Source organism: Catenulispora rubra (genome assembly GCF_015356825.1).
Lineage (GTDB): Bacteria > Actinomycetota > Actinomycetes > Streptomycetales > Catenulisporaceae > Catenulispora > Catenulispora rubra.
Genome location: NZ_JAACYW010000061.1, coordinates 1 through 46,796 on the forward strand (window position 1 = coordinate 1; position 46,796 = coordinate 46,796).

Below are 46,796 nucleotides of genomic sequence, written 5' to 3' on the forward strand. Positions count from 1 at the left end.
CGGGTGACCTGGTGCGGTGGACCGTTGAGGGTGAGCTGGTGCATCTGGGTCGTGCGGATGAGCAGGTGAAGGTGCGTGGCTTCCGGGTGGAGCCGGGTGAGGTGCAGGCGGTGCTGGCCGCGCACGAATCGGTGGCACAGGCCGCCGTCGTCGTCCGTGAGGACGTCCCCGGCGACAAGCACCTGGTCGGGTATGTCGTCGGGGATGGCGACAGTACCGAGTTGGCCACTGTTGTCCGTGAGTTTGTGGCTGGGCGGTTGCCGTCCTACATGGTGCCCTCTGCGGTGGTGGTGCTGGAGGAGTTGCCGCTGACGGTGAACGGCAAGTTGGACCGCAGGGCTCTGCCCGCCCCCGAGTACGCCGCCGGCGCGGGTCGGGCGCCGGCGACGGTGCAGGAGGAGTTGCTGTGCCAGGCGTTCGCGCAGGTGCTGCGGCTGCCGGCGGTCGGTGTGGAGGATGACTTCTTCGCGCTGGGTGGTCATTCGCTGTTGGCGATGCGGCTGGTGAGCCGGGTGCGTGCGGTGCTGGGTGTGGAGTTGCCCCTGCGGATGCTGTTCGAGCGTCCGTCGCCGGCCGGGCTCGCGGCCTGGCTGACCGAATCGGCGGTCACCGAAGGCCGGGCGGCGTTGGTGCCGGTGGCGCGGCCGGAGCGGGTGCCGTTGTCGTTCGCGCAGCGTCGGCTGTGGTTCCTGGGGCAGTTGGAGGGTCCGAGCGTCACCTACAACATCCCGCTGGCGCTGCGGCTGACCGGGGAGTTGGACCGTGGGGCCATGGCTGAGGCGTTGCGGGACGTGATCGGGCGGCACGAGGTGCTGCGCACGGTCCTGCTGGCGGTGGATGGTGAGCCGTTCCAGCGGGTGCTGTCGCTGGAGGAGTGCGGCTTCGAGATGCCGGTGGTCGAGGTGGCGCCGCAGGAGCTGGACGGCGCGGTGGCCGAAGCCTCTGGCTACCTGTTTGATCTGGCCGTGCAGATCCCGCTTCGGGCGACGCTGTTCACGCTCGGCGAGGACGACCACGCGTTGGTGGTGGTGGTTCATCACGTTGCCGGGGACGCCTGGTCGATGGCGCCGTTGGCGCGGGATGCGTCGGTGGCGTATGCGGCGCGGGCCGCGGGTCGGGCGCCGGTGTGGGAGCCGCTGCCGGTGCAGTACGCGGATTATGCGCTGTGGCAGCGAGAGTTGCTCGGCGACGAGCAGGACCCGAACAGTGTGCTGTCCGGTCAGGTGGCGTATTGGCGCGAGGCGTTGGCGGGGGTGCCGGAGCAGTTGGAGCTGCCGGCCGATCGCCGGCGCCCGGCGGTCGCCTCGTACCGTGGGCACGAGGTGCTGGTTGATGCCTCGGCCGAGTTGCATGCGCGGGTGCTGGAGGTGGCGCGTGAGCGGGGGGTGACCCTGTTCATGGTGCTGCAGGCGGCGTTGGTGGTCACCCTGAACCGGTTGGGCGCGGGCGCGGACATCCCGATCGGGGCGGCGGTCGCCGGGCGCATGGACGAGGCGCTCAACGATCTGGTCGGGTTCTTCGTGAATACGTTGGTGATGCGTACGGACCTGTCTGGTGATCCGAGTTTCGACGAGGTGCTGGAGCGGGTGCGGGAGGTCAGTCTGCGGGCGTTCGAGCATCAGGATGTGCCGTTCGAGAAGCTGGTGGAGGAGTTGGCGCCGGCCCGGTCGATGGCACGCCACCCGCTGTTCCAGGTCCTGCTCACGGTGCTGAACACGGCCTCGGCAGGGTTGGAGATGCCTGGGCTGCAGCCTGGGGCGCTTGAAGCGGGTCTGGGGGCGGCGAAGTTCGACCTGGAAGTGATTGTTGGTGAGGCCTTTGATGCGCGGGGCAAGCCGGCGGGCATCCGGGGGAGGCTGATCGCGGCGGCGGATCTGTTCGATGTGGGGACGGCGGAGCGTTTCGCGGGCTGGTTGGTCCAGGTGCTGGAGACGGTGACGGCGCAGCCGGGGACGCGGTTGAGTGCCGTGGATGTGCTGGGTGCGGCTGAGCGTCGCCTGGTGGTGGAGGAGTGGAACGACACGGCGGTCGAGGTGGAGGCGTCGTCGTTGACGTTGCCGGGGTTGTTTGCGGCGCAGGTGGTGCGGGCGCCGGATGCGGTGGCGGTGGTGTCCGGTGGCGTGGAGTTGTCGTATGCGGAGTTGGATGCGCGGGCTGATGCGGTGGCGCGGCGGTTGGTTGAGCTGGGTGTGGGTGCGGAGTGTGGTGTTGCGGTGTTGATGGAGCGGTCGGTGGAGTTGGTGGTGGGGTTGTTGGCGGTGGTGAAGGCGGGTGGTTTCTATGTTCCGTTGGATGCTCGGTATCCGTTGGCGCATCGTCGGACGATCGTTGGTGAGACGGGTGCCTCGGTGGTCCTCACCGATGCCGGGTTGCGGGGTCAGGCGGCCGATTTGGGCTTGGCGGTGTTGACGGTTGATGCGGCGACTGCCGAGCCGGTTGACGGGCCGGTTGATGTGACGACTGCCGGGCCGGTCGAGGTTCCGTGTTCGCCGAGTCAGTTGGCGTATGTGATGTACACGTCCGGTTCGACGGGTCGGGCGAAGGGTGTGGCGGTGACGCATGCGGATGTGGTGGCGTTGGCGTTGGATCGGCGGTTCGCGGGTGTGGGGTTGGAGCGGGTGCTGTTGCATTCGCCGTATTCCTTCGATGCGTCGACGTTGGAGTTGTGGGTGCCGTTGTTGACGGGGCGTCGGGTTGTGGTGATGCCGGTCGGTGATGTGACGGCGGTTTCGTTGGCTGAGGTGGTGTGTTCGTTCGGGGTTACGGCGTTGTGGTTGACGGCGGGGTTGTTTGCGCTGGTGGTGGAGGAGGATCCGGGGTGTTTGGCTGGGGTGCGTGAGGTGTGGGCGGGTGGTGAGGTGTTGTCGTCGGTGGCGGTGGCTCGGGTGCGGGCGGCGTGTCCGGAGATTGTGGTGGTGAACGGGTATGGGCCGACTGAGGCCACGACGTTCGTTGCCACGCATACCGTGGTGGACGGGGAGGGTGTGTTGCCGATTGGGCGTCCGTTGGACAACATGCGCGTCTATGTGTTGGACGCCGCGTTGCGTCCTGTGCCGGTGGGTGTGGTTGGTGAGTTGTATGTGGCGGGTGCGGGGTTGGCGCGTGGGTATGTGGGGCGTCCGGGGCTGTCGGCGGAGCGGTTTGTCGCCGATCCGTATGGGCCGGCGGGTGGGCGGTTGTACCGCACGGGAGATCTGGCGCGGTGGAACGTCGACGGCGAGCTGGTGTATGCGGGTCGTGCGGATGAGCAGGTGAAGATTCGTGGTTTCCGGATCGAGCCGGGTGAGGTGCAGGCGGTCCTGGCCGCGCACCCGGGCCTGGAGCAGGCCGTGGTGCTGGTCCGTGAGGACGTGCCGGGCGACAAGCGCCTGGTCGCGTATGTCGTGGCGGACGGCGACAGTGCCGAACTCGCTTCGTCCGTCCGTGAATTCGTTGCTGAGCGGTTGCCGTCCTACATGGTTCCGTCGGCGGTGGTGCTGCTGGACGCGCTGCCACTGACCGTGAACGGCAAGCTGGATCGCAAGGCCCTGCCCGCACCGGAGTATGCCGTGAGTGCGAAGGCTCCCCACGGCGCCGGCTCGCTCAGTGCCTTCGAACAGACCGTGTGCGACGCGTTCGCGAAGGTGCTGGGGTTGGCGAGCGTCGGGCTCGACGACGACTTCTTCGTCCTGGGCGGGCACTCGCTGCTGGCGGTGTCGCTGGCGGCGGAGCTGCGGTCCCGTGGTGTGTCGGTGACGGTGCGCGACGTGATCACCAACCCGACTGTGGCGGGACTGCTCAGCAGGCTGTCCTTGTCGTCGGTCAAGGACGCGCTCAGCGGCATGCTTTCCATCCGGCCGAGCGGCAGCGAGTCGCCGTTCTTCTTCGTGCATCCCGGAAGCGGGTCGAGCTGGTGCTACCTGCCGCTGGCCCGGTACATCCCGCAGGAGTATCCGCTCTACGGGTTGCAGGCTGACGGGCTCGACGGCACGAGTGAACTCGCGACCTCTGCTGCGGAGATGGCCACGGCGTACATCGAGCAGATTCGTTCCGTGCAGCCGAGCGGCCCCTACCATCTGGTGGGTTACTCCTTCGGGGGGACGGTGGCGCATGAGATCGCGGTGCAACTCCAGGCTGCGGGTGAGCAGGTGGCCGCGCTGGTCATTCTGGACACCTTTCCGGTGGAGCAGGACGCGGATCCCGCCGCGGTCGGCGAGGCATCCCGCGATGCTCGGGAGACGGACCGGTCCGACGACCCGGCGAGCTCGTCGGCGTCCGGCGAGAACGACGTGCGAGCCCAGAGGCTCCAGGAGCTCCGGGCGGATATGGGCGCTGTCCTCGGCGGGATCTCGGACGAGGAGCTGATCCGCGTCATGGGCGTCTTCGAGAACTGCAGCCAGCTGCAGGTGGAGCACCGGGCCGGTCGGTTCGGCGGGGATGCCCTGGTGGTGGTCGCGGCGCAGGACAAGGCGACCGATGTGCCGTGGGCGCAGCGGTGGGAGCCGTACATCTCCGGGGAGATCACCGAGGTGAGCCTCCCCTACACGCACGCCGACATGGTGCGGCCTCACACGCTGGGCGAGGTGTGGGCCGCAGTCGAGGGGTGGCTGGGCTCGGGCCGGTTGCGGCGGGGCCAGTCCGAGTCCGAACCGGCACCCGGAGCCACCTCAAGCCGGAACAACCCATCGGCGAGTGGAGAAGGGGGGCCAGCTCAGGCCGGATAAGTGGGGCCATTTCAAGGCCGTTGACGCCACACAACCCCGCACGTGACTTTCAACCATCCGGAGAAACAGATGACAACAGAACTCAGCAACCAGGCGCAGGGCGTACAGGAGGCCAGCGCCCCGCTGCTGCTCGAAGAGGCTTCGGCCGAACAGGTACGCGCCGGTCTCAGGGCTCGTGGGGCGGTACTGCTGCGCCGGGCCGGCGGTCGGTCGCTGGCGGAGTTCGAGTCCTTGGCGGACGAGTTGATGACTCGGCTGGTACACCCCGCGGTCGCTGACATGCAACGTGAGCCGGTGAGCGCGGACGGTGCGACGGCGACGGTGAACAAAGGCCAGGGCAACATCCCGCTGCACCGGGAGCTGTCGTACGCGCCCGGCACACCCGACCAGCTGATGTTCCTCTGCCAGACGCCGTCGGCCGATGGCGGGCAGACCATCCTGTGCGACGGTGTCGTCCTGTTCGAGGCCCTTGACGAAGCGACGCGCGACTTCCTGCGAACCAATGAACTGGTCTATAGGTGGGAGGTCGACCCTGCACGCTGGCGCTCCTTCCTGGGCGTCACCACCCAGGAAGAGGCGCTCACCGCGATCGAGGCGATCAACGGCCGTTCGCGCGACGGCGGCTCCCTCAGCGGGACGTTCGAGGGGGAGACGCTCAAGGGCGCCTACCGGACCAGCCTCGTCACCCGCCCCGGCGACGGGCTCCGTGAGGCATTCTGCAACTCCGTGATCGTCACCATGAGCGACGCGAAAAGCACCGCCACGCTGGCCGACGGCTCGGCCTTCCCCGACCAGCTGCTGCGCGGCATCGCGGCGAAGGCGGAGGCGGTCACCTACGACATGGCCTGGCAGGCAGGCGACATCGTCGTGCTGGACAACGCCCGGTACATGCACGGGCGTCGCTCCTTCCTCGACACAGAGCGCCGGATCCTGACCCGGGTGGGCCACAGCCGCAGGTCCTGAGCACGGATCCACAAAGTCGTCTTCGGTGAGTGCGGCTCTGCGCGGCACCGGGGCCAGGTAGTCGCGGCGCCAGTAGCCGACCTGGCCCTCCACCCCGCCCTTCTCGTGGGCACCGCGAAGCCCGGGCTCGCAGGAGAACGGCGTGGACGCCCCGGTCGCCGCCGCCCGAACCGGGAGCCCTGGTCCACCGGCTGCGGACCAGGGCTCCCGCGTTCTGCCCGGTGCTCTCAGCGCGACATGGCGACCAGGACCCGGCGGCTTCCGGCGAACGCCCTGCGTCCGTGTGCGACGGCGACGTTGTCGATGACCAGGACGTCACCCTGCCGCCAGTCGACGTCGACGGCCAGCGCCAGTCCCTTCTCGCGGATCGCGCGCACGTACTCGTCGGGGATGGGGGAGCCGTCGGCGAAGGTCACCGACTGCGGCAGCTCGTCCGCGGGGACGATGGCCGCGAGCTCGCGCATGGTCTCCTCGCCGAGCGTCGCGGGGTGCCACTGGTCCGCCTGGTTGAACCAGACCTCCTCACCGGTGGTCGGGTGCCGGAGCGTCGAGGGCCGGACCTGACGCGTCCGCAGCGCGTTGCCGGCGGTCCACTCCCAGCTGACGCCCGCCTCGGCCAGCAGCTTCTCGACTTCCGCCCGGTCGTCCGTCTCGAACGTCGCCTGCCAGCTCTTGCCGAAGCCCCTGCCACCGTGCAGGTACTGCTGGTAGCGGACACCGCCGCCGAAGTCCGCGCGGATCCGCTCGTCGAGTGCCGCCAGCCAGGAGGCGCCGTCCAGCAGCGGAGTGGCGCCTCCCGTGGCAGCCGGCTGCACGCAGCAGAAGAGCAGTCGGGAGGGCCAGGCGTGGGCGTAGGAAAGCTCACTGTGCATGGAGATCGCGTAGTCGGGCGGGTACTCCGTCGAGGTGTAGACGTTGTCGGAAACCTTGGTCCTGGGCGTGTTGCCGTGCACGTACGCGAGGCGCTCGGGCAGCAGCGCGGGCATCACGTCCGCCAAGGAAGTCTCAGTGACGTCGAAACCCCGGAACAGCAGGGCCTGGTGACGGCCCAGCAGTTCGCCGACGGCGACCGAGCCGAGGTACTGCGTCAGTCCCCGGGTGGTCGCGCCGGCACCGGTGCTCTCGGGCGTGAACAGGTGCGGTGCCCAGCCCTGCTGAACGCTCATGGGTGATATCTCCTTGGTGGTTGGGAGGTTGGGCGTCGAGTCGTTCAACCTACGAGGCGCCCCGATTGGACGCACTGATTCGGTTCGGCCGCCTGCCGGGAGCGTCGGCCGTGCCGATAGACCGGGGCGAATGTCCGGCGTCGTTCAACCGGTGCGCCAACGCAGTTGAACGGTGGCCGTGGCGAGCATCAAGGATTCATCAGTCGAGCGGGCCTGCACCATAGTGAAGCGAGGCGCATGGTGAAACTGGAGCTCTTGGGTATCTGGAGGCTGGTGCGGGTGGCCCGACACGGCTTGTCGGTGGAGTTCCAGTCGCCCTTGGCGCGGCGGTACTGGCGCACGGCGGTGGTTGAACACCCCTGCTGACCATTTGCACCGGGTTGAACACCGGCACCATCGCCAGTGGCTGGGGCATAGTGGTCTGCGCCGCCAGGAACCGACGGAGTTCGGCGAGGCCGGATGTCAGGAAGCCTGGACCGGACCGAGGAACCGTGGGCAGAGCTGCGGTCGAACAGCCTGATCGCGACAGTCGAGAACGACACCGCCCAGCCGCGCGGCGCAAGCCGTGGCTGTCCGTGCGCCGCCCAGACCGACGCAGCGCCAAGCCCAGGGGGAAGCAATGGCCTTCGAGCTGACCGGCTACCGGAACCTCGGCGACGCGTTCGCCGCGCGCGTCGCCCAAAACCCCGACAAGACCGCGGTCACCATCTACCGCGACTCCACCGAGGCCGTGCACGAAAGCCTCAGCTACGCCGAACTCGCCCGCCGGGCCGGCCTGCGCGCCGCCGACCTGGCGCAGCACCTGGCCCCCGGTGAGCGCGTTCTCATCGCGCTGCCCACCGGCACCGAGTTCGTCGAGCTCTACCTCGCCTGCCTGCTGGCCGGTGTCACCGCCGTGCCCGCCCCGCCGGCGACCGGCTCCGCCGGCGCCGCCCAGCGCGTCGCCGCGATCGCCGCGGACTGCGCACCCGGACTGGTCTTCGGCACCGCCGGGGACTTCGACACCCTCACCGAGCGCTTCCACGCGCAGGGCCTGGGCCACCTCCCCGTCCGGGCCGCCGCCCCCGTGCCGGCCGGTGAGGCACCCCCCGCGGCGCTCCACGGCCGCCACACCGACCAGGACGCCCTCGCCGTCCTCCAATACAGCTCCGGCTCCACGGGCACCCCGAAGGGCGTGATGCTCGCCCACCGGAACGTCCAGGCGAACCTCGCGGCCCTGAGCTCCTTCATGGGGGGCCTGAGCGATGACGACTCGTTCGGCAGCTGGCTGCCGCTGCACCACGACTTCGGTCTCTTCTTTCAGCTCAGCTGCGCACTCTTCCATGGCGCGACAACGGTCCTGATGCCGCCGATGGCGTTCGCCCGCAGGCCCGTCGAATGGTTCCGGATGATGAACGAATTCCGGACCACCGCCAGCTCCGCCCCCAACTTCGCGTACGGCACCGCGCTGCGCCTCATCAAGGACGAACAACTCGACGGGCTCGACGTGTCACCGCTGCGCTTCTTGTGCAACGGCTCCGAGCCGATCCACGCCCCCACCATCGCCGCGTTCACCAAGCGGTTCGCCCCCATCGGCCTGCGCCCCGAAGCCGTCGTCGCCGGCTACGGCTTGGCCGAAGTCACCGTCTACGCCAGCGGCACTGCCATGACGCGTCAGCCGACTGTCCTGGTCGTCGACCCCCAGCGTCTCGCCGACGCCGACCACCCCGCGCTGGTTCCCGCCCATGACGGCCGCGGCAAGGAGATCACCGGCGTCGGACTCCCCGAGGGCTTCGACGTCCTCATCGTCGACCCCGCCACCCTGTGCCCCCTGCCCGCCGGCGAGGTCGGCGAGATCTGGCTGCGCGGCGACAGCGTCGGCCGGGGCTACTGGGACAAACCCGACCTCACCGCCCGCACCTTCCACGCCCGTCCCGCCGGCGCTGACGACACCGGACCCGGCTGGCTGCGCACCGGCGACCTGGGCGCCCTGGCGGACGGCGAACTGTTCATCACCGGCCGGCTCAAGGAGGTGATGATCGTCCATGGCCGCAACCTCTACCCGCACGACCTCGAAAACGAGGCGCGCGCAGCCCACCCCGCGCTGGAGAGGTTCGTCGGCGCCGCCTTCGGCGTCCAGGCCCCCGACGAGCGGATCGTGCTGGTGCACGAGGTCGGCCCGACCGTATCGGCCGAGGAACTGCGCGCCGCCGCGGCAGCCGTCATCCGCCGCCTCACCGCCGCCACCGGTGCGCCGGTCCGCAACGTCCTGCTGGTGCGGCGCGGCAGCGTCGACCGCACCACCAGCGGCAAGATCCGCCGCGCCGCGATGCGCGATCGCTTCCTGGCCGGCGCGATCACCGCCGTGCACACCGAACTCGAACCGGCAGTACGGCGGTTGACCGCAGGAGCCGAAACCCTGTGACGCCCACCCGCACCGGCACCGCACGCGGGATCGTGAACCGGTTCGCGTGGATGTAGGCCAGCGCCGCGCGACTCTTCGACGACACCCCCGCAGGTCCGCTGATGCGCGCTCTGATCGCCGACGCCCAGTCCCAGGACGAGATCGCCACGGCCATCCGCGAGCAGTGGCTGCGCCCGCGCCGCGCCGTCGCCGCGGACCTGATCCGGCGCGGCGTGGCAGAGGGCGTCACCGGACTGCGGCGCTAGAAGGCTATGAAGATCTTGGGCGCTGATACCCAGAAGGCATCACACGAGCTCAAGAAGGTATTGGACTGGCATGCGAGGGGCGAATCATGCTGGTTGAACACAGCCGAGTGTCACGGCCTGCGCCGGACGATGAATCGAGCACGTACATGAGCAGCTATGAACGAGACCGCGCCGGTTCGCTCGACGCCGACGCTGTGCTGTGGTCGGCTCCGGAAGAGGAACGGGCGGGGCGGCCGTTGCTGGTCCTGATGCACGGCTGGAGCTACGACGAGACGCACCTGTACGAACTGCTGGAACCGCGGCTTCGCGACGAGATCGTCGTCGCGTCGCTGCGGGCACCGGTCGCCGAAGCCGGCGGATTCGCCTGGTTCCCGAGCAGGGGCAACCCGATCGGCGATCCGCAGCCGACTGTGGCGAACGCCAGAACCGACGCGGTCCTGAGGTGGTTGGACGGCCAGCCCGTGTTCTCCTCGATCGGCCTGGGCGGCTTCTCTCAGGGGGGCGCCATGGTCCTGCAACTGATCCGGCGCGAGCCCAGGCGTTTCGCGTACGGCGTCCAGTTCGCGGGCTTCGTGGTGGACGACGTCCAGCCCGGTGATGCCGATCTGGCCACGCTCCGCCCGCCGGTCTTCTGGGGACGCGGTGCGCGCGACGGGGTGATCCCCGAGTCGGCGATCGAGCGGACGTCGATGTGGATGGGGCGGCATACCGATGCCGCAGTCCGGATCTACCCGCGACTGAGCCACGATGTGGCCGGTCAGGAGATCGACGACGCGGTGGCGTTCGTTCGTTCCCATGCGCTCGCCCTCGATGACTGTAACTGATATGGTTACGTCAGGAGGATGGATGTGGGAGCGAACAGCAGGCTCACGATCGCCGCGCACGCCCTGGCCTGGATCGGCCTGAACGAGCGGATGGGCGGCGAGGTGGCCACCTCGGAGCAGATCGCGAACAGCGTCAACACCAATCCGGTCGTGATCCGGCGGCTGCTGGGCGACCTGCGCGAGGCCGGGCTCGTCGAGTCACGGCGCGGCGCGGGGGCCGGCTGGCGTCTGCGGCGTGCGCCAGAGTCGATCAGCCTGGCCGAGGTGTATGAGGCTGTGGAGGAAGCCCCCCTGTTCGCCATGCATTCGGCGACTCCGAACCAGAACTGTCCGGTCGGCCACGGCATCGGCACCGCGCTGGGGCCGGTGTACGACGGCGCAGAGCAAGCTCTGCGGGCGCAGTTGGCCCGTACCAGCGTGGCCGATGTACTGCGCGATTCCGTAGCCGCGCCCTAGCGCCAAGCTCGGTAACCCGCAACCCGTAACCCGGTTCTTTGCACACCCTTTGTTGTAACAAGAGTTGTTACTACTGATCGAGGAGCATCCATGAACACGCTGCAGTACTCCGTCTACGTGGCACCGTCCAAGCCTGCGGTCTCCGACGATCTGCCGCCGGGTGAGGCGCGGCGAATGTGGTCGCCCACCTCGTCGACCCTGATCTTCGGTGAACATGACGCGGTGCTGGTGGACCCTCTGATGACCATCGAGGAGTCCCGCGCGCTGGCCGGCTGGGTGGCCGCGACCGGCAAGAACCTCACCACGATCTACATCACCCACGCGCACGGCGACCACTTCTTCGGCGCCCCGGCGATCCTCGACCGCTTTCCCCGCGCCAGGCTCGTAAGCACGCCCCGCGTCGCCGAGCTGATGGAGGTCCAGTACGGCCCGCGGTGGTTCGACGGGTTCTGGGATCCGCGCTTCCCCGGCCAGATCTCGGGAGACCACGTCACCGCCGAACCCTTGGCCGGCGATGTCATCGAGCTGGAAGGCGAGCAGCTGCGCGCGATCGAACTGGGGCACACCGACACCGACAGCGCCAGCGCCCTGCACGTGCCCTCGATCGGCCTGGTCGTGGCCGGCGACGCCGTGTACGGCGATGTGCACCTGTACCTCGCCGAGTCCAAGGGCACCGGACGCCGCGACTGGCTCGACGCGCTGGACGTCATCGAGCGGCTGGCGCCCACCGCCGTCGTCTCCGGTCACAAGCGCGACGGCGACCCGGACAGCCCCGCGGACATCGCCCGCACCCGCGGCTACATCCAGGACTTCGACACCGCCGCCGGGAACGCGACCGGCTACCTGGACCTGTACGAGGAGATGCTCGCCCGCCACCCCGACCGGATCAACCGCGGCGTGTTGTGGAACTCCGCGAAGGCCGTCATGGCGTGAATCGCCGTTGCCCGCGAGGGATCGATCGGTGCTCCCACGGGGCCGTGCAGGTTTCGCTCGACGGGGATGCGTCAGGCGCGGTCCCACCCGGGCACGGCCTGCCAGACCCGGGTATTCGGCAGGCCTAGTGTCCGACCGGCGAGATGATCGAAACCGGACGCAACCAGCGCAAAACCTTCCGTTCCGCGAGGTGCGGAGCGGAAGGCCTGATTGAACAGCGGAACCTTAAAGCTGCGTCAGCGCGGCGACCGCGATCGGTCGGCTGGTGTGCACGGCGGCGTTGGTCATCGCGGTGTTGTACAGCTCCTGGCCCGGGGGGCGGCCGTGGTAGAGCCGTCCGGCCGTGCCGACGTCGCCGTTGTAGGCGGTGCAGTCGACTTCCATGGTTTCGACGGTGTCGTTGTACCAGGTGCAGTTCGCGTCGGTGATCACGCGGTTGATGTCGGCGTTCTCAGCGTCGATCAGGACCGCGCGCAGCCCGGGGGTGGTCAGGCCGGCGTAGGCGCGAGCGATCATGGCCAGCGGGCCTTCGATGTTCACCGCGAAGCCGAGTTTGTCGATCGCGCCCTCGTCGGTGACGGTGTTGAGCAGGCTGTCGGCTTCGGTGGCGCAGGAGGTGGCGTTCATCGCGAAGGTCTGGAGAGCGGTCGGGGTCAGGGCCGGCATGTCGGCGTAGTCGATAACGGTGGCGTTGGCGCAGCCCTGGACGTCGGCGGCGGCGACCAGGTCGATCTGCGAGATGATCGCGTTCTGCGCCGAGTTGATCGCGTTGATGATCTCGGTGGTCGCCTGTTGGAGGGTGATGCCGTTGCTGCCGCCGCTGAAGTACTGCTGATAGATGCTGTAGATCTTCTGGATGACCGCGATCACGGCGGTGACATCGGCGGGGCGGGCCGGCGCGGGGTTGCGCACCGCGGCACTCGCCGCGCCCGCCCCAGCCGGAACGGCGAGCGCGCCGGCCAGCAGTACCGCGGTGACCGTGCGAACCAATCGTTTCCTCATCACAAAACCCTTCGACGCGGGGTGGGACCGCCGAGGCGAGGCGGTGCGCCGGTGGCGACGCGTGACCATGGTGGGGTCCGCGAACCGGTCGAGCGGGGAATTCCGCACGCGGCCGGACAACGCCGAAAATCGACGAAGACAGCAGCCTCAATCGTCCAGCCGGTCTTGGACTCGATCGGCATCGGCACGCATTCCGAGCCGCCGGTAAATTTCCAGTGCCTGCCGCAGGTAGTCCAGCCCCTCGGCGCGATCGCCGACAGCCAGGTAGTGCTCGCCGATGCCTTCGAGGGAGATGGCTTCGTCGTCGGGCTTGCCCAGCTCTCGGTGCACTGCCAAGGCCTGCCGGTACAGTTCGAGCGCGCGCGGACGGTGCCCGCTCGCGGCGAGGGTGGCGGCGTAGGAGTTGAGTACCAGCGCCTCGTCGCCACGGGCCCCGGATGCGCGGAAGATCTCCATGGCCTGGGTGTGGGCATCGAGCGCGCCGGGGTGATCGCCGGTCACCTGGCGGACGCGCCCCAGCCCGAACCACGCCGCGGCCTGGCCGCCGCGGTTGCCGAGGTCTTGGTTGATCTCCAGCGCACGTGCGTGGGCGTCGAGCGCTTCGGCGAAGTCCCCGTTCGCGCGCAGCACATCGCCGACGTAGTTGAGAGCGGCGGCCTCGCCGTGGCGGTTGCCGAGCCCGCGGAAAAGTTCAAGAGCCCGGGTGTGGGCCTCGATCGCCCCGAGACGATCTCCGGTCGCGCGCCGCACGTCCCCGACGTCGGTCAGCGCGGCGGCCTCACCCAGGCGATCGGAGAGTGCGCGGAAGATGTCCAACGCCAGGACGTGGGCATCGAGTGCCTCGGGATAGGCGCCGGCCAGCTGGTGAATGCGCCCCAGGCCGTGCAGAGCGGTCGCCTCGCCGAGACGGTCGCCGAACGCGCGGAAGATCTCCAGCGCGTCGACGTATGCCGCTTCACTCGCGGGGGAATCCCCGGCGAAGTACCACACACGTGCCAGGTCGGTCAGTGCGATGGCCTGATTGCGGCGGTCGGCCAGCAGCCGGTGCGTCTCCAGCGCCCGGCTGTAGGACGCGACGGCTCCGGCGGGATCGTCCTCGGTCATGTACTGCACCCGACCGATCCCGTGAAGCGCGGCGGCCTGTCCACGGCGGTTCCCGAGCGCGTGCTGGAGCTCCAGCGCCCTGCTGTGGGCATCGAAGGCCCCTGAGTAGTCGCCGGCCAGGTACCGCGCATGTCCGAGGTCGACCAGCGCCGCGGCGAGATCGGCGGGCCGGGCCAGACGTTCGGCGATTTCGGCGGCGGCGTGGTGGATCTCCAGCGAACGGGACCACGGGCCGTCGGCCAGAAGGATCTCGGCCAGCCCCGTGGCCAGATCGATCGCGTGCCGGTCGAGCCCGTGAGCGAGCGCGAACGCGAAGGCGGCATCCAGGTTGCCGTGCTCGGCGCGCAGCCACCGTCGTGCCGCCTCCGGCTCGAGGACGTCGGGAGCGAAGGCCGGGGCCGGGCCCGTCGGTGTGAGCCGGGGATGCCGGGCGATGGAGGCCGAGGCCGTCTGGGCCGTGTGGCTGTAGTACTGAAGAAGCCTGGTTCGGGCCGTATCGCGTTCGGAGTCCAGGGACGTGGCCAGTGTGCCCGCGTAGGCATGGACCAGATCGTGGAGACGGTAGCGGCCGGGTGAGACGCCCGTCAGCAGGCTGTGGTCGGCCAGGCGCTGAAGCGACAGATCGGCCGTCGCCGGATCGGTTTCCAGCAGCGCGGCGGCGGCGTACCCGTCGACCACCGGCCCGGGCAGCAAGCCGAGGTGACGGAAGAGGACTTGCTCGTCCGGGCTCAGGTGCTTGTAGGAGAGATTGAACGCTGAGCGCAGGCTACGGACCTCGTCGGTGTATCCGGCCAGTGCGTCTTCCTCCCGTCCCGGAGTGAGCCGCTCGATCAGCCGTGCGAGGTCCCAGGCCTTGCCGCCGGTCCGCAGGAGGGCTCCGACGATCACCAGAGCCAGCGGAAGACGACCGCATAGTTCCGCGACGTGCTCCCACCCGGCCTGCTCGGGCTGCTCGGACTGCTTGGACCGCTCGGACTGCTCGGCCTGCTCGGACCGCTCGCTCGGCCATCTCGCAGCGCGGCGCAGCAGCGCCACCGCCTCCTCCAACGGCAGAACGTCCAGCGGAATCGGAAGGGCGTCGTCCAAGGCCTTCAGGCGGCGCCGACTGGTGACCAACACCAGACATCCCGTCGCCGCCGGCAATAGCGGAAGCACCTGCGCCTCGTCGGCGGCGTTGTCCAGCAGGACGAGGGTCCGTGTGCCGGCCAGGCGCTCCCGATAGACCGCCGCGCGTGAGTCGACGTCGGACGGGATCTGCCCGGCCGTCAGGCCCAGCGAGGCGAGCAGCACGGCCAGCGCGTCACCGGGCTCGCGCGGCGCGGCGTCTTCGGCGAAGCCGTACAGATCGAGGAACAGCTGACCGTCCGGGAAGCGCTCGACCAGACGGTGCGCGGCGTGCAGAGCCAGCGCGGTCTTGCCCACGCCGCCCATCCCGTCGATCGCGGAGATCACCACGGTGCCCGGGGACTGCTTGCCGGCGGCGAGCTCGATCAGCTCGAAGAGGCGCCCCAGTTCCTCCTCGCGGCCGGTGAACAACGACGTGCTCGCCGGCAGCTGGCGCGGCACGGTCCTTCCCGGACGCACGCCGGTCGGGGGCGAATCCGCGAAGGGCCGTGCCTTCGCCCGACGCTGGATCTCCTCGACCCGGTCCCGGGCCTCGGCCAGGGCACGCCACTCGGCCGGCGTCACGCCGAGCAGCTCGACCAGCGCGTCGAACCGATCGGTCGGCGGCAGAGTCCGGGCCGTGAAGTACTCCGCGATGGCCGTCTGCGACCACCCGGTCCGCTTCGCCAACTCCTGATACGTCAGGCTGCTGTCCCGATGCGCACGCGCATGCCGACGCCGCAAGGCCCGCAACAGCTCGGCCAGATCGTCCAGCGACCGCGCCTTCGCCGCCGCCGCGGCGAGGTCGTCAGACGGTCCTGCGGCCTGCCGCGGCGGATCGATTGCCATCGTCCGACCCCCGAGTATCTAAGAACCCGAATAAACCGAGCGCAGTCTAGTACGGAGCCCTGAGCCGCTCGCCGTGCTTTGACGACTCCGATGGGCGGGCGGCCACGGTCGGCGACACCGAGGTCCTGGCTGCGGGTCCACGTGCGAATGACGGTAGGGCTTTTGACGGGGGTTTGTCGGCGCATCGATCAGTGCTCGGGTGAACACCTCGTGCGCCGCCTGCTGAAGTACCTCGATGGTCCGTGCGGACAAACCTGTGGGGAGGCGGACGCCGCCGTTTTGGCCGGGGGCGATCAGCACGCCGGCTCCGCCGCTTGCCGCCGCCACGTCCGCCGCTCGCCGCCACTCGCCGCAGCCGTCACAGATAGCATGCCCCGGTGAGCCTTACCGCACGTCTGGGCCGAGCGGCCCGAGCAGCCGTCTCGGACATCACGCCGCTGCGGGAGTCGCCGGCCTACCGCCGGCTGTTCGCCGGGCAGGCGGTGTCGTCGATCGGGACGCAGGTGACGCAGGTCGCCGTGCCGGTCCAGGTGTACTCGATCACGCACTCGTCGTTGCAGGTCGGGCTGGTGAGCCTGGCGGCGCTGGTGCCGCTGGTGTTCTTCGGCCTGTACGGCGGGGCGATCGCGGACGCTGTCGAGCGGCGCAAGCTGCTGCTGGCCACCTCGGTGGCGACGACGGCGGTGAGTGTCGCGCTGCTGGCGCAGGCGGCCGCCGGGCTGCGGAGCGTGCCGCTGCTGTTCGTCTGTGTCGCGGTACAGGCGGGCTTCGCGGCCGTCGACAACCCGGCGCGGCGCTCGATCACGCCGCTGCTGGTGCGCCCCGAGAAGCTGCCCGCGGCCAACACGCTGTCCTACGGCAGTATGACCTTCTCGGTGATCGTGGGGCCGGTGCTGGCCGGGGTCGCGGTCGGGGCCGGCGGCTTCGCGTGGGCGTACGGGATCGACGTGGCGTCGTTCGTCGCGGCCTTCTACGCGGTCGCGCGCCTGCCCGCGCTGCCCGCCGCCGAGGACGCGCCCCGGGCCGGGCTCGCCTCGGTGCTCCAGGGCCTGCGCTTCGTGCGCGGGCAGCGGATCATCATGGCCTCGTTCCTGGCGGACGTGAACGCGATGATCTTCGGTATGCCCAAGGCCCTGTACCCGGCGCTGGCCTTCGGCCAGTACCACGGCGGCGCGGGCACGGCCAGCCTCATGTACGCCGCCCCGGCCGCCGGCGCGCTGCTGATGACCGGCCTCGGCGGCCTCATCACCCGGGTCCGGCGCCAGGGGCTCGGCGTGATCCTGGCGATCGTGGTCTGGGGCGGCTCCATAGCGGTGTTCGGCGCCACCTCCGTGCTCTGGTTCGGCCTGCTGATGCTCGCGCTGGCCGGTGCCGCAGACCAGGTCAGCGCCGTGTACCGCTCGACGATGATGCAGGTGGTGACGCCCCCGGGCCTCCAGGGCCGCCTGCAGGGCGTCTACATGGTCGTGGTCGCCGGCGGTCCACGCCTCGGCGACCTGGAATCCGGAGCGGTGGCAACGGCTTTCACGCCGCGGATATCGGTGGTGTCCGGCGGCCTGGCGTGCCTGGCCGGCATCGGGCTGCTGGCCGCGCTGGTTCCGTCGCTGCTTCGCTACGACTCGGAGAAGGCGCTGGGGGAGCGGGCGCAGCTCGTTGCCACGTAGCCATCCGATGCGAACGTGTTGTCGATTCCATAAACTCAAGCCCATGGCGAAAGGGGAAGCACTCCGAGACCTCGACGTGCGGGCCGGCGGGTATCCGGATCCGAGGCGGGCGGTGGATCTCCCGGATTTCATCAGGTTGCTGGAGCAGCTGAGGATGTCGTGCGGCATGCCTTCGTACCGCACCTTGGCCAAGAAGGTGGGGGCGCGCCTGACGCCGGCGCGGCCGCTGTCGCACGTCACCCTGAGCGAGATGTTCGATCCGAAGCGGCGGCGGCTGGACCTCGATCTGGTGGTGGCCGTGGTGGCGGCGCTGGGGATGAGCGAGTCCACGGTGGCCCAGTGGCGTCAGGCCTGCGTCCGGGTCCATGCCGAGGCCAAGGCCGGCGGGGCGTCCGGGGTGCTTCGGCAGCTGCCGGCGGATCTGCCGACCTTCACCGGGCGGGTGCGGGATCTGCACGAGCTCACGACGGCGATCGAGGCCGCGCCCGAGCACGGTGGCACGGTGGTGGTCTCGGTGATCGAGGGCATGGGCGGCATCGGGAAGACGCAGCTCGCGCTCCGCCTCGCGCACACGCTGGTCCGCGCCGGACGTTACCTTGACGCGCAGTTCTACGTGAACTTGCACGGGTTCGACCCGGAATATCCTCCGGCGGATCCGTGCACTGTGTTGGGGTCGTTCCTGAGGCAGTTGGGGGTCGCCCCGCAGAACATTCCCGACGCGCTCGACGAGCGGGCGGCGATGTTCCGTGACCGGTTGCACGGTCGGCGCGCGCTGGTGGTTCTGGACAACGCCGGAAGCGAAGAGCAAGTCAGGAGTCTGATCCCGGCCGACCCCGGCTGTCTCGTGCTGGTCACGAGCCGTCGGAGTCTGGCCGGCCTGGACAACACGATTTCGCACCGTCTGGACGTGTTCAGCTCGGAGGAGGCCACGACGCTCCTGGCCCGGATCGCGGGCGCGGACAGAGTCGCCGCGGAACAGCAGGCGGCGGGTGAGATCGTCGCGCTGTGCGGCGGACTGCCGCTGGCGGTCGCTCTGGCCGGCGCGCGGCTGCGTTCCCGCCCCGCTTGGACGTTGGGGGACGTGCTGGGACGCCTTCGTGCCGACCGGCTCGACGGGTTCGGGCCCGCGTCGAACACGCCGAGACCGGTCTTCGAACTCTCCTATACGACGCTGGAGCCCGGGGCGCGGCAGATGTTCCGGCTCCTGGCGGCGCATCCGGGGCGCGATGCCACCGCCGAGTCGGCGGCCGCGTTGCTCGGGACGAGTGTGGGCGACGCACTGGATCTGCTCGAAGGGCTCACCGACGAGTATCTGCTTGAACAGCGCAGGGAGGGGCGGTACGAGTTCCACGATCTGCTGCGCACGTATGCGATGGAGAAGCTTGCGTCTGATGAGCCCTCGGAGCTTCGTGACGAGGCTCTGGGGCGGGTGCTGTCGTGGTACACGGTATCTGCGATAAACGCCGACAGCGCCATCGGCTCCGATGGCTATCGTCCGGGAGTTCCTGACGGAGTCGCCTGTGCGAGGCCTGCGACGTTCTCGGACGCGGCCGCGGCGACGGCCTGGTTCGACCAGGAGCTGCCCAACCTGACCGCGAGCGTCGAGGTGGCATCCGGGCAGGGGTACGGGCTGCTCTGTTCCCGGATATCCGCCGCGATGAAGCGCCACCTGTACTTCACGGGTCGCCTCAATGAGATCATCGAGCTTCGCCTGCTGGGCCTGGACGGCGCCCGCGCCTCGGGGGACGTGTACGGGGAGGCCCTGGCTCTGGCTCACCTCGTCACCATGGCGGAGCTCGGTCGGGTCGAGGAAGCCGACGCGTACTTCGCGGCGGCGTTGGCGAAGTACCGCGAAGTCGGCGACGAAGCCGGCCAGGTGTTCCTCATGAGCTACGTGGTCTTCTGCATGACCACCGCCGGCCGCACCCAGGAAGCCCTTGCCGTAGCAGCGGAAACGCTTCCGATCGCGCGCAGGGTCGCCGAACCGGTCCTGCTCGCCAGCGCCCTGAGCAACTACGCCACCTGCCTCCACGACCTCCGCCGCCCCGAAGAAGCGCTGGAGTATGTGTTGGAGGCGGTCGCGGCGATGCGATCGACGGCCAACGGCCTCCCGCACGCCATGGCGGTCCGCAACCTCGGCTTCACCTACCTGGTCCTGCGACGCCACCAAGACGCCTACGCCAGCTTCACCGAAGCCACAACACGCTTCCACGACGCCGGCGACCTGTACCACGAACTCGAATGCGTCCACGGCCAAGCCCGCGCACTCCACGCCCAGGGAAGCACCCCCGCCGCCCGCGACCACGTGGCCGGCACCACCGCGATCCTGGACAAGCTCGACGAGCCGACGGCGGACCGGCTCCGCCGCAGGCTTGAGCGCTCGCCGATCCGGTACGACGAGCGGATCGATGTCGATCCGACGGCTCGGGCTTGAGGAGTCCAGTCAGCGCGCTGTGCTGAAAACGGATGAGCCTGCGCCTCCGGAATTCGTCGAATCGAGCTCGGCGGCGGTACCCCGCCGGGCGGCCGCGCCGGTGTCGGGAACGACCCTGGCGACTGTGACGCACGTCACGGGAACCACCCCGGTCCGAACAGACAGGTCATGGCATGGACGACGAATTCCGGGCCCGGATCCGGGCCGGTGACGAAGGCGCGTTCGCCGTGCTGTTCCGAAAACACGGCCGGGTGGTCTACAACCACTGCCTCCGGTTGAGCGGCGACTGGTCGGTCGCCGAGGACTGCACCTCGCTGACGTTCCTGGAAGCCTGGCGGCTGCGCGGTAGGGCCGACCCGCACGGTGGCAGCCTGCTGCCCTGGCTGCTGGGCATCGCGACCAACGTTGTGCGCCAGCGGCGCCGCGCGGCCTGGCGCCACCACCGGCTCATGCAGAAACTCCCCGCGCCCGAACTGGTCCCGGACCTGGCCGACGAGATGGTCGAGCGGCTGGAGGACCAGGAGCGCATCGCTGCCGTCAAACAGGTCCTGGCCGGATTGCGGCGGGCCGACCGCGACGTGCTGGCGCTGTGTGTGTGGGCCGGCCTGGACTACGCGGCCGCGGCGGCAGCGTTGGGCGTGCCGGTCGGCACGGTGCGCTCCCGCCTGTCCCGGGCCCGGCGGCGCCTGGACGAGCGCGCAGAAAAGATTCTCGCCCCGAACATGGAACCGGCCGGCTCAGACAGACAGCTACCAGGTGACCGCACCGCTGCGGTCCGGCCCACGGAACGGAGATCACGATGACCGGGAATCCCGACGACGACCTGCGTGCCCTGCGCCAGCAACTCCCGGTGCCCCCCGACCGCGATTTCCTGCCGGGCCGCCAACACCTCCGAGAGGACCACCTGATGTCCAGCTGGACGTCCATGAACTCCCAGAACCGCCGAAGCCAGCCGCGGCGCCTGGCCGCCCGCATCGCCACCTCGGTCGCCGTCTCCGCGGTCGCCGTCGGGGCGTTCGCCGCCGTCGCCACCCACGACACCCACTCCGCCGCCGGCCCCGCGGTCGCGAAGAGCTCCGCGCCCGCCGACGACACCGTCGCCGGCGCGCAAATCAGCACCGTGGCATACACCCTGACCAGGCTGGCCGACCACTCGGTGCACATCGTCGTCCACCCCAGCGCCACCGTGCACCCGGCCGAGTTCGAGGCCGACCTGGCCAAGTTCGGAATCCACGCCACGGCCACCACGGAGACCAATGATCAGGTGAAGCACCTCGAAGTTCATGTCGGAGACGTCATGGGCTTCGCCATTCGTCAGCCGAACGGCGACTACGACACCTCCGTCTTTCCGGGCCACACCCAGCTGATCAAGTTCGGGATCACCGACCCGGAGCACGATTTCATACTGCTGATCAAGCCCGTCAGCTGAGCCGGCAGCCCGCCGCCACGTTCCGGGCGCGGTGCGCGGACGACCGCCGCTGATGATCCGCCCAACCCGGCCCCACCGGTTGGGCGGATCACCGCTTGGCCGGCAGGCAGCGAAGCTTGGCTGCTATAACGGCCGCGTGAATGTTCTGTGTGTCGATGTCCAGCTCGCATGATCACTATCGGATCTGTCGCGCGTGGCCTTGCCGCTGAGCGGTTCGAGTTCTTGGCTGAGCAGTACCGCGGACGGCGAAACGCCATCAAGACCTTCACTCACGCAGCGCCTGAGTTCGTCTTCTGGATCTTCCCTGGCGGCGCGCTGTTCGATGCCAAGAACGCGCACCGCAAGAACGTGCCGCGCGGGTACGAACATATCCTCGACGACGAGCCAGACTATGGCGGTTTCCTCAGGGGACGGCTGCTGGTGCGATCCGTGGACGGATTCCAGCTGGTCGTTGTCTACTGCCGCGCCGAGGCACTTACTACAGATGGCCACCCCCTGAGGCAGTTGCTGAATGGACTACGCCGACTGCCTGTTCCATTGGATCAAGACGCGCTGGTGATCAGCGACAACGGCGACATCTACGGAACCGTGGAAGACCTGGTGGCGCGTGAGAACGGAACGTAGCCGACTTGCGGCGTTATTGGTGACGATGGCCGGGGAACCGCGCCTGCAGATGGTCAAGCAGGGCAGCTCTGGCGGCGGCAAGATCGGACACCTGAACATGACGCCCGCGAGCCGTCTGGCACGGAAGGGCGAGCCGAACACCGGAACCTCGCCGAAAACTCTCCCTGGACGACGTGCCTCGAAGTGACCTCAGACAGGCGCTCAGCAACCAGGGCTCAGACCTCCGCTGACGATGTCGGCTACTATGAGGGCATGTGTTGCTGCACTGCCATGACTACCCGTACCGCCGCCTAGCGGCGGTACCGAGGCCGCTGTAAGCGCGGCCTCATTGCCTGCCCCTGCTTGGGGCAGAGCCAGGATGTACCGCCGGATCAGTGTCCTGCCGGCAGCCACGCGCGTATCCCCGTGCTGCCGGGCCATCCCGCCTGATCAGGGGAGTCATGTCTCAGTCACAGCATTCCGGTTCACCGCGCGAGGAACCATTCCCATGCCCGTCGGCGGCCGAGCCCGTCATCACGCAGGACCCGCATGTCGCCACCCTGATCCTGATGGTCGGGCTTCCCGCGGCCGGGAAGACCACCCGGGCCGAACAGCTCGCCGCGACGCACCGGGCGCTGCGCCTGACCCCGGACCACTGGATGATCCCGCTGTTCGGGGACTCGATGGCCGACGGCAAGCGCTGGGTCCTCGAAGGCCGGCTCATCTCGGTCGCCCTTCAAGCGCTGCGGCTGGGGACCAGCGTCGTGCTCGACTACGGGCTCTGGGGCCGCGACGAACGGTCGGCACTGCGCTGGCTGGCCCACGCGGCCGGAGCCGCATGCCAGGTGGTCTACCTGCCCGTGGACAAGAACGTCCAACTCGCCCGCATCGTGCACCGCCAGGAAACCACACCGCATCGGACATTCCCGATGAGCGAGGCCGACGTCGACACCTGGCGCAAACAATTCCAGGCGCCCGACGCCGCCGAACTCGACGGCGGCGAGATCCCCGACCCGCCGGCAGGGTGGCCGGGCTGGCGAGAGTGGGCTGCTGACCACTGGCCCTCATGCACCGATGGCTAACCCAGCTGTACTGAACCGCCCGGAATCGTGCCACACTCCTCCGTTCGACAGCAGGTCAAGCGGGATCCTGACCTGGTGTCAAAGCTGTAGCCGTAGCAGGGACTCGGGGCGCTTCACTGTGGACGCTGGCTCGCCGGTCCCATTGGGTCGTTGACAGGTACTGGCGATTCAGCAGCATCGCGGCCCCGGCTCGTGGGAATCGAGCCGGGACCGCAGTCGTATCGCCGGGTCTTGATCTACTTCGGAAGCGTCCACTGTTGGTTGGCTGTGCCGGCCACACAGTCCTGGATCTGCAGACTGGTGCCGGATCCTCCGGAGCCCGGGTCGGTCAGACAGCGGCCCGACAGCGGGTTCAGCAGCTGGCCGCCGGATTGCTGCCAGACCTGGGATGCAGTGGTGTTGCAGGTGTAGAGCTGGACGGCAGTGCCGTTCGCGGTGTTGCCGTCGCGCACGTCCAGGCACTTGCCGAACGCCTGCAGTGCGCTGTCGGACGCGACGGTCCAGGACTGCGAGGCGGTGTAGTTGCAGGTGTAGACCTGCACCGGTGTCCTGTCGGCGGTGTTGCCTCCGGACACGTCCAGGCACAGACCGGCGTAGCCGGTGACCGGGCCGGTCGGCGGCACATACGGCACCGGCGCTGTGCTCCAGCAGCTCCAGGAGTTCGGGTCGCTGGGCGAGCCGGCCTGGGCGAAGGCGGACGGGTTGTAGAGGTTGCCCCAGGTGCAGGCGTCGTTCATGTCCATCGAGACGTGTGTGCCGGAGTCGGTGACGCACCGCCAGTCGTTCGCGGTGGTGCCGTCCAGGCTGGCGCCCCCGATGTCGCCGATGGACTTGCAGTACGAGGTGAGATCGAGCCCGCCGATCTGCTGGAAGGCGGGGACCGTGCTCAGGGTGACGGTCACGCTCGTCGTACCGGACGGCAGGGTGACGATGCCGTTGGCGTTGTCGACGGTACCGGCGCTGGCCGAGGCGACGTTCCCGACGAAGTCCGGGATCTCGAATGCGACGCCTGCAGCGGGTGCGGCGCCGCTGAGGGTGAGTGTGACGGCGTTCCCGCTGGTACTGACGGTGGCTCCAATTCGCTTGCCGCCGGTGATGGGGTAGTTGGTCGCGCTGACGGTCTGCCCGCTGCGCAGCCACTCGTCGGGCACGCCGCGGCCGACGATGACCTGGCCGTCGGACTTCTCGGCCATCAACGAGTCGAGCAGGACGTGCGAGGCGTTGGCCTGGCCCCACATGTGCGGGCTGGAGCCGGTGCCGGCGGTGGCGTGACGGCCTGGGCCCCACGCGGTCGTCCCGGCTGTCGGGATGCCTTCCCACCAGGAGAACGGGGCGCTCTGAGTGTTGTTGATCATGAATTGGTAGTCGTAGATGCCTTCGCTGCGGTGACCGGTGCTGGAGAGGCCGGCTTCTCCGTAGCCTGCGTTGTACGCGGTGCTGTAGCCGGGGTAGCCGCCGTAGGTGTGCGGGGGCAGGCTGGTCAGGTGCGCGAAGCCGTAGTCGTAGGTGGCGTCGAGCATGGTGGCCAGCGGGCCGGTCCGGTTGGCGCCGAACAGGTATCCGTCCCAGTTCCAGCGGCCGAACAGCAGCGTCGAGGCCCAGTTCGCGTCGTTGGGGTAGCTGCAGCGGTTCGAGGTGTTCGGCACGTCGATCGCGCAGGGCAGGTAGCTCAGACCGTTGGCGTTGATGGTGGACTGGATTTCGGTGTTCACGGCTGAGAACAGGGTGCTGTACTCGTTCGCCGCCCACGTGGCCTCGGCGCTGTTGCCGAGCTTGGCGGCGATGTACTGATAGGCCAGCAGCCCGGTCAGAGCGGACTCGTCATCGACGGTCCAATGGCCGTCGGCGTCGATGGCGTTGGAGGACATCATCGTTCCGCCCGGGCCGGTGGCGTCTGTGGCGATCTGGTGGGCGTTGGCTTTTATGGTGCTGAAGTTCGCGGATACGAACGCGGCGTCACCGCTCTTCTCCAGATACACCGCCCACGGCCAGCTGTACTTGTACGTGGCGTCGGGGTAGGTCGTGGAGGTGAAGGGGCCGCTCAGGGTGGCCAGGTAGGCGTGCGCGTTGGCGAGATCGCCCTCGGTGAGCAGGTTGGTCAGGATGCCGATCACGTCGTGGTCGAACAGCTGGTCGTAGCCGTTCTCCCCGACGTCGAGGTTGTTCCCGTCCTTGACGATGTTGGTGTAGATGTACCCCGCCTTGTAGGCGTTGACCAGGCGCGGGTCCGGAACGTTGATCTGGGCTATCCCGGCGAGTCTCGCGTCCCAGTACGACGTCATGTGCGCGTAGTGGGAGTTGTAACAGCCGGCGGCGACCAGGTCCGCGTTGGCCGGCCAGGGGTAGCTGCCGCCGAACTCGTCGACTGCGATGACGTAGTCGTGGTTGACGGTCTGGCCGGGGTTGACGGTCGTCGGGGCCGAGTTGAGGGGCAGGAGCTGACTCGACGGTGCCGGGTCTTCGACATGGGCCACGCTGTCGTGGTTGTAGACGCTCACCCGGGAGTAGACGGCCACGTAGGCCCGGCCGTGGATGGTGACCTTGTCGCCGAAGTTTGTGATGGTCACGGTCGTGTTGTCGCGCTGGAAACTTGTGACCAGGGCCGGGTAGTAGCCGCCGGCATTGGACCACTGCATGCTTGCCGGGTTGTCGTAGATGCCGAATCCGACCGTGATGTTCTTGCCGGCGCGGATGTCGAAGCTGCCGTCGGCGTGCGCGACAGCGGCGTCCTTGTCGCCGTCCCAGCCGATCACGCCGCTGTCCACCTGGTTGGTGGCGGCGTGGACCGTGCTGGGGTGCGTGAGCTGGCCGCCGATCGTGGTCGCGACAAGCGCGATCGCGGCTGCGACGCTCAAGAGCCGAGATCGGCGCGATCTCAAGGGTCTTTTCATCATCTGTCCTCTTTGGCGGTCGACGAGCGCGGGGGGTGATGTGCGGTGATGTGGTGACCTCGAGGTGGCGGACGTAGAGCTTTTTGACGTCAAAATTCGGTAGCGCAGACGAAACCAAAAGGCTGAGCGCGTGTCAAGGGTTTCGGGCGTGCGAACGCCCGCCGACGCGGAGTCGGTGGGCTTCGCCGTGGGGTGGAACAGGTTCAGAGAACGCCGCGCGCGGGGCTCGCGCTGGAACCGCGGATGACCAGTCGGGGAGTGAGAAGCTGCTGGTCGGCGGGGAGGTCGCCGAGCAGCGCGGCGATGACGCGCTGGCCGACGAGCTCGATGGGCTGACGGATGCTGCTCAGGTCCAGTGCCGCGGCCGTCGGCGTGTCGTCGAACCCGACGATGGCGACGTCCCGGCCGACTTCCAGTCCCCAGCGGTGGACGGCGCCCATGACGCCGACGGCCAACGTGTCCGTGGCGGTGACGAACGCGGTCGGCGGATCGGGTTGCTCCAGCAGATGGAAAGCCATCTGCGCGGCGATGGTGACGGAGTCCTCACAGCGCATCTCCAACCCGAGGCTCGTGGTCAGACCATGGCGTTCGATCGCTTGCTGGAAGCCTTCAGAGCGCCGGTCGCCGACGTTCTGCCCCGCCGGCCAGCCGATGAAGGCGATCCGGCGGTGGCCGCGGTGGACCAGGTGGTCCACCGCGGACCCGGTGCCGACGACGTTGTCCACGTCGACCCAGGGATATGCCTCGACCCCGGTGGCGGTGCGGCCGAAGGCGACGAACGGCACACCGGCGGCCAGTAGCGCGGCCGGGCGTGAATCGTCGGCGGTGATGTCGTAGAGCACGAAGGAGTCGGCCGCGCCGGTGCGGTGCATCCGGGCCACGGCCTCAGCCTCGGAGGCTTCGTCGGCCGCGGTGAACAGCACCAGATGGTGGTCGGCGGCCCGGCCGGCCTCGGCGAGCGCGTGCAGGAACCGGTCGTGGATCGAGGCCAGGGCCCCGGGCGCGAGCGGCTCGATCCGGTAGCCGATCATCCGCGAGGCGCTCTCCCGGAGCGCCTGCGCCAGCCGGTTGGGCCGGTAGCCGAGTTCGGCGATGGCCTGCTCGACCCGCTCACGCGTGGCAGGCCGGACCCGCTCGGGTGCGCGCAGCACGTTGGACACGGTCTGTCCGGACACGCCAGCGGCCCGCGCGACGTCCGTCTGCGTCGGCGCGACCGCGCCCTTCGCCGGTCGGCGTTCCTGCGCTGCCACTGCGTCCTCCGCTTCCCTGGGGTCTGTGCATTGTCTCGAATTCGACTCTGGCGCTTCGACGTTCGGGTCTGTTAACGTCACCGCTACAAAATTTTGACGTCAAAATCATCTGGCGTCCAGTCTTGCCGATCTTCCAGATGGAGGCCGCCGCCGTGAGCTACCACCGCCAGCCGGCTCTGCACGATTCGGTCACCCTGCTGTGGGCGCCCGGAGTGTGCTTGAGCACGGACGACGGCCAGATCCGCGCCGGGGGTCTCGACGGCTACTACCGCAGCGACCGGCGGGTGCTGTCACGGCTGGACGTGGAGCTGGAGGACGCGGCGGCCGTCCCCCTGGGCCACCGGATGACCGGCGCGGCCGGCGCCGTCTTCACCGCCCAGGTCCGCCCCGCCGGTGATCTCTCCGACGATGCCACAGTCCTCATGCACCGCTATCGCGACGTCGGGCCCGACACGCTGACCGAACGTGTACACCTCTCCAGTTTCAGCGCCGAGCAGGTCACGGTGACGTTGCGTGTGCGCTGTGCCTCCGATCTGGCCGCGATGCATCGGGTCCGCAGCGGTGACCAGCTGGACCCCGTCGCACCCGAACTCGGACCCGCTCACGTCGCGTGGTCCGTTTCCGGATACACGGCTCGTCTCACCGCGGACCCCGCGCCCCTGGCGGTCGAAGCAGCGGGCGGTACAGCCGAACTGACCTTCCGGATCGACCTGGCACCAGGGCAGTCCTCCGTGATCACCATGCGGGCCATGAGCAAGGACGCACCCGACCCGGAAGCGCGCGTGTTCCTACCAGTCGCTGCCGACGATCGCCCCGTCCTGGCGGGACATCTGCTGAGAGAGCCCACGGATCCGCGGCGACGGCAGCTGATGAACACCAGCCTGCAGGATCTGGAGCACATGGTGCTCGCCGACCCGCAGAATCCGGCCGACCGATTCCTTGCCGCCGGCAGCCCCTGGTACTTCACCTTGTTCGGCCGGGACGCACTGTGGTCGGCCCAACTGCTCCTGTCGATCGACGCCGGCTTGGCCGCCGGCACACTGCGCGCGCTGGCACGGCGGCAGGGGCGGCAGGAGAACCCAGCCACCGAAGAGCAGCCCGGCAAGATCCTGCACGAAGTCAGGCGCGAGACGCTCCGCGTCGGGAACATGGTCATCCCGCCGGTGTACTACGGCACGATCGACGCGACCCTACTGTGGATCCGCCTGCTGCACGACGCCTCGATCGCCGGCATGCCCGAGGCCGAGGTGGCGGCGCTGCTGCCGAACCTGCAGGCCGCGCTCGGATGGATCCTGCAGTACGCCGACGCGGACGGCGACGGCTTCGTCGAATATCTCTCCTCCGTTCGCGGTGGACTGGCCAATCAGGGCTGGAAGGACACGCCGGACGCCGTGCGGTGGGCCGACGGCCGCCGCGCTACCGCACCGCTGGCCCTGTGCGAAGTCCAGGGCTATGCCTACGCCGCCGCGACCAAGGGCGCTGCGTTACTGGACGCCTTCGGCCTTCCCGGCGCCGCACGCTGGCGCGAATGGGCCGAGAGCCTGCAAGAGCGGTTCCGGAAGACCTTCTGGCTCACCGACGAGTTCGGCCGGTACCCGGCGATCGCCCTCGACGCGAACAAGGAACCGGTCGACGGTGCGGCCTCGAACATGGGACACCTGCTCGGCACCGGTCTGCTCACCGCCGATGAAGCCCGATCGATCGCGGACCGCATCGTCAAGCCCGATCTGAACTGCGGCTTCGGACTGCGGACCTTGTCCTCGACCAGTGACGCGTTCAATCCGCTGAGCTACCACTGCGGCAGTGTCTGGCCGCACGACACCGCCATAGCCGTCCTCGGTCTGGCCGCCGAGGGCGAGCACGCAGCGGCCCGTGCCCTGGCCGAAGGGCTCCTGGCCGCAGCCGAGACCTTCGACCACCGCCTCCCGGAACTCTTCGCCGGCACCTCGGCCAAGGAGTGCCAGCCCGTCGTGCCCTACGCGACCGCCTGCCGACCGCAGGCGTGGTCCGCAGCCGGGGCAGTGGCCATCGTCTCCTATCTGGAGGGGTGGTCGCCTGCGCCGTAGAACACGGAGATCACTGCACCGTCACAGAACGGCCGCCGGTTACTCCACACCTTTGACAAGTCGCTAATACTCGCTCCAGGGCCGCGCTCGGCCCCGTCATCAGGGAGAACGACCGTGTTCCACCGCACGAAGCTCATCAGAGGCTCCGCATGCCTGGTCCTCGCCACTGTCGGCGTCCTGACTGCCGGGTGCTCCTCCAGCACTTCCGCGTCGGGCTCGGGCACGGGAAGCAGCCCCGGTGCCGCCGATCGCGGCCCGATCACTTTCGCCGTCGGCAAGGACACCTCTGGCAACCTGCAGAAGCAGGTCGACGCCTGGAACACCGCGCACCCGTCGGAGGCTGTCACGATCAGTGAACTCCCCGCCTCAGCGGACGGCCAGTTGCAACAGCTCCAGCAGAACGCTCAGGTCAAGTCCGACGCCTACGCGGTGCTCGGCCTTGACGTGACCTGGACTGCCGAGTTCGCGGCCAACCGCTGGATCGACCAGATGCCGGCGTCCACCGACACCTCCGGGCTGTTGGCCTCGGCCGTGGACTCGGCCGAGTACCGCGGAAACCTGTACGCCGTGCCCTGGGAGACCAACGGCGGCCTGCTGTTCTATCGCAGCGACCTGCTGACCGCCGCCGGCATCACCACGCCGCCGACCACCTGGCAGCAGATCACCGACGACTGCGCCAAGGTCAAGGCAGTACCGGCGGGCAAGGGTGTCGACTGCTACGCCGGGCAGTTCGACAAGTACGAGGGACTGGTCGTCAACTTCTCCGAGGCCGTGCAGTCGGCCGGTGGGAAGGTCTTCGACGACAACGGCAACCCCACGGTGAACACGCCGCAGGCCACTGCGGCTCTGGCCTGGCTCGCCACCTCGTTCAAGAACGGCACCATCCCGCACGCCGCCCTCACCTACCAGGAGGAGAACGGCCGTCAGGCGTTCCAGGCCGGCAGCCTGCTCTTCCTGCGTCAGTGGCCCTATGTGTGGGACCTGGCCAACAAGACCGACGGTTCCTCGAAGGTCGCCGGCAAGTTCGCGGTCGCCCCGCTCCCCGGCCAGAACGGCATCGGCTCCTCCACCCTCGGCGGATACAACCTCGCCATCTCCTCCTTCGCCAAGCACAAGACCACCGCGAAGGACTTCATCACTTACCTGACCAGCGCGGACGAGGAGCGTGCCAACCTGCTGGCGACCTCCACCGCGCCGACTCGCACCGGCCTGTACGACGACGCGACGCTGCAGAAGCAGTTCCCGTACCTGTCCGACCTCAAGCAGTCGCTGCAGAGCGCCGTCGCCCGCCCGAAGGCCGTGCACTACGGCGACGTTTCCACGGCCATCCAGGACGCGATCTACCCGGTGCTGTCCGGGCAGGGCGACCCGGCCACCGCGCTGGCCTCGCTGCAGACCAAGCTGACGCAGATCACCAGCCAGAAGTGACTGCGCCCCGGCTGGGTGGCTGGTCCTACCTGCTCCCGGCCGGACCACCTGCTCCCAGCCGGACCAATCATCGGACCCTGACACGGCCCCAGACCCGGACCCAGACCCCGACACGGAAAGCGGCTCGTCTTGACCTCCACCGACACGCTACGCGGCCCGACGGGGCAGGAAACCCGCCCAGCCGTGCTGTCCCGCCGCGCGAAGAACAGCGAAGGACGGCTCGCCGTCCTCCTGCTCTCGCCGACGTTCCTCGTTCTGGCGCTGGTCATCGGCTACCCCCTGATCGCCGCCCTGCGCCAGTCGTTCTACGAGCAGGGCGAGCACCTCGACGCCAATGGGTTCGTCGTCGACTCCGACCGGTTCGTGGGCCCGCGCAACTTCACCGATGCCTTCACCGGTGCCAACGGCTCCCGGTTCTGGAACGCCTTCACCAACACCACCTTCTTCACCGTCACCACCGTGGCGATCGAGATCCTGATCGGCGTGGCCATGGCCCTGGTCATGCACCGCGCACTACGCGGCCGCGCCCTGGTGCGGGCCAGCATCCTGGTGCCCTGGGCGATCCCGACCGCGGTCTCCGGACTGCTGTGGCGCTGGATCTTCGACGCCGACGGCATCGCCAACCACATGCTGGGCAGCCAGACGCTGTGGACCGCCGACGGATGGCCCGCCAAGCTCGCCGTCATCATCGCCGACACCTGGAAGACCGCCCCCTTCATCGGGCTGCTCACACTCGCGGGGCTGCAACTCATCCCCGACGAGCTTTATGAGGCCGCGCGTCTGGACGGCGCCAACGCCTGGCGCCAGTTCCGCGCCGTCACCCTGCCGCTGGTCAGGCCGACGCTGCTGGTAGCCGTACTGTTCCGGCTCCTCGACGTGCTGCGCATGTTCGACCTGCCCTATCTGCTGATCGGCAACAACAAAGGCTCCGTGCAGACCATCTCCATGCTCGCCTTCAACGAGGCCGGGAACCTGCACTACGGACCGGCGGCCGCCTACTCGACGCTGCTGTTCCTCTACGTCCTGATCGTCGCCTACGCATTCGTCAAGCTCCTGGGTACCGACCTCATCGCTGACGCCAGAACACACCGCAAGTACAGCAAGCCCTCAGTGCCCCGGGGACGTCGAACGATCGGAAAGGCGGCCACCCGATGAGCGCCACCACCTTCGAACCGCGCCTCGGCCGCCGGACCGGACATCGGACCGGACGGCGCCGCGTCGGTGGGCCGATCCTGCGCTGGGCCGGCATCGCGGTCATCGTCGTGTACTGCCTGGGCCCGTTCTACTGGATGCTCGTCTCGGCTTTCCGTCGCCCGACCGACCAGTTCCAGCTCTCACTGCTGCCGCACCCCTGGTCCACCGCCAACATCCGCGCGGTGTTCAAGGGCGACGTCGGATTCCAACGCGCCTTGCTCAACAGCCTGATCGTCGCAGGCGTCACCACAGTCGTCACCCTGACACTCGCGATCATCTCCGCCTACGCCCTGGCGCGCCTCGACTTCCGGTTCAAGAACCTGGCCGCCGCCGCCATCATCGCCACGTCCATGTTCCCGGGCATCTCCATGGTGGTGCCGCTGCTGAAGCTGTTCACGGACATCGGCTGGATCAACACCTACCAGGCGATGATCGTCCCCAGCATGTCGTTCGCCCTGCCGCTGGCGGTCTGGAACCTCGCCTCTTTCTTCCGCCAGCTGCCCCGGGAACTCGAACAGGCCGCCATGATCGACGGCTGTACCCGCGGCCAGGCCTTCCGCCGCGTCATCCTTCCCCTCGCCGCGCCCGGCGTGTTCACGACCGCGATCATCGTGTTCATCGCCGCCTGGAACGAGTTCATCATCGCCTTGTCGATGGTCGACAAGAAGAACATGCAGACCGCCACCGTCGCCATCTCCCGCTTCACCGGCGCCTACGGCTTCGACCAGCCCTACGGTACACAGATGGCCGCCGGAGTCATCGTCACGGTGCCTCTGGTCGCCGCCGTCCTTCTGTTCCAGCGGCGCATCATCTCCGGCCTGACCGCCGGCGGTGTCAAGCAGTAGTCATTCGCGGCGACACAGTGGGCTCTGCGTGCTTTGTCGTAGCCTTGGTCAGCGTTGGTGCATGCATGTGAGGTATGCGCCGGTGGGAACGCCGATGCCGGTTTCGGTGTCGAAGCCGGGGCCGACCGAGTTGGTCGTCGTCTCGCCGGGTATCGGTTCGTGGGCGGCCATCTGGAGCAGCAGCGGGACGAACGTGCCGGCGGAGATCCAGTGCTGTTCGACGGCGGCGGGGGGTAGGCCGGTGAGCTTGGTGATGTCCTTGAAGGCTCCGGTGCCGGACAAGCGGTAGAGCGTGGGGTTGGCGAAGCCGAGCGGCGTGCCGCCACGGGCCTGCTGCGCGAGTGCCTGCACGCCGGCGAACAGCGGGGTGGACAGGCTCGTGCCGCCGTAGCGGCGCTCGGTGTACGTCCAGGTACTCTCGGCGGAGCCCGGCCAGGCGTCGCCGTACAGCGGCGTGCCGCCGACCAGCATGCCGGTGCCCGCGTCGGCGTCCATCGCGACGTCCGGGCCGGTGCGGTCGATCCCGCCGTCCGGGCCGGTCGCCTCGCGGTCGGAGACCACGCCCTGCTGGTACCAGGGCCTCGGCGCGCCGAGCATCCAGCCGCCGCCGGTGCCGCCGCCGGGCTGCGGTGCCTGCCAGGAGGTGCCGTCGGGACTCAGTGTGCTTTGCGCGTCGCCCCAGCCGGTCTCCCATTCGCGGGAGCCATGCGGCCCGATGGCCAGCGACGTGCCGCCCACGCCGGTGGTCCACTGGTCACCGGCCTGGTAGGCGAGGCTGCCGTTGCCGTCGCCGCTGGGGTAGTAGAAGCCGACGCCTTGTAGCGCCCCCTCCCGGTAGAGGTTGTCGTACGCAGTCTGTGTCCTGGGTGTGGGCACGAACGTGCCGGAATCCGAGACGATCGTGGCGTGCGTGTGGTCCAGGACGTACATCATGCTCGCCAGATCGAAGTTGGGGCCGTTGTCCGGTGAGGTGGTGTAGCCGATCGCGATGACGTTCGCGTCCGGTGCCATGCCGTGCACGGCCTCCACGTCCATGGTCGTCTCGACCAAGCCGACGTCGGCTTCGGCCGGAGTGTCGGCCGGCGTGCCGTCCGGGGTGGGGACCAGTGTCAGCTGGCCGGGGCGCAGCGTCCGGGTGCCCACGTGCCGGGACCAGGTGTTCACGTCCTGTTCCAGGGTGTCCAGGGCGATCCCGATCACGGCGACGGTCTGTCCCTTGCCGGTCTCGCTGTCCAGGCCGTAGGCGTCGCGCAACTGGGTGGGCGTGTAGCCGCACGGCGCGAGAGACGGCGTACGGCCGTCCACCTCGGGCATGCCGGTGGCCGGCTTCTGTCCCCAGTACCGCGAGCAGGGCGACATGAGCGAGGAGGGCGTAGAGGCGACGTGCGGGAAGGACTTGCCGCCCGGCTTCACCGGCAGGTGGGCCGGCGGGTCTGCGGACTGCTTCGCGGCCTGGTCCGTCGCGGGCGCCACGTTCGCGTTCGACGTCGGCGTGTAGAAAAAGTAGTTGGGCACGTCGAGCACCAGTGAGCCGAGGTCGCCGGGGATGCTCAGATCGGTCGTGGGTATCTGATAGATGAACGCGTCGCCGGGGTTCGGGTCGGTGTACTTGTCGAAAGTTACATCGAACGCGCGCTCCATCGCCCCGATCGCGCCGGTGATTCTTAGCTCTCGCCAATTCGGATGTGTGACGCTCAACCCGGCCGAGGCCAGCCAGTCGCGCACGCGCTTGAACTGGGCCGGGCTGAGCTGGTTTCGAGCCTGGATCTGTGCCGGTGTCATGAACGTGTCGTAGTCGGGGCTGCCCGGTGTGGAAACGGAGCGCACGCGCTCGGCCAGGGCGGACGGGTCGCGGACGTTGAGGTAGACCAGGTCGGTCACGACGGTGCCCGGGTCCGCCGGGCCGGCGTCGGTGAGCCCGAAGCCGGACTGGTACGACGTGTCGACCAGCGTGATCCGGGACTGCTGGGCCCGCGCCGCCCCGGCCCCGCTCACCGCCAGCGCAGCCGCGCAGGCCGCCACCAGGACCGCTCGAAATCGAACACGTCGCATGGAACGCCTCCCACTACACCGACGGGGCAGTGCCGAGCCGGAGAGTATCAGAGCACTGCTACAGTGGCGTTGCCCGACTCAGTCTGCTGATCCTCAAGATACTGCTCGCGGATCTCCTTCGGTCCGAACGGCCACGCGTGCTCCCGGCGCGCCCAGACCAGGAACGCCACGCAGCCGAGCGCCAGCCAGGCCAGTGACCACTCGATCGGGTGGACGCCGGGGTTCGCCTTGTCCGCCCAGGTGTAGATCGTCACCCAGCCGATTCCGGCCACGACGCTCGGCAGCGGGTAGAGGATCATCTTGTACGGGCGGGCCAGTCGCGGCTGCCTCTTGCGCAGCACGCTGACCGCGGCGATCTGCGCGATCGACTGCACGATGACCATCACCGTGGTCAGCAGCGAGATCAGCACCGTCAGCGGCGGGTGCGAGGCGGAGCTGCCGAGGTGTCGGGCGAACAGGAAGCTCGCCGCCGTCATCGCGCCCATCACCAGCAGGCCCACGGTCGGGAACTCGTGCTTGCGGTGCAGCCGGCCGAACGAGCGGAAGAACATCCCGTCCCGAGCCGCGTCGAAGGGGACCCGGGAGCCGCCGAGCAGGCCGGTGAACACCGAGGCGAACGCGGTGATCAGTACCAGGACGGTGACCACCTGCGCCGCGCCCTTGCCCCAGGTCCGCTGCAGGACCGCGGCGCCGATGGAGCTGGAGTCGATGCTGTTCGGGTCCAGCATGTCGTGCCAGGGCACCACGCCCAGCACGCCGATCTGCATCACCAGGTAGATCGCGGCGATCGAGAGCACCGAGATGATGATCGAGCGCGGCATCACCCGGCCGGGGTCCTTGATCTCCGCGCCGAGGTACGCCGTCGTGTTGTAGCCGAGATAGTCGAAGATGCCGACGGTCAGGCCGGCGGCGAAGCCGACCCAGAACGAGCCCTTGAGCGGCGCGATCGCGCCGGCCGGCCAGGCGAAGGCCAACGAGCCGTGGAAGTGGGTGAAGCAGGCCAGGATCACCGTGAGCACGCATGCGATCATCACGGCCCACATGCCGACCGTCAGCCGGCCGATGTTCTCCACCCGGCGCCAGAGCATCAGCACCAGCAGGGCGGTGAGGGCCAGTCCGACGACGTCGCCCTGTCCCGTGCTCATCGAGGGCCAGAGGTAGGCGAGGTACTGCACCATCCCCTGGATGCCGGTGGACATGATCAGCGGGATGAACAGGATGGCGGTCCAGATGAACAGGAAGGGCATCAGCCGCCCGGTCCGGTATTGGAAGGCCTCGCGCAGATAGACGTAGGTGCCGCCGGAACCGGGCTGCGAGGCGCCGAGCTCCGCCCAGACCAGACCGTCGGCCAGCGCCAGGATCGCGCCGGCGATCCAGCCGATGATCGCCTGCGGCCCGCCGAACGCGACGACCATCAGCGGGATGGTGACGAACGGGCCGATCCCGCACATCTGGGCCATGTTGATGGTCACGGCCTGGAACAGGCCGATCTTCCGGGTCAGCGTCGTGACCTCGGGGTCCGTTCCGGCGGGCGTGGTTCGGGTATCAGCCATCGATGACTTCTTTCGAGGTTCGGTTCCGGACGGGGAAAAGAGGTACCGTGACGCCGCGCGGCTTCATTGCGTCAGCGGCTGTCGGCGGACCGGCGGACCGGCGGACCGGCGGGCTGGTAGCCGGTCGGGCCGGGCGGTGTTCGGGCCGGGCAGCGTTCGGGCCGGTCGAGCTGGGTGCAGCAGTCGGCGTCGGCGCGGCCGTCACCGCGAGATGCGCACATCATGCGCGGGTAAGGGAGTGACCTCAAGGGATCGCGCAGAATCGCGCAGAATTTTTGCGCGTATCGATCGCTTACCGGGAACTGGCCAAGGCGGTTCTGCCGCTACGTCTGTATTTCTGGCTGATGATGTTGTTTCGGTGGGAGAATGGGCCGGTCGGGAAGGGTCCGCGAGGGCGGGGTGGTAGCCGGATGGCCGCGTGGGGGACGACAGACGAGCCACACGACGCGCCGCACGGCGACGGCGAGATCTTCGGCGACGGCCCCGAGATCTTCGGTGACCTCGAACTGGCGCACGAGGTCGGCTCCACCCGCCGAGGCTATGGGTTCGACGTGGACTTCGTCTTGTTCCCCCTGGGTATCCCACGACCGACGACGGGCTGGACCCGCACGATCGTGACCTGCGGCCACTGCGGCCACGAGATGTGGTGCACCGTCTACAGCATCTCGGCCTTGGATCGGGCACGCCGCCGTTTTCTGCGGATCGGAGTCGGCAGCGTGAGCGTCCTGGCGGCGTGCTGGCTCGGGCTGCTCCTCACCCTCATCCTCCACATCAGGGGAAACGGAATCCTGGCCTTCTTCGCCGTGGTGCTCGTGGCGTCCCTGATCTCGTGGCCCGCGCTGTCATGGGTGTTCTACCAGCACCGTCACAAGAAGCCGGCTCATATCCGCAAGGGATACTCGATGCACAGCCTGCGCCAGCCCGGTGCCACCTCCGAATATCGCCCCGAGATGAGCGAGCCAGCGATCTGATACGACGCCGGCTTCCTGTGGGTTCCAAAGCTCAGTAGTCGTCCACGGCGGTTCGCCGCTCTGCTGCCGAATCATTGGAAGCGCACGTCTCGGCGGCGTAGGCGCGTAGCAGGTCGTGCAGTTCGAAGCGGCCCGGAACCCTCTGGTCGACCAAGTGCTCGTCCTGCAGCAGATCCATGATCTGATCCGTCTGCTCAAGGTTTATGCCGGCCAGCGCCGCGGCCGTCTCGGGGGTGGCGTCCGGCCCGGGGCCGATCCCTGACAGCCGGAACACTCGCTGCGCAGGCTCGGGCAGGCCGCGGTAGGAGAGCTCGAACACCGCCGCCACATCCCGCCCGCGGGTTGCGTGCTGGCCGATGCCTCTGCTCAGGCGGTCGGCCAGCGGAAGGCCTCCGCACAGCGCCGCGATGCGTTCCGCGGCCTCGGGCTCGGGCTCGGCGCCCACGCGCTCGGCCCCCGCGATCCGGGCGAGCAACCGGACCGACTCCTCGGTCCCGAGCACGTCCAGGATGTGCAGATGCGCACCGTCGAGCCCGGTCAGGCTGCGGCGGCTGGTGATCAGCACCAGGCAGCTCGGGCTGGCCGGAATCAGGTCGCGCACCTGCGCCTCGTCGGCCGCGTTGTCCAGAACGACCAACGCGTCGCGGCCGTGCGTGCGGTCACGGAACATCGCCGCGCGCTCGTCGAGCGTGGCGGGGATGAGTACGAGTAGTCGATGCCGGACTCGGATCAGGGCCAACGGCCTCAGAGCTCGTGGCCTTCGAGAAGGCCCCGCTGCGGGCTACCGCGGATCGTCTCCCGGGTCGTTCGCGCCCGCGGTCGCCTTGCGGACCTGGGCGCCGAGGTACTGGATCGGGGCGACGAGCGCGGCGGTGTAGGCGGCGCCGGCGCTGATCTCCACCACGTCGTCGCGGCCGACCGTGCTGACCAGGCACAGCTGCTCGGCCACGAAGCGTCCCCAGGCTCGCCGATAGTTCACTGACTGTCGCGCGAAGGAGAAGGAATAGGGCGCGAGGACGTCGTCGGGGTCGAGCAGCCCCCAGCGGCCGCTGACGACGAACCATGGCAAACCGCTCGCCTCGGCCTGCGCTCGCCGGCCGGCGAACAGCGGACTGACATAAAGGTCGCGGGCTGCGGCGGGCTCGCTCAACTGGGCCGTTCCATCTCCGATGAGGATGATGGACGCCGCGGTCGACGAGCCGGGCGAGGACGCGGAGGACGGTGTCGGGGATCCATCGTCGAGGCGAATTGGCATAGCACACAGCTACACGATCGCGACGGGGAGTGCCAAAAGGGGAGGCAGAAGGGTGACAGTTGAACCGTACCGGGGTTGCGCCGCACTCCCTGGCAACCACGGGCAGGAATCAGAGGACTGCGATCCCCGCGTCATCGAAGCCGGGGAATGGCGTTGCGAGGTCGAAGGACTCGATCTGACTCTGGCCTTCCTGCGCGGCAAACGGGACAAGGCCCGACGCTTCCAGCGCATCGTGCCCGTTGCCCTCGCAGTGCCCGCCGTCCCACGGGTAGGGCCTGAGACACGGCAATGCCCCTGGCCGGTGGTGCTGCCAGGGGCATTACTCGGACGTGCCGCGGTGCTCACGCCCCGGTCCTGAGCGGTGACGAGGTCCAGGCTGCGTTGACTGGCGCTGGATCGGGGTTGCGGGGCGCGAGGCGGTCACTTCTTGGTGGTCTTGGCGAGCTGGGTCTTGCGCTCGGCCTCGGCCTTCTGCCGGGCGGCGGCGATCTGCAGTCGGGCGGTGACGACTTCGCTGTTCACTGTGGCTCCTCGGGATCGTTCTATGGATTCTGCTTCGCTTACACCTGTGATTCTAAGGCATGGTGCGTTAGGCGCTGACTAATTAAAGGTGAATACTGCCTCTGGGGACTGATTCCGGAGGTGATCCCCGTCACTGCCCAGGTGGCGGCGGCCCTGCGTATCTGGCGCGGCTTCGTCCGCTGGCGCTATCGGCGCCTGTGGGTCGATACCGACGGCTGCGGGATCTTCGAGTGCTGTGGCTCGCCGTGGGAAGCCCGTGAGATCTTGGAGCGGGTGATGACTTCCATGTCCGAGCGCAGCGCCCGTGAGCTGCGTCGACTCGTCGACCGGCTCGACGCGATGTACTGACCTGCACCAGCGAAGCTGCGCTGTCCGGCGGGAGCGGCGTTGGGGCTGGGTAGTGGTGCTCGTCAGCTCAGCGATCGAAGGCGGCTTGCTGGGCGGCGAGGGCGAGCGCCCCGAGCAGTTCGGCGCGGCGGCCGTTCTCGGCGGCGAGGACGGCCACCGCCTCCGAGGTCGCGGGTTGGGAGTAGCGGTCGATCGAGTCGCGGAGGCCGTCGATCACCGCCGTTCCGTATTCGCCGAGTTCGCCGCCGAGGATGACGGCTGCGGGGTTGAGGCAGTTGCACAGGTCCGCGACGACTCGGCCGATGGTGCGGCCGGCTTCGGCGAGTATGCGGCGGGCCACGGGGTCGTCCGCGGCGAGGACCGGATCGACCAGGGTGGGGCGCAGGCGGCTGAGTTCGGTGCGGATGATGTCGATCGAGACGGTGGTCTCCAGGCACCCGCGGTTGCCGCATCGGCACCATTGCGCGACGCCGGGGATCTGGGTGTGCCCGATCTCGCCGGCGATGCCGGAGGCGCCGCGGTAGGGCTGGCCGCCGAGCACGATGCTGGCGCCGATGCCGTGCGAGGCCTTGACGTAGATGAAGTCGCCTGCGCCGCGGCCGGCGCCGAAGCGCAGCTCGCCCAGGGCGCCGAGGTTGGCGTCGTTGTCGATGGCCACCGGGTGCCCGATGCGGCGTTCCAGCTCGATGGCCGGGGACAGCTCGATCCAGTCGGCGAGGATGGTGGGGGAGCGCACCTTGCGTTCCGGGGCGTTGTCGAGCGGGCCGGGTATGCCGGCCGCGGCGGCCAGCACAGCGTCCTGATCGGCGCCGGCGTCGGCGAGGACGGCGGTGACCAGGTCCGCGCAGCAGTCCATGGCGCGCGCGGCGTTGGTGTCGACGTCGAGCTCGGTGATGCGCTCCGCGCGGATGCCGCCGGCCATGTCGGCCGCGGCGACCCGGACGTGGTTGTGGCCGAAGTCGATCGCGAGCAGGACGCCGTCCGGCAGCACCGGGGCCAGCACCAGCGAGGGGCGCCCGCTGCCGGAACCGGGTCCTTTGGCGGGTCCGGCGCGTTCGACGAGCCGGCCGGTGTCGATCAGCTCGGTGACCAGATTCGACACGGCGCTGCGCGACAGCCGGGTGAGCGCGGAGACTTCGGCGCGGGTGATGGTTCCGTGCTCGCGTACCACGTCGAAGACCCGCCGGAGGTTCGCATCCCTCGTAGTCACCTTCGCAGCATAGGTACGACATCGGGCATTAATCTATGGCCCGCCATAAAAAATCTCTCATGCTCTTGCGCAGAACCTATCCTCACCAGCGGGTTCCCTCTCTCCTTTAATCCAGATCAGGATTAAAACGCGGATTCATTGACAGGATTGGGTGCGGAGAGAGATAAAACCCTGAAACTTCCACCGTTGGTGTCCCTCTCCCAGGAGCCCTTCATGAGTACGGTGAGATCTTTGCTGCGCCCCTTCGTCCCTCTCGTCTTGGTCGGCGCGGCGATCACCATCCCAGCCTCCACCACCACCACGGTCGCGCACGCCGCCAACACGGCCTGCCCCTGGATCGGCTCGACCGCACCGGTCGACACCAAAGTCGGCCAGGTGCTGGGCCAGATGACCATCGACGAGAAGATCAGCATGGTGCACGGAGCCGGCGGTTCCGCGTATACCGGCTTCATTCCCGGCGACACCAGGCTGTGCATACCCACGCTGAAGATGCAGGACGGACCGGTCGGGGTCCGCATGAACAACACCACCCAGCTTCCGGCAGCCGCCGATCTGGCCGCGTCGTTCGACCCGTCGCTGGCCGCCTCGTACGGCGCGGTGATCGGTGCCGAGGACAAGACCAAAGGTGCCGAGGTGGACCTCGGCCCGACCATCAACATCGTGCGGGACCCGCGCTGGGGACGCGCCTTCGAGTCCTACAGCGAGGACCCCTACCTGACCGGGCAGATTGCCGCCGGCGACATCAACGGCATCCAGTCGCAAGGCGTGATGGCGCAGGTCAAACACTGGGCCGTCTACAACCAGGAGACCAACCGCAACACCCCGGCGGACAACGCCGTCATCGACGACCGCAGCGTGCACGAGATCTACACCTCGGCGTTCGGCGCGGTCGTGGCCCAGTCGCAGCCCTCGTCGGCGATGTGCTCCTACAGCAGCGTCAACGGCGTGTACGCCTGCGAGAACGCCTACCTGAACACGATCCTCAAGGACGACTTCGGCTTCTCAGGGTTCATCACCTCCGACTGGGGCGCCACACACTCCACGGTCGCCTCGGCCAACGCCGGCATGGACATGCAGATGCCTGACGACTCCTACTTCGGCGCCGCGCTCAAGCAGGCCGTGCAGTCCGGTCAGGTCGCGCAGAGCCGCCTGGACGACATGGTCAGCCGCATCCTGCGCGAGGAGTTCCGCTTCGGGCTGTTCGACCACCCGCTGCCCGACACGCCTGACGCGATCGCCTCCACGCCGGCGCACGTCACCGCCGCTCAGCAAATCAGCCAGGACGGCACGGTCCTGCTCAAGAACACCGGCGGCATGCTCCCACTCGACGCGAGCAAGCTCCACTCGATCGCGGTCATCGGCGACGACACCATGACCGCCGGCGGCGGCAGCGCCACGGTCGCCGGTACCGGCACGATCACCCCGTACGCCGGCATCAAGGCCCGCGCCGGCTCCGGCGTGGATGTCGAATACGCCTCGGGCGGCCAGGGCACCCAGCAGTACCCGGCTGTCGACAGCAAGTACCTCACCCCGTCCACCGGCACCGGGAACGGCCTGTCAGGCGCCTACTACAACAACATGACGCTGTCCGGCACCCCGGTCGCCACGCGCACAGACGCGCAGGTCTCCTTCAACTGGTCCGGCACTTCCCCCATCGCCGGCCTCGGCACCACGGGCTACTCCACGAAGTGGACCGGCACCCTCACCCCGCCGACGACCGGCACCTACACCTTCGGCCTGTCCAGCGATGACGGCAGCCGGCTGTTCATCAACGGCCAGCAGGTCATCGACAACTGGCGCGACCAGGCGTCCACCACCGAGACCGCGCAGGTGCCCCTGACCGCCGGGCAGCCGGTCCAGGTCGAAGTCGACTACTACCAGAACGGCGGCGACGCGTCGGTCAACTTCGGCTGGCTGCCCCCGGGCCCCGACCCGATCAGCCAGGCCGCGGCGCTGGCCGCCCGATCCGACGTGGCCGTCGTCTACGCCAACGACTTCGAGTCCGAGGGTGGCGACCTGGCGAACATCGACCTGCCCGGCACGCAGAACCAGCTGATCAGCGCGGTGGCCGCGGCGAACCCGAACACGGTCGTGGTGCTGAACACCGGCAGCGCGGTCACCATGCCGTGGCTGAACCAGGTCAAGGGCGTCTTCGAAGCGTGGTATCCCGGTCAACAGGCGGGCACCGCCATCGCCTCGCTGCTGTTCGGCGACACCAACCCCTCCGGCAAGCTGCCGGTGACCTTCCCGACCTCCCTGGCACAGGTACCGGCGAACACCGCGGCGCAGTGGCCCGGCGTCAACGGCCAGGTGCAGTACTCCGAGGGCCTGGACGTCGGCTACCGCTGGTACGACGCCAAGGGCCTGACACCTCTGTTCCCGTTCGGATACGGCCTGTCCTACACCAGCTTCTCCTTCAGCCACCTGCACATCGCGGCGCCCACACTGCACGAGCACGGCAGCCTGCAGGTCACCGCGGACGTCACCAACACCGGCAAGCGCGCCGGCTCCGAGGTCGCGCAGCTGTACCTGACCGACCCGGCGTCCACCGGCGAGCCGGCCAGCCAGCTCAAGGGATTCCAGAAGGTGCAGCTCGCCCCCGGGCAGACCAAGAAGGTGCACTTCAGCCTGAGCGCGCAGGACGCGTCCTACTGGGACACCGCCGCGCAGGCCTGGACCCTCGGCGCAGGCAACTACACCGTGCGGGTGGGCGACTCCTCACGCAGCCTGCCGCTGACCGGCACGTTCGACGTCAACCACACCACCGGCCCGCGCTCCACCGCAGTCACCGCCCCCGCGGTGGCCACGGCCGGCAGCACGCTGTCGGTGTCCACCGCGTTCACCAACGGCGCGACCACCGTGGTGCGGCAGGCGAAGACGAGCCTGACCGTTCCGGCCGGCTGGACGGCCAAGGCCACGACTCCCAACGTCTTCAGGACCGTCGCGGCCGGTCAGACCGTCAAGACCACCTGGACCGTGACCATGCCGAACACGGCACACGGCGGCTCGGCGACCCTGTCGGCAGCCACCGCCTACGCCGGCCGCGGTACGCACGCTGCGGGAACGGCCGCCGTGAACGTCGCCTTCGCCAACCTCGGCGCCGCCTATGACACCGTGGGCGTCAGCGACGACGCCAACCCCACTGCAGGAAACCTCGACGGAGGCGGCTACAGCTTCTCCGCTCAGGCGTTGGCCTCGGTCGGCGTGACATCGGGAGCGAGCGTCGCCGGATTCACCTGGCCCGGCATCGCAGCCGGGCAGCCGGACGCGGTGACCACGAACGGCCAGATCATCGCGACGGGCGGATCCGGTACCAGCCTGTCCTTCCTCGGTGCCGGCACCTTCGGCACTCAGACCGGCACGGTCACCGTCACCTACACCGACGGCAGCACCTCGTCGGCACCGATCACCCTCGCCGACTGGTACGCCGACGCGGCAGTACCCGGCTGCACCCTCGCGGTCACCACGCCGTACTGGAACCGCCCGGCCGGAAGCACGCTCCCCGCCAACCAGAAGGTGAGTCTGTACGCGACTTCCGTGCCGCTGTCGGCCGGAAAACAGATCGCTTATGTGACGCTGCCGAGCAACACTCAGCTCCACATCTTCGCAACGGCGTTGGCTGGATAGTCGCCAGCCAGCCCTGAACAGACCTCTCCCACCGCGGGTTGGCACCACGCCGCGGTGGGAGAGGTGGTTCTGCGAGTGTTATACGCGCGGTCGGCCCGGGCGTCTGCGCGCTTCCAATTCGATGGTCGCAGGTTCGAATTCTGTGTCGGAGGATGGACCCGCTCGGTCAGCGGCGGCTGGTGGCCAGGACGACGAGGAACTGGCCGCCGCCCGGCTCGACGGCTGCGGTCACCGGCAGCCCCGGTGCCAGCCGGGAGAACCGGTCCGCCAGCCAATCCGCTGCGTCTTGGGCGTCCTGCTTGGTCGGGCAGCGGCCCACCACCTCGCGGCCCCCCTTGCGCTCCAGCCTCTCGGCGACGGCGATCAGCGGCGCGGGTTCGACCACGTACAGGTGGTCCGGCCAGGCGATGACCGCCTGGACCGCGCCCTTGCGGGTGTTGCATCCGCGGTGCGCGAGCCGCTCGGTGACCTTGGCCTTGCGGTCGGCGGTCCGGCTGTCGACGCTGGGCCCCCGCGGGTCGTTCACCGACATGTCGGGGTCGACCGGCTCGTCGCACACCCAGCACCGCCAGCCGTCGCGTTCGGCCACGTCATCGAGGAGAGTCACCCGAGCAGACTAGCTCGCTCACCAGTCCTCGGCTCCCTCGAAGGAGGTCGGCTCGGGCCGATAGCGCAGGATCTCGCGGGCGGCGCTGATGTCCAGGGTCCGTTCGAGGGCGAGGTGACGGACCGCGTAGCGGGTCAGCCGCGGTGGCTTCGGCGCCTTCTCCGATCCAGCGAGGCTGGTCAACAGCCGCGCGGCGCGCGCCATGGCTTCGGCGGTGGCGGCGATCGGGTAGGCGGCGCGGTAGGGCAGGTAGATGGGGACGGCTTTCGGGCTGCGGGCTTTGAGGATGGCGCGTAGGGCGTCGTCGAGGGTGACGGGTTCGGCGTCGGTGATGTTGAAGGTGCGACGGCTCAGAAGGTGCTCGCTTGGAGTGGTGGCGGCCAGGAGGCAGGCCTGCGCGAGGTTGCCGACGGAGGTGAGGCTGACGCGCTGGCGTCCGTCGCCGGTGGCGAACAGTCGGGGGCCGAGCGGGGTGGGGCGGATCGCGTCGAGTAGGCGTGGCAGCAGAGTGGTGTCCCCGGGGCCGTAGACGGCGTGGGGGCGCAGGATGGTCGCGGTGCGGCCTTCACGCCTCAAGTGGTCCTCGGCTTCGGATTTGCTGCGTCCGTAGGCGTCGGGCAGGTCGTGGGCGGGTGGGGCGTCGGTCTCGGTGGCGTTGACGGTCGGGATCCGGGGTGCGTAGACGCTGGCGGTGGATACGTGGACGAAGATGACGGAGCCTTCGCCGGGATGCTCAGGGTGGCCACAGAACGTGTCGTAGACGTGGGCGGTGCCGTCGACGTTGGTGCGGCGCAGGTCGGCCAGGCGCCCGAAGTCGGTGACGCTGCCGGCGCAGTGGACGACGGCGTCGACCTCCGGCGGGTCGGCGAGGACTCCGGCGGCGATGTCCCAGCGGCGGTAGGGAGCGTCGGCGAGGTGCGTGGGGTCGAGGGCCGAGGCGGGGCGGCGTCCGAAGGCGTGGACCTGGTGGCCTGCGGCGACGGCGGCCCGGGTGACGGCTCCGCCGATGAAGCCCGACGCGCCTGTGACGGCGATGCGCCTGGTCACCGGAGTCACCGGAGTCACTGGGTCACCGGGCGTTCGCCGGGGTTTCGGTCCCGACGGATCGAGCGAGCAGGGTGCGCAGGGCGTCGCGGTCGGGCTTCTCGGTGCGGCCGCGGCGCGGGATGGTGTCGACGACGGCGATGCGCGCCGGACGGGCCGCGGTGTCGATGACGCGGGGCAGTTCGGCGTGCAGGCGCCTGGTGAGCGCGTCGGGGTCGGTGCCGGGTTCGGGGACGACGGCGAGCACGACGTGTTCGTCGCCGGTGGCCGGGTCGGGGATGCCGACGTAGGCGGCGTCGGCGACACCGGGCAGGGCGGCGATCGCGGGCTCGTACAGGCCCGGATAGAGGTTGAAGGACCCGGTGATGATCATGTCCTTGGCGCGGCCGAGGAGGATCAGGCGGCCGTCGGGGTCCAGGCGGCCGAGGTCCCCGGTGGCGAGTTCGGCGAGGGGTTCGGGGTCGCCGAGGTAGCCGACGGCCAGGTGCGGGCTGCGGATGCGGATCTCGCCGGGGGCCGTACCGGGAGTCTCGCCGGAGCCCGCACCGGCCACCGAGGCTCGGACGCCGGGCAGCGGCGTGCCGAGCAGATCACCGAGGCCGAGGGCGTCGAGTTTCTCCTCGGCGGTGGCCACGGCGATCGGGAGGGCTTCGGTGGTGCCGTAGACGGCGAGGATCTGCGCGTCCGGGGCCGCTTGGCGAAGGCGGCGCAGGATCGGCGGCGGGACCGGGGCGGCGCCGAGCAGGACGGTGCGCAGCGTGGGCGGCACCGGTCCGGCGTCGAGGAGGCGGGCGATCTCGGCCGGGGTGCCGAACAGGTGGGTGGCGCGGCGGGTGCGCAGGTGCTCCAGCGTCCGGGACGCCTTGCCGGGCAGCCCGGACAGCGACCAGGTCGCGCCGGCGGCGAGCGCCGGCAGACCCAGCATGAGCTGGTCGGTGTGGACGATGTCGCCGGGGCCCCAGCCCACC

32 protein-coding genes and 1 pseudogene are annotated in these 46,796 nt (G+C 69.0%); 20 read left to right on the plus strand and 13 right to left on the minus strand.

Annotated features, from left to right (window positions below):
* Positions 1–38 precede the first annotated feature (38 nt).
* On the plus strand, positions 39–4,703 hold the full coding sequence (locus GWK61_RS19065; RefSeq protein WP_194909880.1) for a non-ribosomal peptide synthetase: 4,665 nt from the start codon (positions 39–41) through the stop codon (positions 4,701–4,703).
* Between the two features lie 69 nt (positions 4,704–4,772).
* Complete coding sequence (locus GWK61_RS19070; protein WP_194909882.1) at positions 4,773–5,666, plus strand: TauD/TfdA family dioxygenase; 894 nt, start codon at positions 4,773–4,775, stop codon at positions 5,664–5,666.
* Positions 5,667–5,893: 227 nt separating this feature from the next.
* On the opposite strand, the gene GWK61_RS19075 is transcribed toward GWK61_RS19070, so the two are convergent.
* Positions 5,894–6,832 (minus strand): TauD/TfdA family dioxygenase, encoded by a 939-nt coding sequence (locus GWK61_RS19075; RefSeq protein ID WP_194909891.1) that lies wholly within the window; start codon positions 6,830–6,832, stop codon positions 5,894–5,896.
* A gap of 619 nt (positions 6,833–7,451) precedes the next feature.
* On the opposite strand from GWK61_RS19075, the gene GWK61_RS19080 reads away from it, so the two are divergent.
* The 5 genes and pseudogenes from GWK61_RS19080 (at position 7,452) to GWK61_RS19100 (ending at position 11,694) form a co-directional block, all read left to right on the plus strand.
* On the plus strand, positions 7,452–9,236 hold the full coding sequence (locus GWK61_RS19080) for a fatty acyl-AMP ligase (RefSeq protein WP_194909894.1): 1,785 nt from the start codon (positions 7,452–7,454) through the stop codon (positions 9,234–9,236).
* 71 nt (positions 9,237–9,307) lie between these two features.
* Positions 9,308–9,481, plus strand: a pseudogene (locus tag GWK61_RS19085) (TetR-like C-terminal domain-containing protein); the annotation flags it as partial.
* 146 nt (positions 9,482–9,627) lie between these two features.
* Positions 9,628–10,305 (plus strand): alpha/beta hydrolase, encoded by a 678-nt coding sequence (locus tag GWK61_RS19090; protein ID WP_194909898.1) that lies wholly within the window; start codon positions 9,628–9,630, stop codon positions 10,303–10,305.
* A 24-nt stretch (positions 10,306–10,329) separates the two neighbouring features.
* The gene (locus GWK61_RS19095; protein ID WP_194909900.1) at positions 10,330–10,761 is read left to right on the plus strand and encodes an Rrf2 family transcriptional regulator; all 432 of its coding nucleotides are present in this window, start codon (positions 10,330–10,332) and stop codon (positions 10,759–10,761) included.
* A gap of 90 nt (positions 10,762–10,851) precedes the next feature.
* On the plus strand, positions 10,852–11,694 hold the full coding sequence (locus GWK61_RS19100; protein ID WP_194909901.1) for an MBL fold metallo-hydrolase: 843 nt from the start codon (positions 10,852–10,854) through the stop codon (positions 11,692–11,694).
* Between the two features lie 225 nt (positions 11,695–11,919).
* Here the strand turns inward: GWK61_RS19100 and GWK61_RS19105 are convergent, their stop codons facing one another.
* A complete protein-coding gene (locus GWK61_RS19105; RefSeq protein WP_194909902.1) occupies positions 11,920–12,696 on the minus strand; it encodes a hypothetical protein in 777 nt (258 codons plus the stop codon).
* Between the two features lie 147 nt (positions 12,697–12,843).
* On the minus strand, positions 12,844–15,753 hold the full coding sequence (locus GWK61_RS19110; RefSeq protein WP_194909903.1) for a tetratricopeptide repeat protein: 2,910 nt from the start codon (positions 15,751–15,753) through the stop codon (positions 12,844–12,846).
* Positions 15,754–16,130: 377 nt separating this feature from the next.
* Between GWK61_RS19110 and GWK61_RS19115 the strand changes: the two genes are divergently transcribed.
* The 6 genes from GWK61_RS19115 (at position 16,131) to GWK61_RS19140 (ending at position 22,965) form a co-directional block, all read left to right on the plus strand.
* The gene (locus GWK61_RS19115) at positions 16,131–17,417 is read left to right on the plus strand and encodes an MFS transporter (RefSeq protein WP_194909905.1); all 1,287 of its coding nucleotides are present in this window, start codon (positions 16,131–16,133) and stop codon (positions 17,415–17,417) included.
* 43 nt (positions 17,418–17,460) lie between these two features.
* Positions 17,461–19,851, plus strand: coding sequence for an ATP-binding protein (locus tag GWK61_RS19120; RefSeq protein WP_194909907.1), 2,391 nt, complete (start codon positions 17,461–17,463; stop codon positions 19,849–19,851).
* 173 nt (positions 19,852–20,024) lie between these two features.
* Entirely contained in the window at positions 20,025–20,654 is a 630-nt protein-coding gene (locus tag GWK61_RS19125) for an RNA polymerase sigma factor (protein ID WP_194909909.1), read from the plus strand.
* Positions 20,651–21,280, plus strand: a complete 630-nt coding sequence (locus GWK61_RS19130) for a hypothetical protein (RefSeq protein WP_194909911.1) — start codon at positions 20,651–20,653, stop codon at positions 21,278–21,280. The genes GWK61_RS19125 and GWK61_RS19130 overlap by 4 nt, the downstream gene beginning before the upstream one ends.
* Positions 21,281–21,448: 168 nt before the next feature.
* On the plus strand, positions 21,449–21,904 hold the full coding sequence (locus GWK61_RS19135) for a hypothetical protein (protein ID WP_194909913.1): 456 nt from the start codon (positions 21,449–21,451) through the stop codon (positions 21,902–21,904).
* Positions 21,905–22,452: 548 nt separating this feature from the next.
* Positions 22,453–22,965 (plus strand): P-loop nucleotide/nucleoside kinase family protein, encoded by a 513-nt coding sequence (locus GWK61_RS19140; protein ID WP_228562554.1) that lies wholly within the window; start codon positions 22,453–22,455, stop codon positions 22,963–22,965.
* Positions 22,966–23,201: 236 nt separating this feature from the next.
* Here the strand turns inward: GWK61_RS19140 and GWK61_RS56580 are convergent, their stop codons facing one another.
* Both GWK61_RS56580 and GWK61_RS19150 read right to left on the minus strand, forming a co-directional pair.
* Entirely contained in the window at positions 23,202–25,820 is a 2,619-nt protein-coding gene (locus tag GWK61_RS56580) for a ricin-type beta-trefoil lectin domain protein (protein ID WP_228562555.1), read from the minus strand.
* A gap of 239 nt (positions 25,821–26,059) precedes the next feature.
* Positions 26,060–27,106, minus strand: a complete 1,047-nt coding sequence (locus GWK61_RS19150) for a LacI family DNA-binding transcriptional regulator (protein ID WP_194909915.1) — start codon at positions 27,104–27,106, stop codon at positions 26,060–26,062.
* A gap of 122 nt (positions 27,107–27,228) precedes the next feature.
* Between GWK61_RS19150 and GWK61_RS19155 the strand changes: the two genes are divergently transcribed.
* The 4 genes from GWK61_RS19155 to GWK61_RS19170 all read left to right on the plus strand — a co-directional run bounded on the left by GWK61_RS19155 (position 27,229) and on the right by GWK61_RS19170 (position 32,639).
* On the plus strand, positions 27,229–29,172 hold the full coding sequence (locus GWK61_RS19155; protein WP_228562556.1) for a glycogen debranching N-terminal domain-containing protein: 1,944 nt from the start codon (positions 27,229–27,231) through the stop codon (positions 29,170–29,172).
* Positions 29,173–29,286: 114 nt separating this feature from the next.
* Positions 29,287–30,600, plus strand: coding sequence for an ABC transporter substrate-binding protein (locus tag GWK61_RS19160; RefSeq protein ID WP_323747638.1), 1,314 nt, complete (start codon positions 29,287–29,289; stop codon positions 30,598–30,600).
* Between the two features lie 129 nt (positions 30,601–30,729).
* The gene (locus GWK61_RS19165; protein WP_194909916.1) at positions 30,730–31,755 is read left to right on the plus strand and encodes a carbohydrate ABC transporter permease; all 1,026 of its coding nucleotides are present in this window, start codon (positions 30,730–30,732) and stop codon (positions 31,753–31,755) included.
* Positions 31,752–32,639 carry a carbohydrate ABC transporter permease gene (locus GWK61_RS19170; RefSeq protein WP_194909917.1) on the plus strand — a complete coding sequence of 296 codons (888 nt, stop codon included), beginning with the start codon at positions 31,752–31,754 and terminating at the stop codon, positions 32,637–32,639. The genes GWK61_RS19165 and GWK61_RS19170 overlap by 4 nt, the downstream gene beginning before the upstream one ends.
* Positions 32,640–32,687: 48 nt before the next feature.
* Here GWK61_RS19170 and GWK61_RS19175 read toward each other — a convergent pair whose 3' ends face one another.
* Together GWK61_RS19175 and GWK61_RS19180 are read right to left on the minus strand one after the other, a co-directional pair.
* A complete protein-coding gene (locus tag GWK61_RS19175) occupies positions 32,688–34,691 on the minus strand; it encodes a S53 family peptidase (protein WP_194909918.1) in 2,004 nt (667 codons plus the stop codon).
* A 47-nt stretch (positions 34,692–34,738) separates the two neighbouring features.
* Positions 34,739–36,244 (minus strand): APC family permease, encoded by a 1,506-nt coding sequence (locus GWK61_RS19180; RefSeq protein ID WP_194909919.1) that lies wholly within the window; start codon positions 36,242–36,244, stop codon positions 34,739–34,741.
* Positions 36,245–36,654: 410 nt separating this feature from the next.
* Here GWK61_RS19180 and GWK61_RS19185 point away from each other — a divergent pair, with 410 nt between their 5' ends.
* Positions 36,655–37,215: a hypothetical protein gene (locus GWK61_RS19185; RefSeq protein WP_194909920.1), complete on the plus strand. Its 561-nt coding sequence runs from the start codon at positions 36,655–36,657 to the stop codon at positions 37,213–37,215.
* Positions 37,216–37,246: 31 nt separating this feature from the next.
* On the opposite strand, the gene GWK61_RS19190 is transcribed toward GWK61_RS19185, so the two are convergent.
* Together GWK61_RS19190 and GWK61_RS19195 are read right to left on the minus strand one after the other, a co-directional pair.
* A complete protein-coding gene (locus GWK61_RS19190; protein WP_194909921.1) occupies positions 37,247–37,954 on the minus strand; it encodes an NB-ARC domain-containing protein in 708 nt (235 codons plus the stop codon).
* 42 nt (positions 37,955–37,996) lie between these two features.
* Positions 37,997–38,470: a DUF6884 domain-containing protein gene (locus GWK61_RS19195; protein ID WP_323747639.1), complete on the minus strand. Its 474-nt coding sequence runs from the start codon at positions 38,468–38,470 to the stop codon at positions 37,997–37,999.
* A gap of 642 nt (positions 38,471–39,112) precedes the next feature.
* On the opposite strand from GWK61_RS19195, the gene GWK61_RS19200 reads away from it, so the two are divergent.
* On the plus strand, positions 39,113–39,340 hold the full coding sequence (locus GWK61_RS19200; protein ID WP_228562557.1) for a hypothetical protein: 228 nt from the start codon (positions 39,113–39,115) through the stop codon (positions 39,338–39,340).
* Positions 39,341–39,407: 67 nt separating this feature from the next.
* On the opposite strand, the gene GWK61_RS19205 is transcribed toward GWK61_RS19200, so the two are convergent.
* Positions 39,408–40,550, minus strand: a complete 1,143-nt coding sequence (locus tag GWK61_RS19205; RefSeq protein ID WP_194909923.1) for an ROK family protein — start codon at positions 40,548–40,550, stop codon at positions 39,408–39,410.
* A gap of 213 nt (positions 40,551–40,763) precedes the next feature.
* Here GWK61_RS19205 and GWK61_RS19210 point away from each other — a divergent pair, with 213 nt between their 5' ends.
* Positions 40,764–44,177: a glycoside hydrolase family 3 C-terminal domain-containing protein gene (locus tag GWK61_RS19210; protein ID WP_194909924.1), complete on the plus strand. Its 3,414-nt coding sequence runs from the start codon at positions 40,764–40,766 to the stop codon at positions 44,175–44,177.
* A gap of 166 nt (positions 44,178–44,343) precedes the next feature.
* Here GWK61_RS19210 and GWK61_RS19215 read toward each other — a convergent pair whose 3' ends face one another.
* The 3 genes from GWK61_RS19215 to GWK61_RS19225 form a co-directional block, all read right to left on the minus strand.
* On the minus strand, positions 44,344–44,784 hold the full coding sequence (locus GWK61_RS19215; RefSeq protein WP_194909926.1) for a hypothetical protein: 441 nt from the start codon (positions 44,782–44,784) through the stop codon (positions 44,344–44,346).
* 18 nt (positions 44,785–44,802) lie between these two features.
* On the minus strand, positions 44,803–45,831 hold the full coding sequence (locus GWK61_RS19220) for an NAD-dependent epimerase/dehydratase family protein (protein ID WP_194909927.1): 1,029 nt from the start codon (positions 45,829–45,831) through the stop codon (positions 44,803–44,805).
* A gap of 22 nt (positions 45,832–45,853) precedes the next feature.
* Positions 45,854–46,796 (minus strand): class I adenylate-forming enzyme family protein (locus GWK61_RS19225; RefSeq protein ID WP_194909928.1); only part of this gene is annotated, 943 nt, incomplete at its 5' end.

Excerpts from the sequence above, each read along its gene's own strand:
- GWK61_RS19070 (WP_194909882.1), top strand. The coding sequence starts at position 4,773 with ATGACAACAGAACTCAGCAACCAGGCGCAGGGCGTACAGGAGGCCAGC.
- GWK61_RS19075 (WP_194909891.1), bottom strand. The coding sequence starts at position 6,832 with ATGAGCGTTCAGCAGGGCTGGGCACCGCACCTGTTCACGCCCGAGAGC.
- GWK61_RS19080 (WP_194909894.1), top strand. The coding sequence starts at position 7,452 with ATGGCCTTCGAGCTGACCGGCTACCGGAACCTCGGCGACGCGTTCGCC.
- GWK61_RS19090 (WP_194909898.1), top strand. The coding sequence starts at position 9,628 with ATGAGCAGCTATGAACGAGACCGCGCCGGTTCGCTCGACGCCGACGCT.
- GWK61_RS19100 (WP_194909901.1), top strand. The coding sequence starts at position 10,852 with ATGAACACGCTGCAGTACTCCGTCTACGTGGCACCGTCCAAGCCTGCG.
- GWK61_RS19105 (WP_194909902.1), bottom strand. The coding sequence starts at position 12,696 with ATGAGGAAACGATTGGTTCGCACGGTCACCGCGGTACTGCTGGCCGGC.
- GWK61_RS19110 (WP_194909903.1), bottom strand. The coding sequence starts at position 15,753 with ATGGCAATCGATCCGCCGCGGCAGGCCGCAGGACCGTCTGACGACCTC.
- GWK61_RS19120 (WP_194909907.1), top strand. The coding sequence starts at position 17,461 with ATGGCGAAAGGGGAAGCACTCCGAGACCTCGACGTGCGGGCCGGCGGG.
- GWK61_RS19125 (WP_194909909.1), top strand. The coding sequence starts at position 20,025 with ATGGACGACGAATTCCGGGCCCGGATCCGGGCCGGTGACGAAGGCGCG.
- GWK61_RS19130 (WP_194909911.1), top strand. The coding sequence starts at position 20,651 with ATGACCGGGAATCCCGACGACGACCTGCGTGCCCTGCGCCAGCAACTC.
- GWK61_RS19135 (WP_194909913.1), top strand. The coding sequence starts at position 21,449 with ATGATCACTATCGGATCTGTCGCGCGTGGCCTTGCCGCTGAGCGGTTC.
- GWK61_RS19140 (WP_228562554.1), top strand. The coding sequence starts at position 22,453 with ATGGTCGGGCTTCCCGCGGCCGGGAAGACCACCCGGGCCGAACAGCTC.
- GWK61_RS19170 (WP_194909917.1), top strand. The coding sequence starts at position 31,752 with ATGAGCGCCACCACCTTCGAACCGCGCCTCGGCCGCCGGACCGGACAT.
- GWK61_RS19175 (WP_194909918.1), bottom strand. The coding sequence starts at position 34,691 with ATGCGACGTGTTCGATTTCGAGCGGTCCTGGTGGCGGCCTGCGCGGCT.
- GWK61_RS19180 (WP_194909919.1), bottom strand. The coding sequence starts at position 36,244 with ATGGCTGATACCCGAACCACGCCCGCCGGAACGGACCCCGAGGTCACG.
- GWK61_RS19185 (WP_194909920.1), top strand. The coding sequence starts at position 36,655 with ATGGCCGCGTGGGGGACGACAGACGAGCCACACGACGCGCCGCACGGC.
- GWK61_RS19195 (WP_323747639.1), bottom strand. The coding sequence starts at position 38,470 with ATGCCAATTCGCCTCGACGATGGATCCCCGACACCGTCCTCCGCGTCC.
- GWK61_RS19210 (WP_194909924.1), top strand. The coding sequence starts at position 40,764 with ATGAGTACGGTGAGATCTTTGCTGCGCCCCTTCGTCCCTCTCGTCTTG.